Origin of the sequence: Streptomyces sp. ADI96-02 (assembly GCF_003846185.1) — a bacterium.
Lineage (GTDB): Bacteria > Actinomycetota > Actinomycetes > Streptomycetales > Streptomycetaceae > Streptomyces.
Genome location: NZ_ML123034.1, coordinates 1,926,938 through 1,983,815, shown reverse-complemented (window position 1 = coordinate 1,983,815; position 56,878 = coordinate 1,926,938). Strand labels below are relative to the sequence as shown.

The following is a 56,878-nucleotide window of genomic DNA, read 5'->3' as shown; positions in this document are numbered from 1 at the left end:
TGGGTCGGGGAGGGGCATGGGGCGCGCGCCGCGGCACCGGGTCGGGCGACGGGACCGGCGGGCCGCGGGGCCGCGGGGCCGCAGGGCCGCAGGGCCGCGGGACGGCCCGGGAACGGCAGTGAAGCGCCGTCGGCGGTCCGTGAGACCCTAGAGGCCGCATCCGACCGCCGACGAAAGCCTGCATGTGACCGCCACGGACCGCTCCATCGAGCTCATCAACGCCGCCGCCCAGGCAGCAGCCGACCGGCTCGCGCACGACATCATCGCGTACGACGTCAGCGATGTGCTGTCGATCACCGACGCCTTCCTGCTCGCCTCGGCCCCCAACGACCGCCAGGTCAAGTCGATCGTCGACGAGATCGAGGAGCGGCTCCAGAAGGAGCTCGGCGCCAAGCCGGTGCGCCGTGAGGGCGACCGCGACGCCCGCTGGATCCTCCTCGACTACGTCGACATCGTCATCCACGTCCAGCACAGCGAGGAGCGCGTCTTCTACGCGCTGGAGCGCCTGTGGAAGGACTGCCCCGAGATCGCCCTCCCCGAGGACGCGGTCAAGACCCGCGGCAAGGCCGATGAGCACGCGCAGCTCAACGGCGGCACGGAAGGTGACCAGAGCTGAACGGCAGCAGCAGCGGCAGGGGCCGCAAGATCGTCCTGTGGCGGCACGGCCAGACCGCCTGGAACCTGGAGCGCCGCTTCCAGGGCACGACGGACATCGAGCTCACCGAGGAAGGCGTCGGGCAGGCCCGCCGGGCAGCCCGTCTGCTCGCCTCGCTGAAGCCGCACGCCATCGTCGCCTCCGACCTGCGGCGAGCGGCGGCCACGGCCGGCGAGCTCGCCGCCGTCACGGGCCTCGCCGTCTCCCACGACGCCGCGCTGCGCGAGACGTACGCGGGCGCCTGGCAGGGGCTGACGCACGAGGAGATCATCGAGCGGTTCGGTGAGCAGTACGCCGCGTGGAAGCGCGGCGAGCCGGTGCGCCGAGGCGGCGGTGAGCTGGAGACCGACGTCGCCGACCGGGCCGCTCCGGTCGTCCTGGGGCACGCCGAGAAGCTGCCCGCCGGTGGCACGCTCGTCGTGGTCAGCCACGGCGGCACGATCCGGACGACGATCGGCCGGCTGCTGGGCCTGGAGGCGCACCACTGGGAAGGGCTCGGCGGCCTGTCGAACTGCTGCTGGTCCGTCCTGGGGGAGGGCGCGCGCGGATGGCGTCTGCTGGAGCACAATGCCGGGACGCTTCCGGAGCCGGTGCTCGGCGACGACGCCTGAGGGCTGTCCCGACAGCCTTCCGATGCCTTCCGACCGGATTTCACTTTCCGGCAGGTCGCAGGCTAAAGTTCTTCTTGTTCGCAGCGCGGAAACGCGGGAAGAGCGCGAACAACGGGGCTATAGCTCAGTTGGTAGAGCGCCTGCATGGCATGCAGGAGGTCAGGAGTTCAATTCTCCTTAGCTCCACAATCAGGATCCCGTCCCCATCAGGGGGCGGGATCCTTTGCGTGCGGCGCCCGTTCTCCCGGTGGCGCCCGTTCTCCGGTACACAGCGGGTCCAGCAAGGCCGGACGGCGGCCGGGAGCGGATCTTCCCGGCCATCCGGCGGGCGGCGGACGGGAAGCGGGCTGTCGCTCTTGCGGGGCCATGGCAGAATCGGAGCGCCGGAGGGGCCGACGGACCGATCGGAAGGGAGCGCGATGCCTGCGAGTCGCGAACACGTTCCCGACCTGCCCCTCGCCGGCCCTCCGCTTCCCGAGTCCGTCACGTACGACGACCGATCCCGTCTCGACTGCCCGTCCTGCGGTTCGTCCTATGTGGCCCAGATGCTGGGCGACAACGGAGGGGTCTCCTACGTGTGCACGGCCTGCGGCCACAGCTGGAGCTGACTGATGGGTGCACACAGGCGTAAGTGCGACTGGTGCGGCAGTGGTACGCCCATCGTCAGGGACATGGATCCGGTCAACCCCGATTACCAGTACTGGTGCGAGGAATGCGCGCGGGCGCTGATCATAAAAGGCGACCCGATCGAGACGTACCGCGAGCTGGAGGGCGAGCCGATCTACGGGCGGCTCCTGGAGGAGCACTGCACCCTCAAGCGCTTCTACTCCTTCGCGACCGCCTGACCTCGACGAGCGGCCGGACGGGCGCACGGCGTCGCCCCGAAGGGGCGGTGGGCATTTCGGAAGTACCGGGCAAACCGGTGTGGAGCGGAAACGATTTGGTGAAGCACCCGGTGGACCGTGTAATGTTCTCGATGTCGCCAGGAGGACGCGGGCGGCAAACAGCAAGGGGCTATAGCTCAGTTGGTAGAGCGCCTGCATGGCATGCAGGAGGTCAGGAGTTCAATTCTCCTTAGCTCCACAGTCGAGAAGCGGACCATCCGATCGGATGGTCCGCTTCTCCGCGTGACGGCTCAGCCGCGGACCTCGGGGGCATCGGGGAGCATCCGGGCGGAGGAGATCCACGGAACCGGGACGCGGCATGCCGGGCGGTACGGGCGCGTGGTTGCCCCGATAGTCGATGTTACGCGGAGTAACATCCGGGGCGGAGCCCTCCGCGCGAGGCCCGCACCGGGTCCGGGGCCGCACGCGATGTCCACCCGCCGGTTACTCCCCGCTCCGGCCGGGAAGCGTGCGGTACCCTGACGCCATGCGTGCCGTAGGCCTTCTGCTTAGCGAGCCGCGCTGAACAGTCCCGACCGGTGAGGACGCCTGGTCGGAGTCAGCGCGGCGTCCCCTCCTGTGCGAGGGGATTTTTCGTTTCCGTAGACGTGTGTCCGTAGACGAGTGGACGTATGGGCGTGCGTTCGCAGACAGGGGTCCGTGGATTCGCGGACGTGGGTCCGTGGACGTGGGCGCCGGCAGATGACGATCGATGGAGCTTTGAGGATCATGAGCGAGACGAATTCCGCAGCCGAGACGGCCGCGCCGCACCGCTACACGGCGGCGATGGCAGCCGACATCGAGGCACGCTGGCAGGACTTCTGGGACGCGGAGGGGACGTACGAGGCGCCGAACCCGACCGGTGACCTGGCGGGCGACCCGGAGCTGGCAGCGAAGCCCAAAAAGTTCATCATGGACATGTTCCCGTACCCCTCGGGCGCGGGGCTGCACGTCGGGCACCCGCTCGGCTACATCGCGACCGACGTCTACGCCCGCCACCAGCGGATGACCGGCCACAACGTCCTGCACACCCTGGGCTTCGACGCCTTCGGGCTGCCCGCCGAGCAGTACGCGGTCCAGACGGGCACCCACCCGCGGACCTCCACCGAGTCCAACATGGAGAACATGAAGGTCCAGCTGCGCCGGCTGGGTCTGGGCCACGACAACCGCCGCTCGTTCGCGACGATCGAGGCCGAGTACTACAAGTGGACGCAGTGGATCTTCCTGCAGATCTTCAACTCCTGGTACGACACCGAGGCCGACCGGGCCCGGCCGGTCGCCGAGCTGGTCGAGCAGTTCGAGAGCGGTGAGCGCCCGACGCCCGACGGGCGCGAGTGGAACGCGCTGAGCGCCGCCGAACGCGCGGACGTGCTGGGCGAGTACCGCCTGGCGTACGCTTCCGACGCCCCGGTCAACTGGTCGCCCGGCCTGGGCACCGTCCTGGCCAACGAGGAGGTCACCGCGGACGGCCGCTCCGAGCGCGGCAACTTCCCGGTCTTCAAGGCCAAGCTGCGCCAGTGGAACATGCGCATCACGGCCTACGCCGACCGGCTGCTGAACGACCTGGACGGGCTGGACTGGCCCGAGGCCATCAAGCTCCAGCAGCGCAACTGGATCGGCCGCTCCGAGGGCGCCCGGGTCGAGTTCCCGGTCGACACCGCGGTTGGCATCACCGTCTTCACCACCCGCCAGGACACGCTGTTCGGCGCGACCTACATGGTGCTGGCCCCCGAGCACGAGATGGTCGAACGGATCATTCCGGCCGCCTGGCCCGAGGGCACGCACCCCGTGTGGACCGGCGGCCATCCGAGCCCGGCCGAGGCCGTCACCGCCTACCGCAAGCAGGCCGCCGCCAAGTCGGACGTCGAGCGGCAGGCCGAGGCCAAGGACAAGACGGGCGTCTTCACCGGCGCGTACGCGACGAACCCCGTCAGCGGCGAGAAGGTCCCCGTCTTCATCGCGGACTACGTCCTGATGGGCTACGGCACCGGCGCGATCATGGCCGTCCCGGCGCACGACGCCCGCGACTTCGCCTTCGCCCGCGCCTTCGAGCTGCCCATGCGCTGCGTCGTCCAGCCGTCGGACGACCGCGGAACCGATCCCTCCACGTGGGACGACGCCTTCAGCTCGTACGACGCGACGCTGGTCAACTCGTCGAACGACGAGATCTCACTGGACGGCCTGGGCGTCGTCGAGGCCAAGGCCAGGATCACCGAGTGGCTGACGCGGCACGGCGTCGGTGAGGGCACCGTCAACTTCCGCCTGCGCGACTGGCTGTTCAGCCGGCAGCGCTACTGGGGCGAGCCCTTCCCGATCGTGTACGACGAGGAGGGCATCGCCCACCCGCTGCCCGAGTCGATGCTGCCGCTGGAGCTGCCGGAGGTCGAGGACTACTCGCCGCGCACTTTCGACCCCGAGGACGCGAGCGCCCAGCCCGAGACCCCGCTGTCGCGCAACGCCGACTGGGTCAACGTCACACTCGACCTGGGCGACGGCCCGAAGAAGTACCGCCGCGAGACCAACACCATGCCCAACTGGGCCGGTTCCTGCTGGTACGAGCTGCGCTACCTGGACCCGAACAACGACCGGCAGCTGGTCGACCCGCAGATCGAGCAGTACTGGATGGGCCCGCGCGAGGGACAGCCCACCGGCGGTGTCGACCTGTACGTCGGCGGCGCGGAGCACGCCGTGCTGCACCTGCTGTACGCGCGCTTCTGGTCGAAGGTGCTGCACGACCTGGGCCACATCTCGTCGGCCGAACCGTTCCACAAGCTGTACAACCAGGGCATGATCCAGGCGTTCGTCTACCGCGACAGCCGCGGTATCGCCGTTCCGGCCGCCGAGGTTGAGGAGCGCGACGGCGCTTTCCACCACGACGGCGAGAAGGTCAGCCGCGTCCTGGGCAAGATGGGCAAGTCCCTGAAGAACGCGGTCACGCCGGACGAGATCTGCGCCGAGTACGGCGCGGACACCCTGCGCCTGTACGAGATGGCGATGGGCCCTCTGGACGTGTCCCGCCCGTGGGACACCCGGGCCGTCGTCGGCCAGTACCGGCTGCTGCAGCGCCTGTGGCGCAACGTGATCGACGAGGAGACCGGCGAGGTCACGGTCGTCGACGCCGAGCCCGGCGAGGACACGCTGCGCGCCCTGCACAAGGCCATCGACGGGGTCGGACAGGACCTGGCGGGGATGCGGTTCAACACCGCCATCGCCAAGATCACCGAGCTGAACAACCACCTGACGAAGGCGGGTGGCCCGCTGCCCCGTTCGGTGGCCGAGCCGCTGGTGCTGCTGATCGCCCCGCTGGCCCCGCACGTGGCGGAGGAGCTGTGGCGGCGGCTGGGCCACGGCGATTCGGTCGTCCACCAGGACTTCCCGGTGGCCGATCCGGCGTACGTCGTCGACGAGACCGTCACCTGCGTCGTCCAGATCAAGGGCAAGGTCCGCGCCCGACTGGAGATCTCCCCGTCCATCACGGACGAGGAGCTGGAGGCGCTGGCGCTGGCCGACGAGGCGGTCGTCGCGGCTCTGGGCGGGGCCGGCATCCGCAAGGTGATCGTGCGCGCGCCGAAGCTGGTCAACATCGTCCCCGCGTGACGGCCGGCAGACGCTCCTCACGGTGATGGCCCGCTGTCAGGGCCATCACCTACGGGCGGATCGAGGGTTCGGATACGGGCAGGTCTTGAGGTTCCGCAGGAACCCTCGACCTGCCCGTTCCGTTTACGGTGGAGGGGGCGACCGCCACCGGCAGCCGCAGACAGAGACCGAGGGGCCCTTGATGGAAGCCGTGATCACGATCCTGGCGCTGATCTTCCTCGCGTTCGTCGCGCTGGGTGTGTACGCCACGGTGAAGGCCGTCGGCGCGGCCAAGCGCGGTGTGGACCGTACGATCACGCAGGCCCGGCGCACCGTGGAGGACACCACGCTCCGGGCCAAGAGCTACGGTCAGCCCGGGGTGGCGGGGGAGTTGGCACAGCTCCGCCTGTCCCTGCGGACGTCGATGCGGGCCACCCAGGAAGCGCTGCACGCCGGTGTGGCGGAGGACGCGTCGCTCTCGGAGTCCCTGGCGCTGTTCCGGCGGCTGAGCGCCCACGGGCTGCAACTCGACGACGAGCTGAAGCAACTGGAGCGCGAGCCGGACCGGGCGACGATCGCCTCGCTGCTGCCGCAGCTGAAGGAGCGCACGCAGCAGATCACTCACTCGGCGGAATCACTGCGCTGGGCGGCGCGCGACCGGGCACGGCAGTTCGCCGACGACGATCTGGACGCGCTGAACGCACAGATCGACATCGAGGCGGGCGCGCTGCGGCACTGGACCCAGGAGGATCAGCCGCAGGTCCCCGGTGCCCCGGCCAACCCTCCGGGCCCCGGTGCAGGGACGCCGCCGGGCCACGACAGCGGGGTGGACTGGCCCGAACCGGCACCCGGCGAGGGAAAGAGCGACACGGCGGAGGGACCCTGGACGGAACAGGCCGACGGGCCCCGGCCAGGGCAAGCCGACGGGCCACGGCCAGGGCAGGCGGACGACAAGGGGCCGCAGGCGATCTCCGCGCCGGACCCGCGCCTGCACACCGGCTATCCGTGGCAGAAGTCCACTCGGCCGGAGACCACCAACTGACTGCGGGTCGGTGCTGAACCGGCGCTTGCGGGCGGAACGCGCGGTGCTCGCGGGGTGACCGGACGCCTTCCTAAGCGGCTGTGGATGATCAGAGGCACCGGCCCGGGCTGCCGCCTCATCGCCTCGACGGGTAACCTCCGGCTCATGCCCAGCCATGTCGCTATCGTCACCGATTCAACGGCCTACCTGCCGCGCCAGACGATGGAACGGCACGGCATCACCGCGGTGCCGCTGACCGTCGTCCTGGGCGATCGGGCCCTGGAGGAGGGGACGGAGATCTCCGCCCGCTCGCTGGCACTGGCTCTGCGGAAACGCCACTCCGTGACCACCTCCCGCCCCAGCCCGGCCGTCTTCGCCGAGACCTACCGGATCGCTGCCGAGGCCGGGGCCGACGCGGTGGTGTCGCTGCATCTCTCGTCGGAGTTCTCGGGTACGTATGACGCCGCACTCCTCGCGGCGAAGGACGCCCCTGTTCCGGTACGGGTGGTCGACACCGGCATGGTCGCCATGGCCCTGGGATTCTGCGCACTGGCCGCCGCCGAGACGGCCGAAGCGGGCGGCACCGTGGACGACGCGGTGGCGGCGGCGGAGAAGCGGGCCGCCGGAACCTCCGCGTACTTCTACGTCGACACGCTGGACTACCTCCGTCGCGGCGGCCGTATCGGTACGGCGCAGGCGCTGCTGGGCTCCGCGCTCGCGGTGAAGCCGATCCTGCAACTGGACGGCGGCCGGATCGAGATGCTGGAGAAGGTGCGCACCGCCTCGAAGGCCATCGCCCGCCTGGAGGAGATCGTCGCCGAGAAGGCGGGCGGGACGTCCGTGGACATCGCCGTCCACCACCTGGCCGCGCCCGACCGCGCGGAGAGGCTGGCCGAGCGGCTGCGCGAACGGGTGCCGGGGCTGGTCGACCTCCATGTCAGCGAGGTCGGCGCGGTGATCGGGGCGCACACCGGGCCGGGGCTGCTCGGCGCGGTGGTCTCGCCGCGCTGACGGTCCCGGGACCGGCGGCCCCGCATCTGGCACATCCGCTCGCGCCGCCGGGCTGGACTGCCTTCCCGGGAAGCCGGGCCCGGCGCGGATTCTCTCCGCGGCCCTGTCCGGCGGCCTTCCTTCGCGGCCGTGTCCGGCGGCCGAGATCCCACTCCTGCGGGTGGTCGAGTTGTCCACAACCGGCAGCCTGTCCACAGAAATCCGAGCTGCTCAGCGAGGTTCGGCCGGTGTGCCTAACGTCGTGAGGCATGGCCCTTCGACCTCTCCGGGTTCCGATGCCCGATCCGTACGCCGTCCCGCCGACCGCCCGGCCGTTCGCCGAGCCTTCCGCCGTTCCGCATCGCACGTCCGACGCGTCGCCCGCCTCCACGGAAGGCGTGTCGACCGTCGGTGCGAGGCACGGCCCCGGCGTCCGCCCGAGCGGTGCCGCAGGTGTCCGTCCCGGCAGCCGGTCCAGCATCGCCCGCCACGGCCGCCGGTGCTCTCCGCGCCGGTGCTCTCCGCGCCGCCGGGGCGCGGTCGCGGAGGCCGCCGCCCGGCAGCGGGCGGACGCGCTCATGGCGGTCGGATCCGAGGCCGGCACGGCGGCGGACGCGCGGCCCGGGGGCGATCCGGCTCCGGCGTCAGGGCCTTGTCCGGACTCAGCCGCGGGACCGGATCCGCGCGGGAGCACGGCCCCTGCGCCGGGGAGCGGCGGGCCGGCTGGGCAGCGCGCCGTCCTGCGTGCGCGGCTCGCGGCGGACGCCGTCTGCGAGCGGCTGCCGTTGTGGGTCCGGCTCCGGTGCGGGCTCGCGCCGCGAACGCTCGCGGCCCTGTCCCTCGTGCTGCTCGTCGGCGTGGGGCTCGCCGCGTTCCACTTCTGGTCCGGGAGCCCGCAGGCGGTCCGGGCGCCCGAGCCGGTGCGGGACGCCGCTGCGGCGTCGGCGTCGGAGCCGCTGCGGCTCGGCGGCCAGGAACCGGCGCCTCGGTCTGCGGCGGGGCCGACTGCGGATGGGCAGGTCGTCGTCGTGGACGTGAGCGGGAAGGTACGGAGGCCGGGCGTCCACCGGCTTCCCCACGGGGCGCGGGTGGCGGACGCGCTGCGGGCGTCCGGCGGCGTCCGGGCCGGGACGGATCTGAGCGGGCTCAACCGGGCGCGGGTCCTGGTGGACGGTGAACAGATCGTGGTGGGGCTTCCTCTCGCCCCGACACTGGCGGGGGCCGGTACGGGCGGAGTGCCGACGGGCGGGACGGCGGGGCGGCTCGGCCCGGCCACCCCACTGAGCCTGAGCGGGTCGACCAAGGAGCAACTGGAGACGCTGCCGGGGGTCGGGCCGGTGCTCGCGCAGCACATCATCGACCACCGGACCGAGCGCGGGGGCTTCCGGTCCGTCGACGAGCTTCGACAGGTCGACGGGATCGGCGACCGACGGTTCGCCGACCTTCAGCCGCTGGTCCGGCCGTGAACGGCCCGCAAATGTTACGGGTGGCGGGTGCGGAGGCCCTGCGCGGCGACGGCAGGGAGGCCGGTGGCGCGTCGCGAGCCGGCGGAACGGCGGGCGCGGGCTGCACGGCGGGCGCGGGCGGCCCGCCCACGGAGGCGGCCATGGACCTGCGCCTGGTCCCGCCTGCCGTGGCCGTCTGGGCCGCGGCGGCCATCGCCCCCGGACTGCCGGGGCGGTGGGTGGCGGGCGTGGCCGTGGGATGTGCCGTGCTGGCCCTCGTGCTCCTGGCCGCCGGATACGGGGCGGGAAGCGCCGGGACCCGGCGCACCGCCGCCGGGATGGCGGGGGCTCTGCTGCTCTGCGCTGCGGCGGGAGCCGCGACGGCCGGACTGCACAGCGCCGACGTACGCCGGGGCCCGGTCCCGGAGCTGGCCGGGGACTACGCACGGGTGGAGGCGGAGGTGCGGGTCACGTCGGACCCTCGGCCGGTCCGCCCGGGGGTCCGTGGGAGCCGCAGCACGCCGGCCGGCCTGCTGCTCGACGCCGACGTCACGGAAGTCACCGGTCCCGGCGGCCTCGGCACCCGGGTGCGCACACCGGTCCTGCTCATGGTGTCGCCCGGCGACGAACACGCCCGCTGGCAGCGGCTCCTGCCGTCCACCCGGCTGAGGGTCGGCGGTCGCCTCTCGCCTCCCGCGCACGAGGGAGACCCGCTCGCCGCCGTGCTGCGGGTCGACGGCGAAGGTCCGCCGGACGTCATCGGGGCTCCGACCTCGGTGCAGCGTGCGGCCGGTGAGCTGCGCGCCGGGCTGCGGGAGGCCACGGACGGCCTGGACGCCGACACGCAGGCCCTGTTGCCGGGACTGGTGGTCGGCGACACCTCCAGGGTTCCGCCCGAACTGCACGACGCCTTCAGGGCCACCGACCTGACCCATCTGCTGGCGGTGTCCGGTGCCAACCTCTCGATCCTTCTCTTCCTTCTCGTCGGCCCGCCGGGATCGGCGCTGAGCAGCGAACGGCGAGGACTGGCACCCCGCTTCGGCATCTCGCTGCGGACGACGGCGCTGATCGGCGGCGGCCTGACGCTCGCGTTCGTCGTCGTCTGCCGCCCGGAGCCGAGCGTCCTGCGCGCGGCGGCCTGCGGACTGATCACCCTCCTCGCCATCGGAACGGGACGACGCCGATCACTGATCCCCGCGCTCGCCGGGGCCGTGGTGCTGCTGGTGCTGTACGACCCCTGGCTCGCCCGGAGTTACGGGTTCCTGCTGTCGGTGCTCGCCACCGGAGCCCTGCTGACCCTCGCGCCCCGGTGGAGCGCCGCGTTGCGGAGGCGGCGGGTCCCGGCCCGGCTCGCCGAGGTGCTGGCAGCGGCAGCGGCGGCGCAGGCGGTCTGCGCCCCGATCGTCGTGGTGCTGGCCTCACGCGTCAGCCTCGTGGCGATCCCCTGCAACCTGCTGGCGGAGTTCGCCGTGGCGCCCGCGACAGTACTCGGCTTCGCGGCGCTCGCCACCGCGCCGATCGCCCTTCCGGTGGCCGAAGTCCTCGCCCGGGTGGCGGGCTGGCCGGTGGGGTGGATCGCCACCGTCGCCCGAACCGGAGCCGGTCTTCCCGGCGCGGAGGCGCAATGGCCGAGTGGCGCGCCCGGCGCTGCTCTCCTCGCGGGCCTCACCCTCCTCGCCGTCCTCCTCGCCCCGCGCCTGACCCGTCACCCCTGGGTGTGCTCGGCCGCCGCGCTGCTGCTGGTGCTGGCGGTGCTGCGGCCGGTGCCGCTGACCCGGATCATGACCGGATGGCCGCCGCCGGGCTGGGCGTTCGCGCTCTGTGACGTCGGGCAGGGAGACGCGATGGTGCTCGCGGCCGGAGAGGACACCGGTGTGGTCGTCGACGCCGGGCCCGATCCGCGTGCCGTCGACCGGTGCCTGCGCGATCTGGGCGTCACACGGGTCCCGCTCGTGGTCCTCACCCACTTCCACGCCGACCATGTGCGCGGACTGCCCGGAGTGCTGCGGGGCAGGGCGGTCGGGGCGATCCAGACGACGAGCCTGGACGCCCCGCCCGAACAGGCCGCGTTCGTACGGCGGACGGCGTCGGAGGCGGGGGTCGCGACCGTGCGGGCCGTGTCCGGGGAGCTGCGGCGGGCGGGCCCGCTCGCGTGGCGGATCCTCTGGCCGGGTCAAGGACCTGGAGCACTTGGAGGACCTGGGCGCCCTGGAGGCCCGGGAAGTCTTGGAGGCTCTGGCGGGCGTGGGGGACTCGGTGGGCCTGGGGGACTCGCCGGGCCGGGTGGTGTCGGACCTCCCGGAAGCCGCCTCGCGGGAGCGGGAGCGGGGGCCGTGGGGGCGGTGGGGGAGCCGAACGACTCCAGCGTGACGCTGCACGTGCGGGCGGCCGGAGGGCTGACGCTTCTGCTCCTGGGCGACCTCGAACCGCCGGCGCAGCGGGAGTTGCTGCGGAGCCACCCGGTCCTGCCCCGGGTGGACGTCCTCAAGGTGGCCCACCACGGCTCGGCCTTCCAGCACCCGGGCCTGCTGCACAGCGCACGGCCGAGGCTGGCTCTCATCTCCTGCGGCGCGGACAATCCCTACGGCCATCCGTCGGCCCGTACGGTCGACGCGCTCAGGGCCTCCGGCGCGCGGGTGCTGCGGACGGACACCGATGGCGCCGTCGCGGTGTCCGGGGCCGGAGAGGGGGTGCGAACGGTAACCCGCCGCTCCTGACCGGAGCACCCCTCCCGACCGGAGCACCCCTCCTGACCGGGCACCGCTCCCGGCCGGCGGTCCGCTCCGGGTCAGGGACCGGCCTAAGGGGTCTCCAGCCAGCCCTCGTACTCGGCGGCGAACTCGTCGAGTGCCGCCGGGTCGAGGCGTCCGGTCGCGTCCTCCACGACCACCAGCCACTGGGCGTCCTCGGCGTCGTCCTCGCCGGCCAGGGCGTCCCGTACGAGTTGGGGCTCCTCGGCCACCCCGAAACGGTCCGCCAGCTCCTCGGCCACCTCCTGCGCGGCGTCGCGGTCGGGCAGCACCAGCACATGTCTCACATCGCTCACGCGGACATTCTCCGATACGGCGGAAGGGCCGGGAGGGCCGGGGAGGCTGATGGCCGCGGGGGTTGTCAGTGGGACATGGGATGCTGGATCGCGATGGCCACCAGGAAGAATTCCGCCGACGACCCGCTCGCCCCCGTCACGCTCGCCGTGGGCCAGGAGGACCTTCTCCTGGACCGTGCCGTGCAGCTGGTGGTGGCCGCGGCCCGCGCCGCCGACGCCGACACGGACGTGCGCGATCTCGCCCCCGACCAGGTGCAGCCCGGCACGCTCGCCGAGCTCACCAGCCCCTCGCTGTTCGCCGAGCGCAAGGTCGTGATCGTCCGCAACGCGCAGGACCTGTCGGCCGACACGGTCAAGGACGTCAAGGCCTATCTCGGCGCACCCGTCGAGGAGATCACGCTCGTCCTGCTCCACGCGGGCGGCGCCAAGGGCAAGGGCCTCCTGGACGCGGCCCGCAAGGCCGGCGCACGGGAGGTGGCCTGCCCGAAGACCACCAAGCCCGCGGAGCGGCTGTCCTTCGTGCGGTCGGAGTTCCGGACGCACGGCCGATCCGCGACGCCGGAGGCGTGCCAGGCGCTCGTCGACTCCATCGGCAGCGATCTGCGGGAGCTGGCGAGCGCGGTGTCCCAGCTGATCGCGGACGTCGAGGGCACGATCGACGAGGCCGTCGTAGGGCGCTACTACACGGGCCGGGCCGAGGCGTCGTCGTTCACCGTCGCCGACCGGGCGGTGGAGGGGCGGGCGGCCGAGGCTCTGGAGGCGCTTCGCTGGTCGCTGTCGACCGGCGTCGCGCCCGTCCTGATCACCAGCGCGCTGGCGCAGGGCGTCCGGGCGATCGGGAAGCTGTCCTCGGCGCGCGGCGGCCGGCCCGCCGACCTGGCGCGCGAGCTGGGCATGCCGCCCTGGAAGATCGACCGGGTGCGGCAGCAGATGCGCGGCTGGACGCCGGACGGGGTGGCGGTGGCCCTGCGGGCCGTGGCCGCTGCCGACGCCGGGGTCAAGGGCGGCGGGGACGACCCCGAGTACGCGCTGGAGAAGGCCGTCGTGATCGTGGCGCGGGCCGCGAGGGCGGGCCGGTAGCCCCGCGATCCGTCCGGGCCGGTAGCCCTCCGATCCGTCCGGGCCGGTAGCTCCTCGATCCCTCGATCCGTTCCTTCGGCCAGGGCTCTCCGGTGCCACTCCCGGACCCGTACGCCCCGCAGCCGTACCCGTACACCCGTCCCCGCCACCCAGGCCCCGCACGCGTACACCAGCCCCGGCCACCCGGCCCCCACGCCCCAGCCGCACGCACGGAAGCCCCGGTCGCCGACCTGGGGAGGTCGGCGACCGGGGCTTCCGGGTCACACTCCGGGTGCGCCGCACCCGCGTGGCGAACGCAGGTTCGGTGTGCGGCGCGGGGTGCCGGTCAGGGGCGGGAGAGAGGGCCCGTCGAGTCCGTTCCGGCGGTCACATCAGTGAGCTTCGGGAAGAAGCTCAGGCCTGCAGGGCGGCAACCTTGGACGCCAGCGCCGACTTCTTGTTGGCGGCGGCGTTCTTGTGGATGACACCCTTCGAGACAGCCTTGTCGAGCTGACGGGAGGCGGCGCGGACGGCCGTGGTGGCCTTCTCGACGTCACCGGCAGCGGCGGCCTCGCGGGCCTTGCGGATCGCGGTCTTGAGCGACGACTTGACGGCCTTGTTACGCAGGCGCGCCTTCTCGTTGGTCTTGTTCCGCTTGATCTGGGACTTGATGTTCGCCACGAAAGAGCCTTTTCAGGTTCGTTGGATCTTCTAGGTGCGCCACGCCGCCCGTGAGAGCCACGAGGCACAGCTGTCCACGGTAGCAGTCACCCTCCGACCGGCCCAAACCGGTCGCTGCCCCGCAGGCGTGGGACGATGGAGCCTACGTATCGATCCGACCGACCCGACATCGACCCGAGACACGGCGTTCGGCGTCTCAAGAATCAGGACCCTGCGTGCCCGCGACTCCTTCCAACGTGCCCGAGCCGAGCCGTACCGACCCGGCGCTGATCCGCAACTTCTGCATCATCGCGCACATCGACCACGGCAAGTCGACCCTTGCCGACCGGATGCTCCAGCTGACGGGCGTGGTCGACCAGCGGCAGATGCGTGCTCAGTACCTCGACCGGATGGACATCGAGCGCGAGCGCGGCATCACCATCAAGTCCCAGGCGGTCCGGCTGCCCTGGGCGCCCACCACGGGCGAGGACACGGGCAGGACCCACATCCTCAACATGATCGACACGCCGGGCCACGTGGACTTCACCTACGAGGTGTCCCGGTCGCTCGCCGCGTGCGAGGGCACGGTCCTGCTGGTCGACGCCGCGCAGGGCATCGAGGCCCAGACGCTGGCCAACCTCTATCTCGCGATGGAGAACGACCTCACCATCGTGCCGGTGCTGAACAAGATCGACCTGCCGGCCGCGCAGCCGGAGAAGTTCTCCGAGGAGCTGGCCAACCTCATCGGCTGCCGGCCGGAGGACGTCCTCAAGGTGTCGGCCAAGACCGGTGTCGGCGTGGACGCGCTGCTCGACCGGGTGGTCCGCGACGTGCCCGCGCCCGTCGGCGTCGCCGACGCCGCCGCCCGCGCGATGATCTTCGACTCGGTCTACGACCCCTACCGGGGCGTCGTCACCTACGTCCGTGTCGTCGACGGCCAGCTCAACAAGCGCGAGCGCATCCGCATGATGTCCACCGGCGCCACCCACGAGCTGCTGGAGATCGGGGTGTCCTCCCCGGAGATGACCCCGGCCGACGGCATCGGCGTCGGCGAGGTCGGCTACATCATCACCGGGGTGAAGGACGTCCGGCAGTCCAAGGTCGGTGACACGATCACCTCCCTGAGCAACGGGGCGACCGAGGCGCTCGGCGGCTACAAGGACCCGAAGCCGATGGTGTTCTCCGGGCTCTACCCGCTGGACGGCTCGGACTACCCGGACCTGCGCGAGGCGCTGGACAAGCTCCAGCTCAACGACGCCGCCCTGGTCTACGAGCCGGAGACCTCCGCCGCGCTCGGCTTCGGCTTCCGCGTCGGCTTCCTCGGCCTGCTCCACCTGGACGTGGTCCGCGAGCGGCTGGAGCGCGAGTTCGGACTCGACCTGATCGCGACCGCGCCGAACGTGGTCTACCGGGTCGAGATGGAGGACGGCAGCGAGCACGTCGTCACCAACCCGAGCGAGTTCCCCGAAGGCAAGATCGACAAGGTGCACGAGCCCGTCGTCCGGGCCACGGTGCTGGCCCCGAGCGAGTTCATCGGCGCGATCATGGAGCTCTGCCAGAACCGCCGCGGAACGCTGCTCGGCATGGACTACCTCTCCGAGGACCGGGTCGAGATCCGCTACACCCTGCCGCTCGCCGAGATCGTCTTCGACTTCTTCGACCAGCTGAAGTCGAAGACCCGCGGTTACGCCTCCCTCGACTACGAGCCCACCGGCGAGCAGTCGGCCCAGCTCGTCAAGGTCGACATCCTGCTGCACGGCGACAAGGTCGACGCGTTCTCCGCCGTCACGCACAAGGACAAGGCGTACGCGTACGGCGTCCGGCTGGTCGCCAAGCTCCAGAAGCTCATCCCCCGGCAGAACTTCGAGGTGCCGATCCAGGCCGCCATCGGTTCCCGGGTCATCGCCCGTGAGACCGTCCGCGCGATCCGCAAGGACGTCCTCGCCAAGTGCTACGGCGGTGACATCTCCCGTAAGCGGAAGCTGCTGGAGAAGCAGAAGGAGGGCAAGAAGCGGATGAAGATGGTCGGCAACGTGGAGGTCCCGCAGGACGCCTTCATCTCCGTCCTGTCGACCGACGAGTCGGCCGGGGAGAGCAAGGGCAAGAAGTAGCCGCCGGGCCTTGAGGACGTCCCGGCCGACGTCCGGCCGGGCTCTTCGCCGACGACCGGTCCGCAGGGCCCCCTCACCGCAGTAGCGTGCGGTGAGGGGGCCCTTTCGTTATGAAAGCGGCGGCCCGTTGCCTCTTACGTGGTGGACGCGTGCGCTCTAGTCTGATCACGACTCGTTGGTTACCGGCCAGTTAAACAAGCAGCAGGCACACGGGCGGAACAGCAGGACAGGCGGGCGGAACAAGCAGGCGGAACTCGCAGGCGGAACAAGCGGGACGAGCAGGTCGCGCAGCAGGACAGCAACAGCAGCAGTAGTAGTAGTCGCAGTATCAAAGAAGCCGGTCGTAGCAATGCCGCAGGCCCGGAGGACGTCGTGAGCGACACACAGACCTTGATCGATAACCGGCCGCCCTCCGTGGCGGCCCTCTTCATCGACCGCGTGACGGCGACCCCGGACCGGGAGGCCTACCGCTACCCGGTGCCCGCCGCCTCCGGCGAGGGTCCCGACGACTGGAAGTCGCTGAGCTGGGGCCAGGCCGCCGAACGGGTCTACGCGATCGCCGCCGGTCTGATCGCCCTCGGCGTGCGGCCCGAGGAGCGGGTCGCTCTCTCCTCGGCCACCCGGGTGGAGTGGATCCTGGTCGACCTCGGCGTGATGTGCGCGGGCGCGGCGACCACCACGGTCTACCCCTCCACGAACGCGGAGGAGTCCGCGTTCATCGTGGCCGACTCCGAGAGCCGGGTGCTCGTCGCGGAGGACGCCGAGCAGGTGGCGAAGGCCCGCGAGACCCGCGCCGAGCTGCCGGACCTGGCGCACGTCATCGTCATCGACCCGACCGGCGTCGAGCCCGCCGCCGACGACCCCGAGGGCTGGATCCTGACCCTCGCGGACCTGGAGGCCCGGGGCGCCGAGTACCTGGCGAAGAACCCGGACGCGGTCACCGAGCGGGTCGCCGCCATCACGGCCGACCAGCTGGCCACCCTCATCTACACCTCCGGTACGACCGGCCGCCCCAAGGGCGTGCGCCTGCCGCACGACAACTGGTCGTACATGGCCAAGGCCACCGTGTCGACCGGGCTGATCACCGCGGACGACGTGCAGTACCTCTGGCTGCCGCTGGCCCACGTCTTCGGCAAGGTCCTCACCTCGGGCCAGATCGAGGTCGGGCACGTCACCGCGGTCGACGGCCGCATCGACAAGATCATCGAGAACCTGCCGGTCGTCCAGCCGACCTACATGGCCGCCGTTCCCCGGATCTTCGAGAAGGTCTACAACGGTGTCGCCGCCAAGGCCCGGGCCGGCGGAGGCGCCAAGTACAAGATCTTCCTGTGGGCGGCCGGTGTCGCCCGCGAGTACGCCAAGGTCTCCCAGGACAACTTCCGCCGCACCGGCAACGCGTCCGTGCCCTTCGCCCTCGGCGCCAAGCACAAGGTCGCCGACGCCCTCGTCTTCGCCAAGATCCGCGAGGCGTTCGGCGGCCGGCTGCGCGCCTGCGTCTCCGGCTCCGCCGCCCTGGCCCCGGACATCGGCTACTTCTTCGCCGGCGCCGGGATCCACATCCTGGAGGGCTACGGCCTCACCGAGACCAGCGCCGCGTCCTTCGTCAACCCGGGCGAGGCCTACCGCACCGGGACCGTCGGCAAGCCGCTCCCCGGCACCGAGGTGCGCATCGCGGAGGACGGCGAGATCCTGCTGCGCGGTCCCGGCGTCATGCAGGGCTACCACCATCTGCCCGAGAAGACGGACGAGGTCCTGGAGTCGGACGGCTGGTTCCACACCGGGGACATCGGCGAACTGTCCGCCGACGGCTACCTGCGCATCACCGACCGCAAGAAGGACCTGATCAAGACGTCCGGTGGCAAGTACGTGGCCCCGGCGGAGGTCGAGGGCCGCTTCAAGGCGATCTGCCCGTTCGTCTCCAACATCCTCGTGCACGGGGCGGACCGGAACTTCTGCACCGCGCTGATCGCGCTCGACGGGCCGACCATCCTCGGCTGGGCCGCCGAGAACGGCCTGGAGGGCAAATCGTACGAGGACGTGGTCGCCGCTCCGCAGACGGTGGCGATGGTCGAGGACTACGTCACGCGCCTCAACGAGGGACTCCAGCGCTGGCAGACCATCAAGAAGTTCCGCCTCCTGCCGCGCGACCTGGACGTGGAGCACGGCGAGCTGACGCCCAGCCTCAAGCTGAAGCGGCCGGTCGTCGAGCGGGAGTACGGCGGGTTGATCGACGAGATGTACGCGGGCACGCGCGAGGCGTGACGTACGCGGGTACGCGCGAGGCGTGACGTACGCGGGTACGCACGAGGCGTGACGTACCCGACGTGCGCGGGCACGCGCGCGGCGCGAAGGGCTTCCCCGGGCCCCGGCCCGCCCCGCGCCGTCCCCCGGCGTACGCCGGCGGAGCCGTTCGGACGCGTTTCGTTCGACGGCTCCGTCCGCGTTGTCCTTCCTGATGCGTCTTTCTCGGTACTTTGCGTTCGAATCTGCTCGAATTTCTACCCAATTCGGTAACTCGGTGCTTATGGGTGCGGCCGGTCTGTCACGCTGTCATCGTCGTCGGCGGCGTTTCGTCAGACCAGTAGGAGCCGCACCGTGGGGCCCATTCCCTTGCAGCGGGACATCGTTCACCGTCCGGGCACCGCCGGAGGCGGGTACCCGGGCGATCCCCGCCTGATCAGCCGTACCTCCCTGCCCGGCATACCGCTCGCCCCGTCCGCCGCGCGCCGCTTCGTACGGGCCGCGTTCGCGGAGTGGACCGCGCTCGGGACGCCCGCCGCGGGCTTCGGCGACCGCATCGCGGACGACGCCGTGACCGTCGCCAACGAACTGGTCACCAACGCCGTGGTGCACGCCGGGACGACCGTGGACCTGCTCGTACGCCTGGAGGAGGCCGTCGGCGAGGAGACCGACGCCGTCGTCCTGGAGGTCACCGACCACCACCCCGCCCGCCCGGTCAGCGGCGAGGGACGCCCCGGCCGGGACGAGCCCGAAGCCGGGGCGGAGTCCCAGCCCGAAGCCGGAGCGGAGGACGAAGCCCAGGCCGAGGCCCAGGCCGAGGCCGAGCCGGTGTCCGAGCCGTCCGGCGGGCAGACCGTCCACGCCGGCGCCGGGGCCCGGCTGCCCGACCCCGCCGAGTACGGCCGCGGCCTCCAGCTCGTCGCCACCCTCGCCGAGTCCTGGGGCATCACCTACCGCACCGGCCTCAAGACCGTCTGGGCCCGGCTCCCCGTCGACGACTGGAGCGCCCCCGACGCCGCGTCCGACCCGACGGGCCTCGGCCGCGGACTGCGGGCCGCCGCCCTCCTCGCGCCCGTCGTCCGGCGCGTCGAGCGCGACGACGACGCCTGGGACAGCCGCGGCACGCCCGCCTTCCTCGCCGAGGCGTCCGACCTGCTGGCCGGTCAGCTCGACGAGGACCTGGTGGCCGCCATAGCGGGCCAGCTTCTGGTGCCCCGGCTCGCCGACTGGTGCGCGATCTGGCTGGAGAGCGAGGGCGGCGGCCCGGCCGCCGAACCCCGGCTCGCCCGCGTCTGGCACAGCGACGAGCGGGGCACCGAGCCGCTGCGCACCGCGCTGGAGAAGGAGCCCCTGCGGCTCCCGCCCGGCGTCGGCTCCGGACCCGTGCCCGTCCCCTGGCCCGACCACGACGACGAGCCCGCCGCCCGCACCGACGGCTCATTCGGCTCGTACGGCCCCTACGGCACTGCCGGCAGCGGCGACGGCCCTGACGGTCCCGGCGACGCCGGGCCCCCGCCGCAGCCCGGCGGACGCGACGGGGCCGCCCTCGCCTTCCGGATCACCACGGGCGGGCGCACCCTGGGCACCCTGCTCGTCGGCCGCGAGGGCGCGGCCCGGATGCCCGAGGCGGTCGCCTCCCTGATCGAGGACTTCGTGCGCCGGCTCGGCCTCGCCGTCGGGGCCGCCCGCGCCTACACCCGCCAGGCCACCATCAGCCGCATCCTCCAGCGCGGACTGCTGCCCAGCAGGGTCGCCGAGATCCCCGGCGTCACCAGCGCACTCGTCTACGAGCCGAGCGACGACGGCGTGGTCGGCGGAGACTTCTACGACATCTTCGCCTGCCCCGGCGACCGCTGGTGCTTCGTCCTCGGCGACGTGCAGGGCAGCGGCCCGGAGGCGGCCGTCGTCACCGGCCTCGCCCGCCCCTGGCTGCGCCTGCTGGCCCGGGAGGGCTTCGGCGTCGGCGAGGTCCTGGACCGGCTGAACCGGTTGCTGCTCGACGACGCGATGGAGGCGGCCGAGGCCGCCGCCCTCATGGTCGCCGCCGCCGGAGGCCGGCAGCTCCACGACGCCTCGCAGCCCCGGTTCCTGTCCCTGCTGTGCGGCGAGGTCGTCCCGCTCGCCGACGGCGGCGTCCACTGCACCGTCGCCAGCGCCGGCCACCCCCTGCCGCTCCTGCTGCGCCCCGACGGCTCCGTACGCCCGGCTGCCGAGCCCCAGGTGCTGCTCGGCGTCGTCGAGGACGTGGCGTACGAGACGCAGAGCTTCGACCTGGCCCCCGGGGACAGCCTGCTGTGCGTCACCGACGGGGTCACCGAGCGGCGGTCCGGGCCGGTGATGTTCGACGACGGGGACGGGCTGGCACAGGTGCTGGCCGGGTGCGCGGGGCTGCCCGCCGACGCGGTCGCCGAGCGGATCCGGCGGGCCGTCCACGGCTTCGACGAGCTGCCGCCGGACGACGACGTGGCCCTGCTGGTGCTCCGCGCCGAACCGGGCGGCTCCGGCGGCGGTCCGGGCGGCTCCGGCGGCGAGTGACAATGGACGGTATGCCTTCCGTACTGCCCGATGGTGAGCCCGTGCCCGACGACGGAGCGCTGCCCCGGCACGCCCTGGAAGGCGCCGCCGACCGCCCGCTCGGCTTCTACCTGCACGTCCCGTACTGCGCCACCCGCTGCGGCTACTGCGACTTCAACACCTACACCGCCACCGAGCTGCGCGGCTCCGGCGGGGCCCTGGCCTCCCGCGACAACTACGCCGCGCATCTGATCGAGGAGGTCCGGCAGGCCCGCAAGGTCCTCGGCGACGACCCGCGCCCGGTCCGCACGGTCTTCGTCGGCGGCGGCACGCCCACCCTGCTGCCCGCCGCCGACCTGGTCCGGATGCTGGCCGCGATCCGCGAGGAGTTCTCACTCGCCGACGACGCGGAGATCACCACCGAGGCCAACCCGGAGTCCGTGGACCCCGCCTACCTCGCCGCGCTGCGCGAGGGCGGTTTCAACCGGGTCTCCTTCGGCATGCAGAGCGCCAGGCAGCACGTCCTGAAGATCCTGGACCGCACCCACACCCCCGGCCGCCCCGAGGCGTGCGTCGCCGAGGCGAGGGCGGCCGGCTTCGACCACGTCAACCTCGACCTCATCTACGGCACCCCCGGCGAGTCCGACGACGACTGGCGCGCCTCCCTGGACGCGGCCATCGGCGCGGGCCCCGACCACGTCTCCGCGTACGCCTTGATCGTCGAGGAGGGCACCCAGCTCGCCCGGCGCATCCGGCGCGGCGAGATCCCGATGACGGACGACGACGCGCACGCCGACCGCTACCTCATCGCGGACGAGCGGTTCGCCGCGGCGGGCTTCTCCTGGTACGAGGTGTCCAACTGGGCCACCTCCGAGGCCGGCCGCTGCCTCCACAACGAGCTGTACTGGCGCGGCGCCGACTGGTGGGGCGCCGGTCCCGGCGCGCACAGCCACGTCGGCGGGGTGCGCTGGTGGAACGTGAAGCACCCCGGCGCATACGCCCAGGCGCTCGCCGAGGGCCGCTCGCCCGGCGCGGGCCGCGAGATCCTGGCCGACGAGGACCGCCGGGTCGAGCGCGTCCTGCTGGAGCTGCGGCTGCGCGAGGGCTGCCCGCTCTCCCTGCTGAAACCGGACGGCCTCGCGGCCTCCCGCCGGGCGCTGTCCGACGGGCTGCTGGAGCCGGGGCCGTACGCGCGGGGCCGGGCGGTGCTCACCCTGCGCGGACGCCTGCTGGCCGACGCGGTGGTCCGCGACCTGGTCGACTGAGACCCGCCGCGCCGCCGGACGGGGACCAGCCGCGCCGCCGGAGGGGGACCAGCCGCGCCGCCGGAGGGGGACCAGCCGCGCCGCCGGACGGGCACCCGCCGCATCCCCAGGACGGACACCCGGCGTGAACCGGCCGGCCCGCCCGCCTCAGGGCGCGCAGTCCTCCGCCGTCAGCCGGGGCGCGTTCCCGGCCGGCTTGCCGCACACCAGCGAGCGGGTGGCCGTCGGGCCGGGGCGGACCACCTTGACGATGTTGATGCCGTGCACGTTCTCGGCGACCGAGGACTTCTCCCGGCTGAACGAGATCGTCCCGGTCGGCATGTTGTTCAGGTCCACCGTGTGCAGCGTCGCCCACGTCTCGGCGGCGCTCCGGCGGACGTCGCCGCGCGCCGCGGCGTCGTACAGGGCGGCCGTCGCGCTGTAGGAGATGACCGTCTGCCCGCTGGCGAACAGATCGTCCTCGTACGCCGGACGGCCCGGGGCCAGCGCGGCGGCCGGCTTCCCGTCGTCCGGCAGCAGCGCGCGCAGGGTGCGGTGCGCGTCCCCGTAGAAACCGAGGTTCCGGCCGCGGTCCAGCGGCGCCAGCGAGCTGTGGTAGAGCGTCACGTTCGTCGCGATGGAGGTGCTGTCCTGGAACGTGCCCTTCGTCAGGTCGTCCCCGGTGAACACCGTGATCGGCCGGTCCGAGCACCCCGTGGTCTCGGACAGGCCGCGCATCAGGGTCCGTACGTCCTCGACGCGCCCCGCGAAGTAGAGCGCGTCCGGCACCCGTTCGGCCTGGCAGATGGTGGTCAGCGGGGCGTTGAGGCTGGCCCCTCCCGCGAGGTCGAACTCGACGTCGCGGCCGACCGCGAACCCCGAGGTCCGCAGCATCTCCCGGCCCGCCGCGCGCTGCTCGGCCGTGTAGCGGTCCTTGTCCCCGTTGAGCGTCCTGCGCGACAGCACGATCGCGTGCGGGCTCTCCAGCTTCTTCGCGATCTGCCGGGCGACCAGCCCGAGTGCGTACGTCTGCTCCTCGTCGGTCGCCGCGAGGCCGAAGTAGTTCGGGAAGAGGCGGGGCAGGTCGCTGCTGGAGTTCGTCGTGTCCACCAGCGGCAGACCGGCCGAGCGCAGCAGCGCCGTCGCGTCGTCGCTCTCGTCGGTGTTGCGGCCGAGCCCGACCACGCCGACCACCGTCGGGTCCCGCCGGGCCACCTCGATGATCTTGCGGACGGCGGTCAGCTGCCGCAGCATGTCCTCGCCGCCGTTGGCCGTCAGCACCCGCAGCTTCACCGACCGCCGCACGGTCTTGTTGACCGCCCGCTGCTGGAGGTAGACGCCGGTCAGCTCCTCCAGGCCCTTGCGGGTGGCCTCGCGGTCCTTGCCGGTGGCGGTGAGCGGTCCGGCGTAGACGACGGTGACGTACGAGTCGCCCGGCTCGATGTCCGCGTTCTCCTCCCGGATCGCCTGCTCGATCCGGTCGAACGTGACGCCCTTGCCGGCCCCGTTCAGCTCCAGGCCGTTGCCGCGCGCGAACCGCACCTCGGGCGCGGTCGCCACCCCGACGCACTCCCGGTCGCCCGCCGCCCCGGCCCAGACGGCGTCGGTGTTGCGGCCGGTCAGCGGCCCGTGGCAGTACGTGTCGCGCCAGTGCGCGGCCCACAGGAACGCGCCCAGCAGACTGCCCACCACGATCAGCGCGATGCTCGCCCGCGACATCACCCACCACGCCCAGGTGCGCCGGACGCGGTAGGTGATCAACTGCGCGTGCGCGTGCTCGTGCGTCAGCTTCCCGGTGGACAGCGGCAGCCGCAGCACCCACGCCAGCGTCGCGGCGGCCACCGGCGACTGGCCCAGGCTCAGATCGTCGACCCAGCGCTCGTACCGGGCCCGCGCGCCCGACGAACCGGCGGACGCCCCCGCTCCGGGGTCCCGGGGCAGCGGAGGCGTGTGCCGCATGATCTCGGCGGCCGGCAGCGAGGCCAGCAGGAGCAGCGGGTCCACCTCGCTGCGCCGCGACCGTACGTTGTTGATCGCGTTGATGAGCAGGATGCCGCCGTTGTCCTGAGTGGCCCGGGGCAGGAAGACCACCGGCGGCACCGTCCGCTTGCCGCGCCGCCAGTCCAGCGCGTGCGGACGGTAGTTGTGCCGCAGATCCTCCAGCAGCGCCTGGACCCGCAGCTCCAGGTGGAACTGGCGCGCCTGCTCGTCGCCCGCGCCCGCGTCCGCCACCCGCTCGGCGACCGCCGCCGCCCTCGCCCGGATCACCCGCCACGAACCGCTCGGCGAGAGCCGCGACCAGCCGTCCGACGGGTAGCCGGTGCTGGAGGCGGCCAGCGAGGACGTCGTCGCGAACCACCGGCTGGCGCGCCGCAGCCACAGCAGCGGCGGCGCGGCCCGGCCCACCAGCCTCATGACGGCCAGCCCGATCAGCGCCACGGCCGCCACCAGGGCCGTCAGCAGCCAGTCGATCTCACCGAGCAGCACGCTGAGCAGCGCGATGAAGAGCGCGCCGACGAACGTCTCGGGGCGCACCGAGGAGCGCAGCGAGTCCCACCAGGTGCCCCGGCGCGGACGGTCGGCCCGCCAGCGCAGCCGACCCAGCTGCTCCAGAATCCTTTCCTCGCGTATCCGTGCGGTGCTCCCGCCGGACGCGACCACCGCGGCGGTCGCCTGCTCGATCGCGCCGAGCAGCCGCGAGCGCGGAAAGGCGAACGGCTTGTACTGGGAGCTGTCCCGGGTCTCCCACGGCTTCTCGGACAGCGTGCGCACCATGTCGAGCGCCGCCTCGTACGCCGAGGAGCCGTCCCCGTCGAGGAGCCGCACCGGCACCCGCCGCAACTGGTTGGCCCGGTGCACCTGGTGGACGATCTGCTCGACCCGGCCGTCGATCTCGGGCCCGGCGCCGGCGTCCGCGGCCTGGGCCACCACCAGCGGCATCACCGGCCGGTTCACCCGGTAGCGGTCGATCAGCTGCTGCATCAGATGGAAGACCGCGGACGCCGCCTCGTTCTCCGCACTGTCCCGCCAGACCTCGCGCGCCATCTCCCCGTGTCCTTCCCCCGTGAACCCCGTGAACCCCGTGAACCCCGTGAACCCGCGAACCCTTGAACCCGGGAACCCGTAAGTCGCTGAACCCGTGAATCCTGCACCCGTGAGCCAGCGGTCCCCACCTCAATAACCGATGGTGCGTGTGTGGCGCAGGCATTCATAGGGATAGGCGTGTGATCCTCTTCAACGCCCCTGGGTACATCAGGCCGGAAGGGTGACGAAATCGATCAATTCCTCTACCCGACCCAGAAGTTGCGGTTCGAGGTCCTTGTAGCTGTGGACCGAGGCGAGGATGTGCTGCCAGGCCGCGCCGGTGTTCTCCGGCCAGCCCAGCGCCCGGCACACGCCCGTCTTCCAGTCCTGGCCGCGCGGCACCGCCGGCCATCCGGCGATCCCCACCGAGGACGGCTTCACCGCCTCCCAGACGTCGATGTACGGGTGGCCGACGACCAGCACGTTCGCGTCCGAGACCTGGGCGGCGATCCGGGACTCCTTGGAGCCGGGCACCAGATGGTCCACCAGGACGCCCAGCCGGGCGTCCGGGCCCGGCGCGAACTCCCGCACGATGGCGGGCAGGTCGTCGACGCCCTCCAGGTACTCCACGACCACGCCCTCGATCCGCAGGTCGTCGCCCCACACCCGCTCGACCAGCTCCGCGTCGTGCCGCCCCTCCACGTAGATCCGCCCGGCGCGCGCCACCCGGGCCCGCGCCCCGGGCACCGCCACCGAACCGGAGGCGGTACGGGCGGGCCGGACGGGACCGCCGGCCGACGGGCGGACGAGCGTGACCACCTCGCCCTCCAGCAGGAAGCCGCGCGGCTCCATCGGGAACACCCGGTGCTTGCCGAAACGGTCCTCCAGGGTGACGGTGGGGCCCTGCGCGGTCTTCTCGCAGCGGATCACCGCGCCGCAGAAACCGGTGGCGGCCTCCTCCACGACCAGATCAGGCTCGGCGACGACCTCGGGCACGGGGGCGGACCGCTTCCACGGCGGGGTCAGGTCCGGCTGGTAGCTGCGCATGGCACGACGATAATTCGCGCCGCGGCCGGGGCGGTTCGCACCCTGCCCACGACACGCGGAGCGCGCCCGCCGCCGACCACGCCCCCGCCGCCGACCACGCCCCCGCCGCCCACCACGTCCCCCGCCGCCGACCAGGCACACGCGACGCACAGGCCCCCGCCTCAGGCGACGCCGAACCGCTCCGCCAGCGCCGCGCGCTGCGCCCGGACGAACGCCGCGTCCACCACCGCCCCGTGCCCCGGCACGTACAGCGCGTCCTCGCCGCCCAGCGCCAGCAGCCGCTCCAGCGCGGCCGGCCACCGCGAGGCGACCGCGTCCGGGCCCGCCTGCGGCTCGCCCGACTCCTCGACCAGGTCCCCGCACAGCACCACCGCCGGCTCCGCACCGCCCCCGGGCACCAGCACCGCGAGGTCCTGCCCGGTGTGCCCCGGCCCCACGTCCGCCAGCACCACCCGCCGGCCGCCCAGGTCCAGCGTCCACTCCCCGCAGACCTCGTGCTGCGGGACCACCAGCGCGTCCACCGCCCCGGCCGCCGCCTCCTCCGGGACCCCGTGCTCCACCGCCGAGGCGCGCAGCTCCTCCGCCCCGCCGCGCAGCAGGTCGCCCACGCCCATCGCCCCGTAGACCTGGGTCCCGGCGAACGCGGCGGCGCCCAGTACATGATCGAAATGCGGATGGCTCAATGCGATATGCGTCACCCTGCGGCCGAGCAGCCCTTCGGCCTGCCGCCGCAGCTCGACGCCCTCGCGCAGGGTCGAACCCGTGTCGAACAGCAGCACGCCCTCCGCCCCGGCCACCAGGGCGACCGTGGCGTCCCAGCCGGGCAGCCGCCGCCGTCCGACGCCGTCGCCCAACCGTTCCCAGCCGAAGTCTTCCCAAGAGACGTCCATACCACGACGCTATCCGCAACGACCTGCGAGGTCGCGCGGTGGCCCGGCCGGTCGCCCTTGCCCCCGCCCCACCCCACCCCCGTACACTGATCGGGGGAATTGCTGGCACTCGTACGCACCGAGTGCCAGACGGACAACCGGAGAACAACAGCTGGAGGTGTGCGCGATGCTCAGCGAACGCAGACTCGAAGTGCTGCGCGCCATCGTCCAGGACTACGTCGGCACGGAGGAGCCCGTCGGCTCCAAGGCCCTCACCGAGCGGCACAGCCTCGGGGTCTCACCGGCCACCGTCCGCAACGACATGGCCGTGCTGGAGGACGAGGGCTTCATCGCCCAGCCGCACACGAGCGCCGGGCGCATCCCCACCGACAAGGGCTACCGGCTCTTCGTCGACCGGCTCGCCGGCGTCAAGCCGCTGTCCTCGCCCGAGCGCCGCGCCATCCAGAACTTCCTCGACGGCGCGGTCGACCTCGACGACGTGGTCGGCCGGACGGTGCGGCTGCTGGCGCAGCTGACCCGCCAGGTGGCGGTCGTGCAGTACCCCTCGCTGACCCGTTCCACGGTGCGGCACGTGGAGCTGCTGGCGCTCGCCCCGGCGCGGCTGATGCTGGTCCTGATCACGGACACCGGCCGGGTCGAACAGCGTATGATCGACTGCCCTGCGCCGTTCGGTGAGGCATCGCTCGCGGATCTGCGGGCCCGGCTCAACAGCCGGGTCGTCGGACGCCGCTTCGCCGATGTCCCGCGCCTGGTGCAGGAGCTGCCGGAATCCTTCGACAGCGAGGACCGGGGAACGGTTTCCACGGTCCTGGCCACCCTCCTCGAAACGCTGGTCGAGGAGACGGAGGAGCGGCTGATGATCGGCGGCACCTCCAACCTCACCCGCTTCGGACACGACTTCCCGGTGATGATCCGGCCGGTGCTGGAGGCACTGGAGGAACAAGTCGTCCTGCTGAAGCTGCTCGGTGAGGCCACGGACTCCGGCATGACCGTACGTATCGGGCACGAGAACGCCCACGAGGGGCTCAACTCCACGTCCGTCGTCGCGGTCGGCTACGGTTCGGGCGACGAGGCAGTCGCCAAACTCGGCGTGGTCGGACCGACCCGCATGGACTACCCCGGAACGATGGGAGCGGTACGCGCAGTGGCACGTTACGTCGGACAGATCCTGGCGGAGTCGTAAGTGGCCACGGACTACTACGCCGTACTCGGCGTACGCCGCGACGCATCCCAGGACGAGATCAAGAAGGCATTCCGGCGGCTCGCCCGCGAGCTGCACCCGGATGTCAACCCCGATCCGAAGACCCAGGAGCGGTTCAAGGAGATCAACGCCGCCTACGAGGTGCTCTCGGACCCGCAGAAGAAGCAGGTCTACGACCTCGGCGGCGACCCGCTGTCCGCCTCCGGCGGTGGCGGCGGCGCGGGCGGATTCGGGGCCGGAGGCTTCGGCAACTTCTCCGACATCATGGACGCGTTCTTCGGAACGGCCTCGCAGCGCGGGCCCCGCTCGCGCACCCGGCGCGGCCAGGACGCGATGATCCGGCTGGAGATCGACCTCTCCGAGGCGGCCTTCGGCACCACCAAGGACATCCAGGTCGACACGGCCGTCGTCTGCACCACGTGCAGCGGCGAGGGCGCGGCCCCCGGCACCTCCGCGCAGACCTGCGACATGTGCCGCGGTCGCGGTGAGGTCTCGCAGGTCACCCGGTCCTTCCTGGGCCAGGTCATGACCTCGCGGCCCTGCCCGCAGTGCCAGGGCTTCGGCACCGTCGTGCCGACCCCGTGCCCGGAGTGCGCCGGCGACGGCCGCATCCGCTCGCGGCGCACCCTCACGGTCAAGATCCCCGCGGGCGTCGACAACGGCACCCGCATCCAGCTCGCCGGCGAGGGCGAGGTGGGCCCCGGCGGAGGACCGGCCGGCGACCTCTACGTCGAGATCCACGAGCTGCCGCACGCCGTCTTCCAGCGGCGCGGCGACGACCTGCACTGCACGGTCACCATCCCGATGACGGCGGCGGCGCTGGGCACCAAGTGCCCGCTGGAGACGCTGGACGGCCTGGAGGAGATCGACATCCGGCCGGGCACCCAGTCCGGCCAGTCCGTCCCGCTCCACGGGCGCGGCATCACGCATCTGCGCGGCGGCGGGCGGGGCGACCTCATCGTGCACGTCGAGGTGATGACCCCCTCCAAGCTCGACGCCGAGCAGGAGCGGCTGCTGCGCGAGCTGTCCAAGCTCCGCGGCGAGGAACGGCCCACCGGCCAGTTCCAGCCGGGTCAGCAGGGGCTCTTCTCGCGGCTGAAGGACGCCTTCAACGGCCGCTGAACCCCTTTGCCGCCTCTCACCGCACCGCCCGCCGGGCTCGTACCGGCGGGCGGTGCGGCGTACCCGCGGAGAACCGGTCATGCCGATCATTGGCTGATTCGGCCCCGTGCGGCAGACATGGCACGATGCGGTCATGTCCTCCGAGTTGACCGATCTCTGCCGGTATCCGATCGTGCAGGCCCCGATGGCCGGCGGCGCCTCGGGACCCGAGCTGGCCGGGGCCGTCGCCGAAGCCGGCGGGCTCGGCTTCCTGGCCGCCGGGTACAAGACGGCGGACGGCATGTACAACGAGGTCAAACAGCTGCGCAGGCTGACCGGCGGGCCGTTCGGGGTCAACCTCTTCATGCCGCAGCCCGTCCTGGCCGACCCCAGCGCCGTCGAGGTCTACCGCCACCAGCTCGCCGGTGAGGCCGCCTGGTACGAGACGCCGCTCGGCGACCCGGACGGCAGCGGCAACGACGACGGCTACGAGGCGAAGGTCGCCGTCCTGCTCGACGACCCGGTGCCGGTCGTCTCCTTCACCTTCGGCTGCCCCACTCGCGACACCCTCGACGCCTTCGCCAAGGCCGGTACGCACACCATCGTGACGGTGACCTCGGCCGAGGAGGCCCAGAGCGCCCAGTGGGCGGGCGCCGACGCCCTCTGCGTCCAGGGCGTCGAGGCGGGCGGACACCAGGCCACCCACCGCGACGACCCGCAGGCCGACCACACCGGCACCGGCCTGCTCTCCCTCGTCGCCCAGGTCCGCGAGACCGTGCAGATCCCGATCGTCGCCGCCGGGGGACTGATGCGCGGCGCGCAGATCGCCGCCGTCCTCGCGGCGGGCGCCGACGCCGCCCAGCTCGGCACCGCCTTCCTGGCCTGCCCCGAATCCGGGGCGAACCCGCTGCACAAGCAGGCGCTCACCAACCCGCTGTTCGTCCGCACCGAGCTGACCCGCGCCTTCTCCGGGCGCCCGGCGCGCGGCCTGGTCAACCGCTTCGTCCGCGAACACGGCCCGTACGCCCCCGCCGCCTACCCCCAGGTCCACTACCTGACCACCAGGCTGCGCCAGGCCGCGGCCAAGGCCGGTGACGCCCAGGGCATGGCGCTGTGGGCGGGGCAGGGCCACCGGATGGCCCGTGAACTGCCCGCGGGCGAACTCGTCGAACTGCTCGCCGGGGAACTGGAGGCCGCGCGTACGGCCCTGAGTCAGAGGAGCCCCCGATGACCGCACCGGTCTTCGTCGTCGAACGGATGCCCACCGGGGCGGAGTTCGTCCTGGACGGCCCCGAGGGACGGCACGCCGTCTCCGTGAGGCGGCTCCAGCCCGGTGAGGAACTGGTCCTCACCGACGGCCTCGGCCACTGGGCCCGGGGCGTCGTGGGCGCGGCCGAGGGCAAGGACCGGCTCACCGTCACCGGCCTCAGCGGGGTCGAGGAGGAGGAGCCGCCCTCGCCCCGCATCACCGTCGTCCAGGCCCTGCCCAAGGGCGACCGGGGCGAACTCGCCGTCGAGACGATGACCGAGACCGGCGTGGACGCGATCGTGCCGTGGCAGGCGGCCCGCTGCATCACCCAGTGGAAGGGCGACCGGGGCGCGAAGTCCCTGGCGAAGTGGCGCGGCACCGCCCGGGAGGCGGGCAAGCAGTCCCGCCGGGTGCGCTTCCCCGAGATCGCCGAGGCCATGACGACCAAGCAGGTCGCCGCCCTGCTGGCCGGAGCGGACTTCGCCGCCGTCCTGCACGAGGACCGCGAGTGCGACAGCGTCCCGCTCGCCACCGCCGAACTCCCCGCCCGCGGAACGATCGTGCTCGTCGTCGGCCCCGAGGGCGGCGTCGCCCCGCAGGAGCTGGCCGCCTTCGCGGAGGCGGGCGCGCGCCCCCACCGGCTCGGCCGCAGCGTGCTGCGCACCTCCACCGCCGGCACCGCCGCGACCGCGCTGCTGCTGGGCCGCACCGGCCGCTGGGGCTGACCCTCCCGCTCCGCCGACGGCACGGAGCGCCCGGCGATAGCATGCCCGTGTACTGATCACCAGCGAGCGAGGAGGCCCGGCCATGGCGGGAGAGCCGCAGAGCGACTGCCTGTTCTGCAAGATCGTCTCGGGAGACATCCCGGCGACCATCGTCCGCGAGAGCGCCACCACCGTCGCCTTCCGCGACATCAACCCGCAGGCCCCGACGCACGTCCTGGTCATCCCGCGGGTGCACTACCCCGACGCCGCCGCGCTCGCCGCCGCCGAACCGCAGATCGCCGCCGACGTGCTGCGCGAGGCCGGAGAGGTGGCCGCCGACGAGAAGATCGTCGCCACCGGCTACCGCGTCATCCTCAACACCGGCTCCGGCGCGGGCCAGACCGTCTTCCACGCGCACGCCCACGTCCTGGGCGGTCGCGGCCTCCAGTGGCCGCCCGGATAGCGGGAGCGTTCCGCCATGTCCGTACGCGAGCTGGTGGTGCTCGGCACCGCCAGCCAGGTCCCCACCCGGCACCGCAACCACAACGGCTACCTGCTGCGCTGGGACGGCGAGGGCATCCTCTTCGATCCCGGCGAGGGGACCCAGCGCCAGATGCTCCGGGCCGGAGTCGCCGCGCACGACATCCACCGCATCTGCGTCACGCACTTCCACGGCGACCACTCCCTCGGACTGGCCGGGGTGATCCAGCGGATCAACCTCGACCAGGTGCCGCACCCGGTCACCGCCCACTACCCGGCGAGCGGGCAGCACTTCTTCGACCGGCTGCGGTACGCCACCGCCTACCGGGAGACGGTCGAGCTGACCGAGGCCCCGGCCACCGCCGACGGAGTCCTCGCCACCACCGCCGCGTACACCCTGGACACCCGCCGGCTCTCGCACCCCGTCGAGTCCTACGGCTACCGCCTCACCGAACCCGACACCCGCCGCATGCTGCCCGCCCGCCTCGCCGAGCACGGCATCGCCGGTCCGGACGTCGGGCGCGTGCAGCGCGACGGCGTCCTCGGCGGCGTCACGCTGGAACAGGTCTCCGAGCACCGGCGCGGCCAGCGGTTCGCGTTCGTCATGGACACCCGGCTCTGCGACGGCGTGTACGCCCTCGCCGAGGGCTGCGACATGCTCGTCATCGAGTCGACCTTCCTCGACGAGGACGCGAAGCCGGCCGCCGACCACGGCCACCTGACCGCCGGCCAGGCGGCCCGCGTGGCGAAGGAGGCCGGGGTGCGCCACCTCGTCCTCACCCACTTCTCCCAGCGCTACGGCGACCCGGAACTCTTCGAGGTCCAGGCCCGCGGAGCCGGGTTCGACGGCGAACTCACCGTCGCCCAGGACCTGATCCGGGTCCCGCTCCCCACCCGCCACCACTGACCCCGACACCGACCCCGACCGGCACAGCCGACCACCACCGACACCCCGCCACCCCCACCAGCACCACCGTCTGCGAGAGATCCGTGCACCTCCCCAAGGCCGAACTCCACCTCCACATCGAAGGCACCCTCGAACCCGAGCTGGCCTTCGCGCTCGCGAGGCGCAACGGGGTGACGCTGCCGTACGCCACCACCGAGGACCTGCGCACCGCCTACCGCTTCGAGGACCTCCAGTCCTTCCTCGACCTCTACTACGCGCTCATGGCCGTCCTGCGCACCGAGGACGACTTCGCCGAACTCGCCGACGCCTACCTCGCCCGCGCCGCCGCCCAAGGCGTGCGGCACGCCGAGATCTTCTTCGACCCGCAGGCGCACACCGCCCGCGGCGTCCCGATCGGCACCGTCATCGAGGGGCTGGGCCGGGCGCTGGAGCGCAGCGAGCGGACGCACGGCGTCTCCACCCAGCTGATCATGTGCTTCCTGCGCGACCTCTCCGCCGAATCGGCCCTCGGGACGCTGGACGCGGCCCGGCCCTACCTGCACCGGATCAGCGCGGTCGGCCTGGACTCCGCGGAGGCGGGCCACCCGCCCGCCAAGTTCCGCGAGGTGTACGAGGCCGCCGCCGCACTCGGCCTGCGCAAGGTGGCCCACGCGGGCGAGGAGGGCCCGCCGGAGTACATCCGCGAGGCCCTGGACGTCCTCGGCGTCGAGCGCGTCGACCACGGGCTGCGCTGCATGGAGGACCCGGAGCTGGTGAAGCGCCTGGTCGCGGAGCGGGTGCCGCTCACGCTCTGCCCGCTGTCCAACGTACGGCTGCGCGCCGTCGACACCCTGGAGCAGCACCCGCTGCGCGAGATGATGGCGGCCGGGCTGCTCTGCACGGTGAACTCCGACGACCCGGCCTACTTCGGGGGATACGTCGGGGACACCTTCCACGCCGTGCGCGACGCGCTGTCCCTGGACCGCGAGCACCTGCGCGAACTGGCCCGCAACTCCTTCGAGGCGGCCTTCCTCGACCACGACGAGGAGCGGCGGGCGCGCTACCTGTCCGAGGTCGAGAACTACGTGTTCGACTGAGCGGACCCGCCGTCCGGCCCGGCGGTGCGGATCGCGCTGCGGACCAGGCGTCTGCGCAGGGCCGGCGAGGCCAGCTCCGTGACGGCCTGCTCCGGCGAACCGAGCTTCGGCACCGCGCCGGGCAGGCTGCCGGTGGTGGCGGCGAGCAGGGCCGCCGGGGCGCCGCCGCGACGGTGGACCGAACCGGGCACCAGCGGACGGCCGCCGGTGTGCAGGGCGACGGCGGTCATCGGGGCGGCGACCAGCAGGGTGGCCGCCCCGAGGACCAGCCCCATCGCCGGATAGCCCGCCTGTTCGGACAGCACGCTGCCGAGGACCGGCCCGCACGCCACGCCGACGGAGGAGGCGGAGCCCGCCAGGACGGCCCATCGGCCGCGTATGTCCAGGGAGGCGGCGAGGCCGATCAGATACGACAGGACCACCGGGTAGACGGTGTTCCACAGCACCTCGCCGGTCGCGAACGAACCGAGGTCGCGCGCCGAGGAGCTGAGCACGATGCTCGCCGCGATCACGACGGTCCCCAGCCCGATCGGCACGGCCCGGCCGGCCCGCGCGCCGAGCACGCCCGCGCCCATGACGCCGAGCAGGCCCGCGCCGAGCGCGGCGGCGAACACCGCGCCGACCGTCACCTCGGAGAGCCCGGCCTGGATCTCGCCGATCCGGCTGCTGACGCCCCACAGCGCGTTCTGCGCCATGGACCAGACGAGCATGCCGCCCGCGAGTATCAGCCCGGAGCGGCGGTGCGGCAGCCGCCCGGCGGCCTGCGCGGCCCACTCGCCGGACGGGGTGGCGGAGCCGAGCCGCGCGGTCGCGGGCCAGACGAGCAGGGCCACCGCGGCGATCGCGGCGAACGGGAGGCGGTGGCCGCCGCCGAGGTGGGGAATCGTCAGGTACAGCGCGCCGGCGGTCGCCGAGACGGTGAGCAGCCCGAGCGAGGAGGTCCGGTGCGGGTCGCGCTGCGCGGCGATCCCGGCGGCGGCGACGGCCGTCGCCGTACCGGAGCCGAAGCCGCCGACCATCACGCCCAGCACCACCAGCGGCACGGACCCGGCCACCGCCGCGGAGCCGTAGCCCACGGCGGCCAGTACGAGGCCGGCCCGGGCCGGACGGCGGGCCCCGAGCCGTTCGACCCGGCCCGCCAGGGTGAAGCCGGCGCTGGCGGAGCTGACCAGCAGGGCGCTGCCGACCAGACCCGCTTCGGCGGGGCTCAGCCCGAGCTCGGCGCCGAGCCGGCCGACGAGGGTGGGAAGCAGATAGGAGGCGAGGTAACCGGCGGTGAACACGGCGACCAGGGGCCACGCGGCGCGCGGGCGCGAGGACATGGGCGTTCCTGAAGACATGCCTGAGCAGGCAGGGGAGGGGAGGGCAAGGCAGGAGAGGGCAAGGCAGGAGAGGGGGAGGGCAAGGCAGAGGAGGGTGGCGCGAGGTGAGCGGGAGGATGCGGAGAAGAGGCGAGACGCCGGGAAGTGCGGCTCTCGTCGGACAACGTCCCCGTAGGTGCTCGCGGGGCAATTTGTATCAAGCGTTCCCGGCCTGCCGAAAGTTGCTCCGATGTGATCTGAGTCACATATGAGTTTATGCAGCGAAACCCCGGGTATCAGCGCTCGTTTACGCTGGTCGGGACGGAGGCTCCGGCGCGGCGCGGACACGCCGCCGCCCAGGACACATCGGGCAGACTGGCCGGATCTCACACTGTCCAGATCTGCCGCAGTCCGGGGAGCGCACGGTGAGCACAGACATTCCGGGGATCGATCCGCTGCTGGCGCTGCGCGCCCCCGAGGACCCCGCCTGCGACGTCTTCCTGACGGGCACGGTCTTCCTCGACATCATCTTCACCGGCCTCGACAGCGCCCCCGTACGGGGCACCGAGTCCTGGGCCCGGGGGATGGGCTCCAGCCCCGGCGGCGTCGCCAACATGGCCACCGCGCTCGCCCGCCTCGGCCTGCACACCTCGCTGGCCGCCGCCTTCGGCGACGACCACTACGGCGAGTACTGCTGGGACGCGCTCGAACAGGGCGAGGGCATCGACCTGTCGATGTCCCACACCGTCCCGGGCTGGCACTCCCCGGTCACCGTCTCCATGGCGTACGAGGGCGAGCGGACGATGGTCTCGCACGGCCACGAGGCCCCCGCCCCCGCCGCCGCGCCCGTCCCGGACCGGGCCTTCCCGCACTGCCCGCCCCGCGCCCGCGCCGCCGTCGCCTCCCTCGCCCCGGGCCGCCCCGAACCCTGGGTGGCCTCCGCCGCCCGGCACGGGGCACGGATCTTCGCCGACGTCGGCTGGGACGAGACCGGCCGCTGGGACCTCGACGCGCTGCCGGACCTCGCCCACTGCGAGGCGTTCCTGCCGAACGCGCAGGAGGCGATGCGCTACACCCGCACCGACTGCCCCCGCGCCGCCGCCCACGCCCTGGCCGAACGCGTGCCGCTCGCCGTGGTGACGCTGGGGGCAGAGGGCGCGTACGCCGTCGACGGGCGCACCGGCGTCAGCGCCGAGGTGCCCGCCATCGCGGTGGAGGCGCTCGACCCGACCGGCGCGGGCGACGTCTTCGTGGCCGGCTTCGTCACCGGCACCCTCGCCGACTGGCCGCTCGCCGACCGGCTCGCCTTCGCCGGACTGACCGCCGCCCTCTCGGTACAGGAGTTCGGCGGCTCCCTCTCCGCGCCCGGCTGGGCCGAGATCGCCGCCTGGTGGCAGCGCATCCGCACCTGCGACGGCCAGGACCCGGCCGCCCTGGAGCGGTACGCCTTCCTGGACGACCTGCTGCCCGCCGCCGCCCGCTCCTGGCCGCTGCGGCGCGCGGTCCCCACGATCGGCTTCCGGCAGTGAGCCGGCGGCGCGACGCCGTACGGCACGGCCGGTAAAACCTCTCGGCGTTGTCAGCGCCAGGTCGTAGGCTTGGTGACCCGGAGGTTGTCGAACAGCGAGAACCCTGCAACAGGAGGTATGCGCAGGCCCGAGGGCCGGCCCATGACTCGAACACCCACACAGCCGCAGGCGCGTGCCCAGATCAGGATCCCGGCCGCACACCCCATGGTGATGCTCCTGGGGTCGGGTGACTCGCTGTTGCGCGTGATCGAAGAGGCTTTCCCGGCAGCCGACATCCACGTCCGGGGCAACGAGATCAGTGCCACGGGCGAGGCGGCCGACGTCGCGCTCATCCAGCGCCTGTTCGACGAGATGATGCTGGTGCTCCGCACCGGACAGCCCATGACGGAGGACGCAGTGGAACGGTCGATCGCCATGCTCCGGACGGCGAACGGCGACGGGGAGGGCGGCCCGGGAAGCGAGACGCCCGCCGAGGTGCTCACGCAGAACATCCTCTCCAACCGCGGCCGGACCATCCGCCCCAAGACGCTCAACCAGAAGCGGTACGTCGACGCGATCGACCGGCACACGATCGTCTTCGGCATCGGCCCCGCCGGCACGGGCAAGACCTACCTCGCCATGGCGAAGGCCGTCCAGGCCCTCCAGTCCAAGCAGGTCAGCCGCATCATCCTGACCCGCCCCGCGGTCGAGGCCGGGGAGCGCCTGGGCTTCCTGCCGGGCACCCTCTTCGACAAGATCGACCCGTACCTGCGCCCGCTGTACGACGCCCTGCACGACATGCTCGACCCGGACTCGATCCCGCGGCTGATGGCGGCGGGCACGATCGAGGTCGCGCCGCTGGCCTATATGCGGGGAAGGACCTTGAACGACGCCTTCATCATCCTCGACGAGGCGCAGAACACCAGCGCCGAGCAGATGAAGATGTTCCTCACCCGCCTCGGCTTCGACTCCAAGATCGTCATCACCGGCGACGTCACCCAGGTCGACCTGCCGAGCGGCACCAAGAGCGGTCTGCGGCAGGTCCAGGAGATCCTGGAGGGCCTGGACGACGTGCACTTCTCCCGTCTCACCTCCCAGGACGTCGTCCGGCACAAGCTCGTCGGCCGTATCGTCGACGCGTACGAGAAGTACGACAGCCGAGACGGTCGGCTGGACGGCCCCGAAGACGGCCGACGCGACCGTCGCAAAGGGAAGTAGTCGCAGCGCACCATGTCGATCGACGTCAACAACGAGTCCGGAACCGAGGTCGACGAGCAGGCGATCCTCGACATCGCCCGCTACGCACTGGCCCGGATGCGGATCCACCCGCTGTCCGAGCTCTCGGTGATCGTGGTGGACACCGACGCCATGGAGCAGCTGCACATCCAGTGGATGGACCTCCCCGGCCCCACCGACGTCATGTCCTTCCCGATGGACGAGCTGCGTCCGCCGGCCAAGGACGACGAGGAGCCCCCGCAGGGGCTCCTCGGTGACATCGTGCTCTGCCCGGAGGTCGCCGAGAGGCAGGGCGAGGAAGCGCCGACGCAGCACTCCATGGACGAGGAGCTCCAGCTCCTGACCGTCCACGGCGTGCTGCACCTGCTGGGGTACGACCACGAGGAGCCGGACGAGAAGGCCGAGATGTTCGGTCTCCAGGCCGCCATCGTCGACGGCTGGCGCGGCGAGCGCGGTCTGACCGGCCCGTCCCCCGCCCCCACCGTCTCGTGAGCGCGCCCCTGGTCATCGGAGCCGTCCTGCTGGTCGTCGTCGGCTGGCTGGCCGCCTGCGCCGAGGCCGGCATCGCCCGCACGTCGAGTTTCCGGGCGGCGGAGGCCGTCCGGGCCGGGCGGCGCGGCAGCGCGAAGCTGGCCCAGGTGGCCGCCGACCCGACCCGCTATCTCAACGTCGCCCTGCTCGTGCGGGTCGCCTGCGAGATGGCGGCCGGCGTGCTCGTCACGTACGCCTGCCTCCAGGAGTTCCCCGAGACCTGGGAGGCGCTGGCCGTGGCGATGGGCGTCATGGTCCTCGTCAGCTACGTCGCCATCGGCGTCTCCCCGCGCACCATCGGCCGCCAGCACCCGCTGAACACGGCGACGGCCGCCGCGTACGTGCTGCTGCCGCTGGCCCGGATCATGGGACCGGTCCCGCAGCTGCTGATCCTGGTGGGCAACGCCCTCACCCCCGGCAAGGGCTTCCGCAAGGGGCCGTTCGCCAGCGAGGCCGAGCTGCGCGCCATGGTCGACCTCGCCGAGGCGGAGTCCCTGATCGAGGACGAGGAGCGCCGCATGGTGCACTCGGTCTTCGAACTGGGCGACACCCTGGTGCGCGAGGTCATGGTGCCGCGTACCGACCTGGTCTGCATCGAGCGCTACAAGACGATCCGTCAGGCGCTGACCCTGGCGCTGCGCTCGGGCTTCTCCCGCATCCCGGTCACCGGGGAGAACGAGGACGACGTCGTCGGCATCGTCTACCTCAAGGACCTGGTCCGCAAGACGCATGTCAACCGGGAGTCCGAGGCCGACCCGGTCTCCACCGCGATGCGCCCCGCCGCGTTCGTCCCCGACACCAAGAACGCCGGGGACCTGCTGCGCGAGATGCAGCAGGAGCGCAGCCACGTGGCCGTCGTCATCGACGAGTACGGCGGCACGGCGGGCATCGTCACCATCGAGGACATCCTGGAGGAGATCGTCGGCGAGATCACCGACGAGTACGACCGCGAGCTGCCGCCCGTCGAGGAGCTGGAGCACGGCTGCTACCGGGTCACCGCCCGGCTCGACATCGGCGACCTCGGCGAGCTGTTCGGGTTCGACGAGTACGACGACGAGGACGTGGAGACGGTCGGCGGGCTGCTGGCCAAGGCGCTCGGCCGGGTCCCGATCGCCGGGGCCTCGGCCCTGGTCGACCTGCCCGACGGGCGCAAGCTGCGGCTGACCGCCGAATCCCCGGCGGGCCGCCGCAACAAGATCGTCACGGTGCTGGTGGAGCCGGAGGGCCCGCAGCGGTCGGAAGGGAACGAAGAGGAATGACGCCGGAGCGGCTGCGGGCCTTCTGCCTGGAGTTCAACGGGAGCGCGGAGGAGTTCCCGTTCGGGCCGGAGACCTCGGTGTTCAAGGTGCTCGGCAAGGTGTTCGCCCTCACCGCGCTCGACGCGAGGCCGCTGACGGTCAACCTGAAGTGCGACCCGGACGAGGCGGTCCGGCTGCGTGAGGAGCACGCCGCGATCGTCCCGGGCTGGCACATGAACAAGCGCCACTGGAACACGGTCACCGTCTCCGGCGTGCCGGACCGGCTGCTGCGCGAGCTCGTCGAGGACTCCTACGACCTGGTGGTCGCCGGTCTCCCGAAGGCGCAGCGGCTCCGGCTGGACCGCCCGTAGGGACCCTGCGCGCGGGCTCGCGCCGCGTCGAGAAGAAGCCCTGGGCGCGTCGGCGTCCGGGGCATCTTCGTATGCTCGTGCCATGACCGACAGCACCGACCTCGACGCCGAGGACCGCAAGATCGTCACCCTGGCGCGCAGCGCCCGCGCCCGCAACCAGGTGGCCGAGGGCGCCGCCGTGCGCGACGAGACGGGCCGCACGTACGTGGCGGGCACCGTGGCGCTTCCGTCGCTGGAGCTGAGCGCGCTCCGCACGGCCGTCGCCATGGCCGTCGCCAGCGGGGCCACCTCCCTGGAGGCGGCGGCGGTCGTCTCCGCCGCCGAGGCCCCGTCCGACGAGGACCGCGCGGCGGTCCGGGACCTGGGCGGGCCGCAGACGCCCGTGCTGCTCGCGGGGCCGGACGGCGCGCTGCGGCTCCGCGTCACGGCCGGCTGATCCGGGGCCGGGCCGGACGGCCCGCTCCCGCCCCGGGGCCGGGCGGCCGGTCCCGGGGCGACGGATCATGCCATCATCTGATGGGCCATCAGTCGCTGCGTTTCGTCTGCATTGACTTCTTTTTCGCCCGGGCCGTCAATGGCCCCCTGCCGGTACGGAAGAGCACCCGTACCGCCTTCCGCAGGAGGGGCACAGAATCCATGCGACCGACCACACGAAGATCCACCGAGCCGCGGCGCCGCTGGGCAGCCGCGCTGGGCATCACCGCTCTCGTCGTCACCGGAGGAGGGCTGCTCGGCAGCCCGGCTCAGGCCGCCGCGACGACCTCCGTCGCGGTGAACTTCCCCACCCGCTGCATCCCGCCGCCCATCGCGGGCCTGCCTCCCATCAACGGCACCACCACCGCGAAGATCACCGTCGACAAGCCCGCCCCGAAGGTGGGCGACACCGTCAAGGTGACGTACACGGTGGTCACGCCGGCCGCCAGCAACCCCGTCGACCTGGCGCTGCCGGCCGACATCATGACTCCGACCGGGAAGGTCGCCCTCGGCGGCGCGCAGACCGGCACCGTCACCGTCGCCGGCCCGAAGAAGAACACCCCGGTCCCCGGCAAGGGCGCCTTCCCCTCGTTCTCCATGACGGGCACCTTCACCGTCACCGCACCCGGTTCGATCACCCTGTCGCCCGGCGACTACAACATCCACACCAGCTACATCCTGGAGCTGGACACCCCGTGCTCGGTGACGAATCCGCCGGCCCCCGTCTCGGAGACCGTCGTCGCCACCGCCGCCGGCCAGGTCAACGAGCGTGGGCTGCGGCTCTCGCAGGCATCCGGGCAGCGGGGCGACGAGATCACCGTCACCGGCACGAAGTTCAGCCCGGGCGCCCAGGTCACCGTGACGGGCCGCAACGGCGGCGCGCAGACGGGCGACACCGTCTCGGCCACGACTGACGGGTCCGGCGGCTTCACCGCCCGGCTCACCGTCAGCGACCCGGACACCACCGGCGTCGTCGCCTTCGAGGGCGGCGCCTGGGACGCCGCGAAGGGCGCGGGACCCCAGGCGTACGCCGTCACCGGCGGCGGCGAGATCCCGGAGGGCGGCCAGCAGCTCACCACGACCGTCCGGGCCGGCACCCTGGCCATGACGCAGGACGGCGACAGCGTGGCGCTGTCCGGCGTCGACTTCGGCCGGGGCGGCGCGTCGACCGGCGCGCTGCGGACGGTGACCGTCGAGGACTTCCGCGGCGGCCCCGCCGGCTGGTCCCTCACCGGCAAGGTCACCGACTTCCGGGGACCGGGCGGAGCGAAGATCAGCGCGGACGCACTCAGCTGGACCCCGGCCTGCGCGACCGGGTCCGGCAGCCCCAGCACCTGCGCCGCGGGGAGCGCCGGAACGGTCGGCGCCGCCGGGGCGACCCTCGCGGGCACCCCGGACGGGGAGTCCACCGGAGGGGAGTTCACCGTCGACGCGGGGCTCTCCCTGGACGTGCCGGAGTTCACCGCCGCCGGCGCCTACTCGGGAGTCCTGACCCTCACGCTCACGTGAGGCGGCGGCCCTGAACCACCGTGGGCCGGGCGCGCACCCGGCCGGCCCACTCCGCCCGGACACGTCCTGGGGGTTCCGCACCGTGCGCAAGCTCACCGCACTCCTGCCGCGCAGGCTCTCCGTTCTCCTGCCGCACAAGCCCTCCGCACCCCTGACGCGCAAGCCTTCCGCACCCCTGACGCACAAGCTCACCGCACTCCTGCCGCGCAGGCTCTCCCTGCTCCTGACGGCACTGCCGACCACGGCCGCCCTGCTGGTGTCCGGCGCACCCGCCGCCCACGCGGCCGACAACGGGAGCTGGTCCGTCCAGCCGGCCTCCGGCGACGCCGGCGAGCGGCCCTACTTCTACCTCTCCGCCAAGCCCGGCAGCACGCTCACCGACCGGGTCACCGTCACCAACAAGACCGCCGAGCCGCTGACCCTGCGGCTGTACGCGGCCGACGCGTACAACACCGCGCGCGACGGGGGCTTCGCGGTCCGCGCCTTCGGCGAGAAGCAGCGCTCCGTCGGCGCCTGGGCCCGCACCGACCGTACGAAGGTCACCGTGGGGCCCCGCCGCTCGGTCACCGTGCCGCTGACCATCACCGTTCCGGAGGACGCCGAACCCGGCGACCATCCCGGCGCGCTCGTGGCCCTGGACGAACGGATGGAGTCCGCCCGGCGCGGTTCGCTCGCCGTCGGCGTCCGGCGGGCCGTCGGCGCCCGGATCCACCTGCGGGTCGACGGCCCCGCCGTGCCGGCCCTCTCCGTCGAGGACGTCCGCGTCGAGCAGCGCCGCCCGCTCGTGCCGGGGACCGGGAAGAGCCGCGCCGTCATCACGTACACCCTGCACAACCGGGGCAACGTCACCCTCGATCCCAAGGTCGCCCTGCGCGCCGAGGGGCTGTTCGGCCGGACCCTGCTCGACCGGAAGCTGACGAAGGTCCCGGCCGAGATGCTGCCCCGCCAGCAGGTCCGGCTGACCGAGACCTGGGAGGGCGCGCCGCAGCTGGACTGGGGCGAGGTCGCCCTCACCGCCAGCGCCGAGGGCACCCGGGAGTCCGCCGCCGTCTCCTTCCTGGCCGTGCCGTGGCTCCTGGCCGGTCTGCTCGCGGTGACCGCCGCCGCGGCCGGCACGTTCCTGGGGCTGCGGATCCGCTGCCGGCGTTCCGCCGCGGTCTGAGACGCCTCCTGGAGGCCCGGCCGCGGGCCGCTGTGCGGGACCGCGGCCGGGATCGGGGAGAATGGTCGCCATGAGCGCTCGACCGAACCAAGAAGCCGCTGCCCAGCAGGCGGAGAACACCTCCCCCCACCGGGCCGGCTTCGCCTGCTTCGTGGGCCGCCCCAACGCGGGCAAGTCCACCCTCACGAACGCTCTCGTCGGCCAGAAGGTGGCGATCACCTCCAACCGCCCCCAGACCACCCGGCACACGGTGCGCGGCATCGTCCACCGGGACGACGCGCAGCTGATCCTGGTCGACACCCCCGGCCTCCACAAGCCGCGCACGCTCCTCGGCGAGCGGCTGAACGACGTGGTGCGCACGACCTGGGCCGAGGTCGACGTCATCGGCTTCTGCCTGCCCGCCGACCAGAAGCTCGGACCCGGCGACAAGTACATCGTCAAGGAGCTGGCGGGGATCAGGAAGACCCCGAAGATCGCCATCATCACCAAGACGGACCTGGTCGAGTCGAAGGCGCTGGCCGAGCAGCTGCTCGCGGTCTCCGCGCTGGCCGAGGAGCTGGGCTTCGAGTGGGCCGAGATCGTGCCGGTCTCGGCGGTCGAGGCGGAGCAGAAGGCGGCACGCGGCTCCGCGAACCCGGAAGGCGGCCCCTCGGACCAGGACCAGGACCGTGACGGGCGAGGGGCGGGCCAGGTGGGCCTGCTCGCCGACCTCATCGCCCCGCTGCTCCCCGTGAGCCCGCCGCTCTACCCGGAGGGCGACCTCACCGACGAGCCGGAGATGGTCATGGTCGCGGAGCTGATCCGCGAGGCCGCGCTGGAGGGCGTCCGCGACGAACTGCCGCACTCCATCGCCGTCGTGGTGGAGGAGATGCTGCCGCGCGAGGACCGTCCGGCGGACCGGCCGCTGCTGGACATCCACGCCAACGTCTACATCGAGCGGCCGAGCCAGAAGGGCATCATCATCGGCCCGAAGGGCAAGCGGCTCAAGGAGGTCGGCACGAAGTCGCGCAAGCACATCGAGGCGCTGCTCGGCACGCCGGTCTTCCTGGACCTGCACGTGAAGGTCGCCAAGGACTGGCAGCGCGACCCGAAGCAGCTGCGCAAGCTGGGCTTCTGAACCGGCGGCCCCGGCCCTCAGACGGCCGGGGCCGGTCTCACGCGCCCTCCTTGAGGACGCGTGAGACCAGCGTGCGCTGGGCCCCGGTCAGATCGGGGTCGGCGCAGTACACGGTGCGGTCGTCGACCGTGATCGCGTACCGGAACCCGTCCGGTACGCCGCTCGGCGGGGCCTCGGCGGCGGAGCCCAGCACCTCCTCGGCCAGCGAGGCCCACTCGGCGGCGTCCGCCCGGCCCTCGGTGTCGACCTCCTGGCGGCGCGTGATGCCGGCGAACCCACCGCTACGACTGACCTGAATACGCATGGGGTCCTGTCTATCGGGGGCCGGCGGGAGGCTCAAGCCCGCCTGGGCGGACGGCTTCAGGCCCGCGTCGACACTCCCACCTCCGACCACGCCTTCAGGACGGCCTCCCGCTCGTCGCCCTCGCCGAAGCGGTCGCCCGCGGCGGCCACCGTCAGCCGGGCGAACTCCGCGAAGTCCGCGTTCGCCGTCAGCTCGCCGCCGGTCAGCACGTCGAACCAGATCTGTCCGGCCCGCTCCCAGGAGTTGCCGCCGAGCGCGGTGGCCAGCAGGTAGAAGGCCCGGTTGGGGATGCCGGAGTTGAGGTGCACCCCGCCGTTGTCGTCCTCGGTGTCGACGTACTGCTCCATCGAGCCCGGCTGCGGGTCCTTGCCGAGGACGTCGTCGTCGTACGCGGTGCCCGGGGCCTTCATCGAGCGCAGGGCGACCCCGCTCACCCGGGGCGCGAGCAGCCCGGCCCCGATCAGCCAGTCCGCCTGCTCCGCGCTCTGGCCCAGCGAGTACTGCTTGACGAGCGAGCCGAAGACGTCCGAGACGGACTCGTTGAGCGCGCCCGACTGGCCCTCGTAGCGCAGGTTGGCGGTGTACTGCGTCAGACCGTGCGCCAGCTCGTGGGCGATCACGTCGACGGCGACGGTGAAGTCGAGGAAGATCTCCCCGTCGCCGTCCCCGAAGACCATCTGCTCGCCGTCGAAGAACGCGTTGTTGTACTCCTTGCCGTAGTGCACGGAGCCGATGAGCGGCAGGCCCTTGCCGTCGATGGAGCTGCGCCCGTACGCGGAGAGCAGCAGCTCGAAGGTGGCGCCGAGCCCGGCGTAGGCGCGGTTCACGCTGGCGTCGGCGGTGGCCTTCTCGCCCTCGCCGCGCACCTTGCGGCCGGGCAGTTCCGTACGGCCCCGGCAGTCGTACAGGGTGCGGTGGGGCTTGCTGGGGACGGCGCCCGAGCTGGGGGCCGAGGGGGCGGCGGCCAGGGCCGTCATCCGGCGGCGGGTGCGGCGCAGGTCGTCGGCGGCCAGCGTGCGGCGGGCCGGATCGGCCAGCCGCGCGTCGTCGGACTGCGCCAGTCTGTCGAGGAGGTGGGGCGGGACGATGGTGCAGAAGACGGGATGGTGGCCGTCGTCGGTTCGAGGCTGCATGGAGAAACTGTGGCACTCCGTCATGGAGTTGTCACCGGTTGCGACGATGATTGACGAAATGGAGTGATGAGTCACCGTTTACCCGTCACTGATCTCCGATCCCGCATACTGATACGGGCCGACATCCCGGGCGGGCCTCCGTTACGCTCGCTCCATCATGCGTTTCGGGCTGCTTCTCCTTAGCTGCCGCGGTGAGGGCCTGTAGTCGTAGGCCGACCCCCTCCCCGCGGAGTCTGGTGCTGCAGCGACATCGTCGGCCGTCCCCCGTGCTGGACCCGAGGAGCCCTACGTCATGACCACCGTGAATCCCGCCGGTAACGCTGTCGGCCGCCCCACGCCCGTCACCAACGCCACGCGGCTCCAGAAGCCCTCCGGGATGCCGGTCCACAAGTACGGCCGCTACGAGGCGGTGGACATCCCCGACCGCACCTGGCCCGACAACCGCGTGACCGCCGCGCCGCGGTGGCTCTCCACGGACCTGCGCGACGGCAACCAGGCGCTGATCGACCCGATGTCGCCGGCCCGCAAGCGCGAGATGTTCGACCTGCTGGTGAAGATGGGCTACAAGGAGATCGAGGTCGGCTTCCCCTCCTCCGGCGAGACGGACTTCGCGTTCGTCCGCTCCATCATCGAGGAGGGCGCGATCCCCGAGGACGTGACCATCTCCGTCCTGACGCAGGCCCGCGAGGAGCTGATCGAGCGGACCGTGGAGTCGCTGGTCGGCGCGCACCGCGCGACCGTCCACCTCTACAACGCCACCGCCCCCACCTTCCGCCGCGTGGTCTTCCGCGGCTCCCGGGAGCAGGTCAAGCAGATCGCGGTGGACGGCACCCGGCTGGTCATGGAGTACGCCGAGAAGATCCTGGGCCCCGAGACGGTCTTCGGCTACCAGTACAGCCCGGAGATCTTCACCGACACCGAGCTGGACTTCGCCCTGGAGGTCTGCGAGGCGGTCTGCGACGTCTGGCAGCCCGAGGAGGGCCGCGAGATCATCCTGAACCTGCCCGCCACGGTCGAGCGCTCCACGCCCTCCACCCACGCGGACCGCTTCGAGTGGATGTCGCGCAACCTGACCCGCCGCGAGTTCGTCTGCCTCTCGGTCCACCCGCACAACGACCGCGGCACCGCCGTCGCCGCCGCCGAGCTGGCCCTCATGGCCGGAGCCGACCGCATCGAGGGCTGTCTGTTCGGCCAGGGCGAGCGCACCGGCAACGTCGACCTGGTCACGCTGGGGATGAACCTCTTCTCCCAGGGCGTGGACCCGCAGATCGACTTCTCGCAGATCGACGAGATCCGCCGCACCAGCGAGTACTGCAACCAGATGGAGATCCACCCGCGCCACCCCTACGCGGGCGACCTGGTCTACACCTCCTTCTCCGGCTCCCACCAGGACGCCATCAAGAAGGGCTTCGACGCCCTGGAGGCGGACGCCCGCGCCCAGGGCCGGAGCGTCGACGACATCGAGTGGGCCGTGCCCTACCTGCCGATCGACCCGAAGGACGTCGGCCGCTCCTACGAGGCCGTCATCCGGGTCAACTCGCAGTCCGGCAAGGGCGGTGTCGCCTACGTCCTGAAGAACGACCACAAGCTGGACCTGCCGCGCCGGATGCAGATCGAGTTCTCCCGGATCATTCAGGCCAAGACCGACACCGAGGGCGGCGAGGTCACCCCGGCGCAGATCTGGACGGCCTTCCAGGACGAGTACCTGCCCAACCCCGAGAACGCCTGGGGACGCGTGCAGATCCGCTCCGGCCAGACCACCACCGACACCGAGGGCCGGGACACGCTGACCGTCGAGGCCACCGTGGACGGCGCGGACACCGTGCTGACCGGTACGGGCAACGGCCCGATCTCCGCGTTCTTCGAAGCGCTCCAGGCCATCGGCATCGACGCCCGGCTGCTGGACTACACCGAGCACACGATGAGCGAGGGCGCCAGCGCCCAGGCCGCCTCCTACATCGAGTGCGCGATCGACGGCAAGGTCCTGTGGGGCATCGGCATCGACGGCAACACGACGCGCGCCTCGCTCAAGGCGGTCGTCTCCGCGGTCAATCGCGCGGCCCGCTGACCCGCTCGGCCCGGCTCTCCGCACGGACGTCCGCTTTCGTCCCGTACGAGCGCAGTCGTGAACCCCGACCGCCCGCCAGGGTGGTCGGGGTTCGGCCATATCCCGGGGTTGTGACGTCCGGGATACTGACGGCCCCTCCCGCATGTGGCTAACATCACGTCCAACACACGGCAGTGTTGCCGGAGCGTTACGGAGGTGTGCGACGTGCGACCAGTCAGGGGACAACGCGCTCTGAGGCCGGTTCTCTGCGGCGTCCGCACCGTCTGGGAGGCCGTCGGCGACGGCGCGTTCTTCTGCCCCGGCTGCGGGGGCGACCGCAACTACCGCCGCCTCGCCGGCCGCCGCCGTCTCACCGTGCTCGGCGTGCCGCTGGCCCGCCGGGGCGACGCCGGGCCCGTCGTGGAGTGCGCGGCCTGCCGGGCCCACTACGCCACCGACACCCTGGACCACCCCACCACCACCCGCTTCTCGACGATGCTCCGCGAGGCCGTGCACACGGTCGCCCTGGCCGTCCTCGCCGCCGGCGGCACCGCCTCCCGCACGGTCCTGGACACCGCCGTGGCCACCGTGCGCGACGCCGGGCTCGACGACTGCACCCAGGAGCAGCTGCACACCGTCGCGGAGGTGCTGGCCGCCGACGCCGGGCACGGCTCCGGCCCCGCCGCCGAAGCGTGCGGTCCGGCCCTCGCCATGGAGCTGCACGAGGTGCTGACCCCGCTCGCCCCGCACCTGGCCGTCGCGGGCCGCGAGTCGGTCCTGCTCCAGGGCGCCAGGATCGCCCTCGCCGACGGCCCCTACTGCCCCGCCGAGCGCGAGGTCCTGGAGACGGTCGGCGGCGCCCTGCGGCTGCCCGCCGACGACACCGCCCGCCTGCTCGCCGCAGCCGCCCGCACGCCTTCCTGAGCCTCCCCCCGGCCCTCTGCGCGCCCGCGAGCCCCCGAGAGCCCGTACCGGCCCCCGCGAGCCCCGCCGCCCGTGGGCGACAATGGGCGCATGAGCTTGTTCCGGGACGACGGCGTCGTGCTGCGTACGCAGAAACTGGGCGAGGCCGACCGGATCATCACGATCCTGACCCGCGGCCACGGCCGGGTGCGCGCCGTCGCGCGCGGTGTGCGCCGCACCAAGTCGAAGTTCGGCGCCCGCCTGGAGCCCTTCTCCCACGTCGACGTCCAGTTCTTCGCGCGCGGCAGCGAGCTGATCGGCCGCGGGCTGCCGCTGTGCACGCAGAGCGAGACGATCGCTCCGTACGGCGGCGGGATCGTCTCCGACTACGCCCGCTACACGGCCGGCACCGCGATGCTGGAGACCGCCGAGCGCTTCACCGACCACGAGGGCGAGCCGGCCGTCCAGCAGTACCTGCTGCTCGTCGGCGGACTGCGCACCCTGGCCCGGGGCGAGCACGCGCCGCACCTGATCCTCGACGCGTTCCTGCTGCGCTCGCTCGCGGTGAACGGCTACGCGCCCAGCTTCGAGGACTGCGCGAAGTGCGGAATGCCCGGTCCGAACCGGTTCTTCTCCGTCGCGGCCGGGGGCTCCATATGCGGTGACTGCCGGGTCCCCGGCAGCGTCGTACCCTCGGCACAGGCCCTGGGACTGCTGAGCGCGCTGCTCAGCGGCGACTGGGCGACGGCGGACGCCTGCGAGGCGCGTCATGTCAGGGAGGGCAGCGGGCTGGTGTCCGCCTATCTGCACTGGCATCTGGAGCGCGGACTGCGCTCGCTGCGGTACGTAGAGAAGTGACACAGGGAGACTGAGAACCTCATGGCAGTACGCGGGATCCTCGGCGGCCACAACCGGCGCACGTACAAGACCCCCGAGCCGCACCCCTCGGGCGCGACGCCCCCGAAGATCCCCCGCGAGCTGGTGCCCGAGCACGTCGCCGTCGTGATGGACGGGAACGGCCGCTGGGCCAAGGAGCGGGGCCTGCCCCGGACCGAGGGCCACAAGGTCGGCGAGAGCGTCGTCATGGACGTCGTCAAGGGCTGTATCGAGATGGGCGTCAAGAACCTCTCGCTGTACGCCTTCTCCACGGAGAACTGGAAGCGCTCGCCGGACGAGGTGAAGTTCCTGATGAACTTCAACCGCGACGTGATCCGCCGCCGCCGCGACGAGATGGACGAGCTGGGCATCCGCATCCAGTGGGTGGGCCGGATGCCCAAGCTGTGGAAGTCCGTCGTCCAGGAGCTCCAGGTCGCCCAGGAGCAGACCAAGGGCAACGACGCGATGACGCTGTACTTCTGCGTCAACTACGGCGGCCGTGCCGAGATCGCGGACGCCGCGCGGCGCATGGCGGAGGACGTCGCCGCCGGGAGGCTCGACCCGTCCAGGATCAGCGAGAAGACGTTCCAGAAGTACACCTACTACCCGGACATGCCGGACGTGGACCTCTTCGTGCGGCCCAGCGGCGAGCAGCGCACGTCGAACTTCCTGATCTGGCAGAGCGCGTACGCGGAGATGGTCTTCCAGGACGTCCTGTGGCCGGATTTCGACCGCCGGGACCTGTGGCGGGCCTGTCTGGAGTTCGCCCGGCGCGACCGCCGCTTCGGCGGTGCGGAGGAGGCCGAAGCCGCGAAGTGACGCGGAAGGGGCGGTCCGGTACGCGTACCGGACCGCCCCTTCACGCCGTCCCGTCCAGCGCCTCGGCGTGGGCTTCACGCCTTGGCGTCGGCGCACTCCGCGCAGGTCCCGAAGATCTCCACCGTGTGCGCGACGTTCACGTAGCCGTGCTGGGAGGCGATCGTCTCGGCCCACTGCTCGACGGCCGGGCCCTCGACCTCCACCGCCTTGCCGCAGTGCCGGCAGACCAGGTGGTGGTGGTGCTCGCCGCTGGAGCAGCGGCGGTAGACGGCCTCGCCCTCGGTGGTGCGCAGCACGTCCACCTCGCCGGCGTCCGCGAGGGACTGGAGCGTCCGGTAGACGGTGGTCAGGCCCACGGAGTCGCCCCGGTGCTTGAGGACGTCGTGCAGCTCCTGCGCGCTGCGGAACTCGTCCACCTCGTCGAGCGCCGCCGCGACGGCCGCCCGCTGCCGGGTGGACCGGCCGCGTACCGGCGCTGCGTTCGTGCCACTGATCGGCGCCGTGGCCACAGCTGCCTCCTCGTGTCGCCCGTACATCTGTCGGGCCATTGTGCCAGCCCGGCCGGGCGGCGCACTCAGACGCGCACGTCGTCCGCGCCCCGGCGGGCGGCCGGCACCTCCAGGGTGCACGCATCGCCCGCGGCTTCGCCCGCCCGCGCCCGGCGCTTCGCGAGCGGGGCGGCGAGCAGGGTCAGCGCGACGAAGACCGCGATGGCCAGCAGCACGATCGTGGCGCCCGGCGGAACGTCCTGGTAGTACGAGGTCACGGTGCCGGTCAGGGTCACGGCCGTGCCGATCACCACGGACAGCACGAAGGTGACCTTGAAGGACTTGGTGATCTGCTGGGCCGCCGCGACCGGCACCACCATCAGCGCGCTGACCAGCAGCAGCCCGACGACCCGCATCGCGACGGTCACCGTGACGGCCGCCGTCACCGCGATCAGCAGGTTCAGCATCCGCACCGGCAGCCCGGTCACCCGGGCGAACTCCTCGTCCTGGCTGACCGCGAACAACTGCCGGCGCAGCCCCACGGCGACCAGCACCACGAACGCGGCCAGGACGCAGATCGCGGTGACGTCGGACTCGGAGACCGTGGACAGCGAGCCGAACAGGTACGAGGTCAGGTTCGCGTTGGAACCGGTGTCGGACAGGTTGATCAGCATGACGCCGCCCGCCATGCCGCCGTAGAAGAGCATGGCGAGCGCGAGGTCGCCGCGCGTGTGCCCGTACCAGCGGATCAGCTCCATCACGACCGCCCCGGCCACGGCGACGGCGGTGGCCATCCAGACCGGGCTGGTGGAGAGCAGAAAGCCGAGGCCGACGCCGGTCATCGCGATGTGGCCGATGCCGTCGCCCATCAGGGCCTGCCGGCGCTGCACCAGGTAGATGCCGATGGCGGGCGCGGTGATGCCGACCAGGACGGCCGCGACGAGCGCCCGCTGCATGAAGGGCGGGTTCAGGAATTCCAGCATCATCAGGTCAGCAGTCCCGTCCGGGCGGGCTCGGAGGCCGCGTGGGGGTGTACGTGGTCGTGGCCGGGCAGGGCGTGCTGGCCGAGCGCCTCGGGCGGCGGGCCGTCGTGCGTGACGCAGCCGTCGCGCAGCACCACGGCCCGGTCGATCAGGGGCTCCAGCGGGCCGAGCTCGTGCAGCACGAGCAGCACGGAGGTTCCGGCGGCGACCTGCTCGCGCAGGGTCGAGGCCAGGATCTCCTGGCTGGCCAGGTCGACCCCGGCCATCGGCTCGTCCATGATCAGCAGTTCCGGCTCGGCGGCCAGCGCGCGGGCGATCAGCACCCGCTGGTGCTGGCCTCCCGACAGCGCGCTCACGGAGTCCTTCGCCCGGTCGGCGAGCCCGACCAGCCCGATCGCCCGGTCCACGGCCGCCCGGTCCGCCCGGCCGGGCCACCGCAGCTTCGTGCGGGAGAGCCGGCCGGAGGCGACGACCTCGCGGACGGTCGCCGGTACGCCGCCCGCGGCGGTGGTGCGCTGCGGCACGTAGCCGACCCGGGCCCACCGGCGGAAGCTGCGCAGCTCGGTGCCGAACAGCTCGACCGTGCCGCCGGTCAGCGGGACCTGGCCGATGGCGGAGCGTACGGCGGTGGACTTGCCGGAGCCGTTGGCGCCGAGCAGGGCGACGACCTCGCCGCGGTGCACGGTGAGGTCCACCCCGCGCAGCACGGGGCGTGCGCCGAGGGCGGCCGTGGCGCCGCGCACGGCGACCACGGGTTCGCTGGTGCTGCTGCTCTCACGCCGTGGCATGAGCGCCTCCGATCCGGGTGGTGGTGGGGGTCACTTCGCGCCGAGCGCCTTCTTGAGCGCGGCGAGGTTGGACTCCATGACCTCGATGTAGTCGGCGCCGCGGGACCTGTCGGTGATGCCCTCCAGCGGGTCCAGGACGTCGGTTTCCAGCCCGGTGTCCTGCGCGAGGGTCTTCGCCGTCCGGTCGCTGGCGAGCGTCTCGAAGAAGACGGTGGTGGCCTTCTCCTTGGCGGCGACGGTGTGGATCTCCTGGATGCGGGCCGGGCTCGGCTCGGCCTCGGGGTCGATGCCCGCGATGCCCTGCTGGGTGAGCCCGTAGCGCTCGGCGAGGTAGCCGAAGGCGGAGTGGGTGGTGACGAAGGTCCGGGTGGCGGTGGACTTCAGCCCGCTCTCGTACGCCGTGTCCAGCCCGTCCAGCTCCGCGACCAGGGCCTTGGTGTTGGCGGCGTAGTCGGCTGCGTGGTCCGGGTCGGCCTTCTGGAGGGACGCGCCGACGCCCTCGGCGACCTCGGCGTACTTCACCGGGTCCAGCCAGATGTGCGGGTCGCCGCCGCCCTCCTCGCCGTGGTCGTGCCCGTCGCCCTCCTCATGGGCCTGCCCGTCCCCGCTTCCGCCCTCGTGGCCTTCGGGCCCGTGCCCGTCCCCGTCGCCGGAGACCTCGGCGCCGTGCTTCTCCAGAGTGGTGAGCGTCGCCGCGTCGAGGGTGTTCCGTACGCCGGACTGCCCGATGGCGTCGTCCACGGCGGGCTGGACGCCCTTGAGGTACAGCACGTAGTCCGAGTCGCTGATGGAACCGATCTGGCGGGGGGAGAGCTCCAGGTCGTGCGGTTCGACGCCGGGCTTGGTGAGGCCGGTGACCGCGACGTGCTCGCCGCCGATCCGCTCGGCGAGGAACTGCATCGGGTAGAACGACGCCGTCACCTTCAACCTGCCGCCGTCGCTCCCGTCCGCGGCGTCGGAGGCGGAGCAGCCCGAGAGCGCGGTGAGGCCGAGGACGGCTGCTCCGGCGACGGCGGTGGCGGGTATGAGGCGGCGTACGTTCATGACAGTCATTTTCAACAAACCTGGAAACGATTGTCAACAAGGCTGATGAGATGCCCGGAAGGTCACGGAGAGGACACGGTGCGACGGCCCGCGGGCCGTCCGGCCACTCGCCGATTTGATCCGAGGGGTGCGCGCGCCGGTAATCTGAAGCATTCGCCCGCCCGTCTCCCGAACACCACCCCCCGCAGAGGCGCTCCGGGCCAGCCGTTGTCCTATTTCGCCGTCGTAATGAAGAGAGCACCGTGGCCGCCGACAAGATCGACACCATCGTCAGCCTGAGCAAGCGCCGTGGCTTCGTCTACCCCTGCAGTGAGATCTACGGCGGCCAGAAGTCCGCCTGGGACTACGGGCCGCTGGGCGTGGAGATGAAGGAGAACCTGAAGCGCCAGTGGTGGCGCTACATGGTCACCTCGCGCGAGGACGTGGTCGGTCTCGACTCGTCGGTCATCCTGGCCCCCGACGTCTGGGTCGCCTCCGGCCACGTGGCCACCTTCTCGGACCCGCTCACCGAGTGCACCTCCTGCCACAAGCGCTACCGCGCCGACCACCTGGAGGAGGCGTACGAGGAGAAGCACGGCAAGCCCCCGGTGGGCGGCCTCGCCGACCTCAACTGCCCCAACTGCGGCAACAAGGGCACCTTCACCGAGCCCAAGCAGTTCTCGGGTCTGCTCTCGACCCACCTCGGCCCGACCCAGGACTCCGGCTCGGTCGCGTACCTGCGCCCGGAGACGGCCCAGGGCATCTTCACCAACTTCGGCCAGGTGCAGCAGACTTCCCGCAAGAAGCCGCCGTTCGGCATCGCGCAGATGGGCAAGTCCTTCCGGAACGAGATCACTCCGGGCAACTTCATCTTCCGCACCCGCGAGTTCGAGCAGATGGAGATGGAGTTCTTCGTCAAGCCGGGCGAGGACGAGGAGTGGCAGCAGTACTGGATGGACCAGCGCTGGAACTGGTACACGGACCTCGGCATGCGCGAGGAGAACATGCGCTGGTTCGAGCACCCGCAGGAGAAGCTGTCCCACTACTCCAAGCGCACCGCCGACATCGAGTACCGCTTCCGCTTCGGCGGCAGCGAGTGGGGTGAGCTGGAGGGCGTCGCCAACCGCACCGACTACGACCTCAAGGCGCACTCCAAGGCGTCGGGCACCGACCTGTCGTACTTCGACCAGGAGGCCGGCGAGCGCTGGACGCCGTACGTCATCGAGCCCGCGGCCGGTGTCGGCCGCGCGATGCTGGCGTTCCTGCTGGACGCCTACATCGAGGACGAGGCGCCCAACGCCAAGGGCGTCATGGAGAAGCGCACCGTGATGCGCCTCGACCCGCGCCTGGCCCCGGTCAAGGTCGCCGTCCTGCCGCTGTCGCGCAACCCGCAGCTCTCGCCGAAGGCCAAGGGCCTGGCGAGCGACCTGCGCAAGAACTGGAACATCGAGTTCGACGACGCGGGCGCGATCGGCCGCCGCTACCGCCGCCAGGACGAGATCGGCACCCCGTTCTGCGTCACCGTCGACTTCGACACCCTCGACGACAACGCGGTGACCGTGCGCGAGCGCGACACCATGAAGCAGGAGCGCGTCTCGCTGGACCAGATCCAGGCGTACCTCGGCGCCCGCCTGCTCGGCTGCTGACGGACTCGGCTGCCCACGACCGGGCCGCTGACGCCTGACAGCGCGCGTGAGGCCCCCGGTCCCGGGTGCAGGACGCCGCTGACTCGTTCGGCGGCCACGTGACGTCGGCCTTCACGACCAGGTTGTGGTCGTGAAGGCCGACATCGTCGTGCGGTACGGGCAGTTGGTGCGTGTGTGTGGGTAACGGCGACCGGACGCGAGCCGGCGGGGAGGCTAACAGCGGCCTTGCGGCCCGCTCCGGGGGCCGGGAATCAGCGCGCTCCGTCATCTGCACGCCATGCCCTCGGCCTGAGATCTATCCGACCACGGCGACATTGTCCACCCAATGGACGTCCAATATGCTTTTCACAGCCCTTCCTGACGTCGCTTTGGTGCGTGCGACATTCGGCGCCTGGAACTGCTCCACTACTGCCGACGAAATTGCGTCGAACTTGATTTCCTTGGCCATGTTGTCGATCGACTTGAGTTGATCCCGCAATTTACCGGATGCGCTTTTGAGTAGATGCTTGGCGTTATTCCGGATCATTTCGGCCTCTTGCGTCCTCCGCAGTTGGACAGGGTCGCTGATCGACTGGTGGCGCGGCTGGCCCAACTTGGGGGGTGTGGCGTCCGAGAAAGGGTCGCGGAACTTGAGGAATTGCTCGTTCGTGATGCCTGAATCATGCATGGCTTTCTGGGCCCGGGGGTAATTCTTCTTGCTGAAGACCGGCGTCAGCAAATCCGCCTCCGTCAGATACGACCTCGCCCTGTGCAATTGCCTTGCTTTGTAGGCGATTCCGATGCCGACGTCGGTGATTCCTCCGACGAGACCGGCGACGTCGAAGGCCGTGCGGGTCGTGCTGTTCATGAAGCCCTTGCCGTCCGAGGACGCGTTCATGGCGATCTGGTCGGCGGCGCTGGGGAGGGTGGCAAGGGTGCCGACGGTGAGGGCGATTCGGGTGGCGATCGCCCGTTTGGCGAGGGCTATGCCCAGGGGGGCCGCTGTTCCGCCGGACCAGGCGGTGAGGGCGATGCCTCCGACGGCGAGGGCGATGTCGAGGTAGGGCATGCCCTCCCAGCTGAGGACGGTCTCGTCGAACCACTTCCACGCTTCTACGGGGCGTTGTCCGGTGGGGTCGGTGTGGTTGACGGGGTCGCCGGTGGCGTAGGTGTAAGGGTTGAGCATGCCGGCGGTGGGAGTGTCGGGGGTGGTGAAGGCGGCGGCCTTGGCGTCGTACCAGCGGGTGCCGAGGGATTGGTGGCCGGTGGGGGTGGTGTACTCGCCGGCGTAGCCGTAGGGGTTCTCGGCGATGGTCCCGGTGCGTTGGGCTGGGGTGAGGGGGCGGCCGTAGTCGGTGTGGGCGGTGCGGCTGGTCTCGGTGCCGTTCGTGTCGAGGGTGTGGGTTTTGTCGCCTCGGCGGTTGGTGAGGTAGTAGGCGGTCTGGGGATTCTGGCCGTTGATGGGGGTGAGGGTGCGGGTTTCGCGGCTGAGGCCGGTGAGGTAGGTGGCTGTGGTGCCGTCGGGGGCGGTTTCGGTGCCGGGGTGGTAGGTGAGGGTGTTCTTCGTACCGTCGGGGGTGCGGGTGGTCTGTCCGGTGCGTTCCCCGGCGGGGTTGTAGGTGTGGGTGACGGTGGTGCCGTCGAGGGTGCGGGTCTCGGTGAGCTGGCCGGTTGTGTTGTAGGTGTGGGTGGTGCCGTCGGCGGCC

Annotated in this window: 48 protein-coding genes and 2 tRNA genes; 37 read left to right on the top strand and 13 right to left on the bottom strand. The window is 72.2% G+C overall.

Annotated features, from left to right (window positions below; translation table 11 throughout):
- The first annotated feature begins 184 nt into the window (after positions 1-184).
- The 11 genes from rsfS (at position 185) to EES43_RS08675 (ending at position 11,899) form a co-directional block, all read left to right on the top strand.
- On the top strand, positions 185-616 hold the full coding sequence (rsfS, locus tag EES43_RS08730; RefSeq protein ID WP_124268201.1) for a ribosome silencing factor: 432 nt from the start codon (positions 185-187) through the stop codon (positions 614-616).
- Positions 613-1,266, top strand: coding sequence for a histidine phosphatase family protein (locus tag EES43_RS08725; protein ID WP_124268200.1), 654 nt, complete (start codon positions 613-615; stop codon positions 1,264-1,266). The genes rsfS and EES43_RS08725 overlap by 4 nt, the downstream gene beginning before the upstream one ends.
- 113 nt (positions 1,267-1,379) lie before the next feature.
- Positions 1,380-1,452 (top strand) — tRNA-Ala (locus tag EES43_RS08720).
- Between the two features lie 233 nt (positions 1,453-1,685).
- On the top strand, positions 1,686-1,874 hold the full coding sequence (locus EES43_RS08715; RefSeq protein ID WP_124268199.1) for a hypothetical protein: 189 nt from the start codon (positions 1,686-1,688) through the stop codon (positions 1,872-1,874).
- 3 nt (positions 1,875-1,877) lie between these two features.
- Entirely contained in the window at positions 1,878-2,111 is a 234-nt protein-coding gene (locus EES43_RS08710) for a hypothetical protein (protein ID WP_124268198.1), read from the top strand.
- Positions 2,112-2,276: 165 nt separating this feature from the next.
- A tRNA-Ala gene (locus tag EES43_RS08705) sits at positions 2,277-2,349 on the top strand.
- A 530-nt stretch (positions 2,350-2,879) separates the two neighbouring features.
- Positions 2,880-5,747 (top strand): leucine--tRNA ligase, encoded by a 2,868-nt coding sequence (leuS, locus tag EES43_RS08695; RefSeq protein WP_124268196.1) that lies wholly within the window; start codon positions 2,880-2,882, stop codon positions 5,745-5,747.
- A 181-nt stretch (positions 5,748-5,928) separates the two neighbouring features.
- The gene (locus tag EES43_RS08690; protein ID WP_124268195.1) at positions 5,929-6,768 is read left to right on the top strand and encodes a hypothetical protein; all 840 of its coding nucleotides are present in this window, start codon (positions 5,929-5,931) and stop codon (positions 6,766-6,768) included.
- Positions 6,769-6,912: 144 nt separating this feature from the next.
- Positions 6,913-7,758 (top strand): DegV family protein, encoded by an 846-nt coding sequence (locus EES43_RS08685; RefSeq protein ID WP_124268194.1) that lies wholly within the window; start codon positions 6,913-6,915, stop codon positions 7,756-7,758.
- Positions 7,759-8,315: 557 nt separating this feature from the next.
- Positions 8,316-9,203 carry a ComEA family DNA-binding protein gene (locus EES43_RS08680; protein ID WP_241192352.1) on the top strand — a complete coding sequence of 296 codons (888 nt, stop codon included), beginning with the start codon at positions 8,316-8,318 and terminating at the stop codon, positions 9,201-9,203.
- 140 nt (positions 9,204-9,343) lie between these two features.
- Positions 9,344-11,899 (top strand): ComEC/Rec2 family competence protein, encoded by a 2,556-nt coding sequence (locus EES43_RS08675; protein ID WP_124271855.1) that lies wholly within the window; start codon positions 9,344-9,346, stop codon positions 11,897-11,899.
- An 83-nt stretch (positions 11,900-11,982) separates the two neighbouring features.
- Here EES43_RS08675 and EES43_RS08670 read toward each other — a convergent pair whose 3' ends face one another.
- Positions 11,983-12,228, bottom strand: coding sequence for a hypothetical protein (locus EES43_RS08670; protein WP_124268193.1), 246 nt, complete (start codon positions 12,226-12,228; stop codon positions 11,983-11,985).
- A 93-nt stretch (positions 12,229-12,321) separates the two neighbouring features.
- Here EES43_RS08670 and holA point away from each other — a divergent pair, with 93 nt between their 5' ends.
- Positions 12,322-13,308 carry a DNA polymerase III subunit delta gene (gene holA, locus EES43_RS08665; protein WP_124268192.1) on the top strand — a complete coding sequence of 329 codons (987 nt, stop codon included), beginning with the start codon at positions 12,322-12,324 and terminating at the stop codon, positions 13,306-13,308.
- Between the two features lie 393 nt (positions 13,309-13,701).
- On the opposite strand, the gene rpsT is transcribed toward holA, so the two are convergent.
- Positions 13,702-13,968, bottom strand: coding sequence for a 30S ribosomal protein S20 (rpsT, locus tag EES43_RS08660; protein ID WP_124268191.1), 267 nt, complete (start codon positions 13,966-13,968; stop codon positions 13,702-13,704).
- A gap of 215 nt (positions 13,969-14,183) precedes the next feature.
- On the opposite strand from rpsT, the gene lepA reads away from it, so the two are divergent.
- The 4 genes from lepA (at position 14,184) to hemW (ending at position 22,078) form a co-directional block, all read left to right on the top strand.
- A complete protein-coding gene (gene lepA, locus EES43_RS08655; protein ID WP_124268190.1) occupies positions 14,184-16,058 on the top strand; it encodes a translation elongation factor 4 in 1,875 nt (624 codons plus the stop codon).
- 372 nt (positions 16,059-16,430) lie between these two features.
- Positions 16,431-18,320 carry an AMP-dependent synthetase/ligase gene (locus EES43_RS08650; protein WP_124268189.1) on the top strand — a complete coding sequence of 630 codons (1,890 nt, stop codon included), beginning with the start codon at positions 16,431-16,433 and terminating at the stop codon, positions 18,318-18,320.
- Positions 18,321-18,653: 333 nt separating this feature from the next.
- Positions 18,654-20,834: an ATP-binding SpoIIE family protein phosphatase gene (locus EES43_RS08645; protein WP_124268188.1), complete on the top strand. Its 2,181-nt coding sequence runs from the start codon at positions 18,654-18,656 to the stop codon at positions 20,832-20,834.
- Positions 20,835-20,836: 2 nt separating this feature from the next.
- Positions 20,837-22,078, top strand: coding sequence for a radical SAM family heme chaperone HemW (gene hemW, locus EES43_RS08640; protein WP_124268187.1), 1,242 nt, complete (start codon positions 20,837-20,839; stop codon positions 22,076-22,078).
- 147 nt (positions 22,079-22,225) lie between these two features.
- On the opposite strand, the gene EES43_RS08635 is transcribed toward hemW, so the two are convergent.
- From EES43_RS08635 to EES43_RS08625, 3 genes are all read right to left on the bottom strand, one after another.
- A complete protein-coding gene (locus EES43_RS08635) occupies positions 22,226-25,102 on the bottom strand; it encodes a type 1 periplasmic-binding domain-containing protein (protein ID WP_124268186.1) in 2,877 nt (958 codons plus the stop codon).
- A 207-nt stretch (positions 25,103-25,309) separates the two neighbouring features.
- Positions 25,310-26,128 (bottom strand): DUF3097 domain-containing protein, encoded by an 819-nt coding sequence (locus tag EES43_RS08630; RefSeq protein WP_124268185.1) that lies wholly within the window; start codon positions 26,126-26,128, stop codon positions 25,310-25,312.
- 161 nt (positions 26,129-26,289) lie between these two features.
- Entirely contained in the window at positions 26,290-27,018 is a 729-nt protein-coding gene (locus EES43_RS08625; RefSeq protein WP_124268184.1) for an MBL fold metallo-hydrolase, read from the bottom strand.
- A gap of 166 nt (positions 27,019-27,184) precedes the next feature.
- Here EES43_RS08625 and hrcA point away from each other — a divergent pair, with 166 nt between their 5' ends.
- From hrcA to EES43_RS08590, 7 genes are all read left to right on the top strand, one after another.
- The gene (hrcA, locus tag EES43_RS08620; RefSeq protein ID WP_124268183.1) at positions 27,185-28,201 is read left to right on the top strand and encodes a heat-inducible transcriptional repressor HrcA; all 1,017 of its coding nucleotides are present in this window, start codon (positions 27,185-27,187) and stop codon (positions 28,199-28,201) included.
- Positions 28,202-29,341, top strand: a complete 1,140-nt coding sequence (gene dnaJ / locus EES43_RS08615) for a molecular chaperone DnaJ (RefSeq protein ID WP_124268182.1) — start codon at positions 28,202-28,204, stop codon at positions 29,339-29,341.
- 133 nt (positions 29,342-29,474) lie between these two features.
- Positions 29,475-30,551, top strand: coding sequence for a nitronate monooxygenase (locus tag EES43_RS08610; RefSeq protein WP_124268181.1), 1,077 nt, complete (start codon positions 29,475-29,477; stop codon positions 30,549-30,551).
- Complete coding sequence (locus EES43_RS08605; RefSeq protein WP_124268180.1) at positions 30,548-31,294, top strand: 16S rRNA (uracil(1498)-N(3))-methyltransferase; 747 nt, start codon at positions 30,548-30,550, stop codon at positions 31,292-31,294. Before EES43_RS08610 ends, EES43_RS08605 begins: the two co-directional genes overlap by 4 nt.
- Before the next feature lie 82 nt (positions 31,295-31,376).
- Positions 31,377-31,736 carry a histidine triad nucleotide-binding protein gene (locus EES43_RS08600; RefSeq protein ID WP_124268179.1) on the top strand — a complete coding sequence of 120 codons (360 nt, stop codon included), beginning with the start codon at positions 31,377-31,379 and terminating at the stop codon, positions 31,734-31,736.
- A 15-nt stretch (positions 31,737-31,751) separates the two neighbouring features.
- Positions 31,752-32,660, top strand: a complete 909-nt coding sequence (locus EES43_RS08595; protein ID WP_124268178.1) for a ribonuclease Z — start codon at positions 31,752-31,754, stop codon at positions 32,658-32,660.
- A gap of 83 nt (positions 32,661-32,743) precedes the next feature.
- Positions 32,744-33,736, top strand: coding sequence for an adenosine deaminase (locus EES43_RS08590; RefSeq protein WP_124268177.1), 993 nt, complete (start codon positions 32,744-32,746; stop codon positions 33,734-33,736).
- On the opposite strand, the gene EES43_RS08585 is transcribed toward EES43_RS08590, so the two are convergent.
- Positions 33,721-35,058: an MFS transporter gene (locus tag EES43_RS08585; RefSeq protein WP_124268176.1), complete on the bottom strand. Its 1,338-nt coding sequence runs from the start codon at positions 35,056-35,058 to the stop codon at positions 33,721-33,723. The genes EES43_RS08590 and EES43_RS08585 overlap by 16 nt on opposite strands.
- A gap of 404 nt (positions 35,059-35,462) precedes the next feature.
- Between EES43_RS08585 and EES43_RS08580 the strand changes: the two genes are divergently transcribed.
- The 9 genes from EES43_RS08580 to EES43_RS08540 all read left to right on the top strand — a co-directional run bounded on the left by EES43_RS08580 (position 35,463) and on the right by EES43_RS08540 (position 44,183).
- On the top strand, positions 35,463-36,566 hold the full coding sequence (locus EES43_RS08580) for a carbohydrate kinase family protein (protein ID WP_124268175.1): 1,104 nt from the start codon (positions 35,463-35,465) through the stop codon (positions 36,564-36,566).
- A gap of 141 nt (positions 36,567-36,707) precedes the next feature.
- On the top strand, positions 36,708-37,763 hold the full coding sequence (locus EES43_RS08575; protein ID WP_124268174.1) for a PhoH family protein: 1,056 nt from the start codon (positions 36,708-36,710) through the stop codon (positions 37,761-37,763).
- Positions 37,764-37,775: 12 nt separating this feature from the next.
- Entirely contained in the window at positions 37,776-38,273 is a 498-nt protein-coding gene (gene ybeY / locus EES43_RS08570; RefSeq protein ID WP_124268173.1) for an rRNA maturation RNase YbeY, read from the top strand.
- Positions 38,270-39,571, top strand: coding sequence for a hemolysin family protein (locus EES43_RS08565; protein WP_124268172.1), 1,302 nt, complete (start codon positions 38,270-38,272; stop codon positions 39,569-39,571). Before ybeY ends, EES43_RS08565 begins: the two co-directional genes overlap by 4 nt.
- A complete protein-coding gene (locus EES43_RS08560; RefSeq protein ID WP_124268171.1) occupies positions 39,568-39,921 on the top strand; it encodes an MmcQ/YjbR family DNA-binding protein in 354 nt (117 codons plus the stop codon). Before EES43_RS08565 ends, EES43_RS08560 begins: the two co-directional genes overlap by 4 nt.
- A gap of 82 nt (positions 39,922-40,003) precedes the next feature.
- Positions 40,004-40,357 (top strand): cytidine deaminase, encoded by a 354-nt coding sequence (locus EES43_RS08555; protein ID WP_124268170.1) that lies wholly within the window; start codon positions 40,004-40,006, stop codon positions 40,355-40,357.
- Between the two features lie 200 nt (positions 40,358-40,557).
- Complete coding sequence (locus EES43_RS08550; protein ID WP_124268169.1) at positions 40,558-41,904, top strand: WxL domain-containing protein; 1,347 nt, start codon at positions 40,558-40,560, stop codon at positions 41,902-41,904.
- A gap of 199 nt (positions 41,905-42,103) precedes the next feature.
- On the top strand, positions 42,104-43,066 hold the full coding sequence (locus tag EES43_RS08545) for a WxL protein peptidoglycan domain-containing protein (RefSeq protein WP_206430173.1): 963 nt from the start codon (positions 42,104-42,106) through the stop codon (positions 43,064-43,066).
- Positions 43,067-43,127: 61 nt separating this feature from the next.
- A complete protein-coding gene (locus tag EES43_RS08540) occupies positions 43,128-44,183 on the top strand; it encodes a GTPase Era (RefSeq protein WP_206430012.1) in 1,056 nt (351 codons plus the stop codon).
- Between the two features lie 37 nt (positions 44,184-44,220).
- Here the strand turns inward: EES43_RS08540 and EES43_RS08535 are convergent, their stop codons facing one another.
- Together EES43_RS08535 and EES43_RS08530 are read right to left on the bottom strand one after the other, a co-directional pair.
- A complete protein-coding gene (locus EES43_RS08535; RefSeq protein WP_124268167.1) occupies positions 44,221-44,487 on the bottom strand; it encodes a protealysin inhibitor emfourin in 267 nt (88 codons plus the stop codon).
- A gap of 56 nt (positions 44,488-44,543) precedes the next feature.
- On the bottom strand, positions 44,544-45,620 hold the full coding sequence (locus EES43_RS08530) for a M4 family metallopeptidase (RefSeq protein ID WP_124268166.1): 1,077 nt from the start codon (positions 45,618-45,620) through the stop codon (positions 44,544-44,546).
- A gap of 292 nt (positions 45,621-45,912) precedes the next feature.
- Between EES43_RS08530 and leuA the strand changes: the two genes are divergently transcribed.
- The 4 genes from leuA (at position 45,913) to EES43_RS08510 (ending at position 50,265) form a co-directional block, all read left to right on the top strand.
- Positions 45,913-47,688, top strand: a complete 1,776-nt coding sequence (leuA, locus tag EES43_RS08525; RefSeq protein ID WP_124268165.1) for a 2-isopropylmalate synthase — start codon at positions 45,913-45,915, stop codon at positions 47,686-47,688.
- Positions 47,689-47,892: 204 nt separating this feature from the next.
- Entirely contained in the window at positions 47,893-48,591 is a 699-nt protein-coding gene (locus tag EES43_RS08520; protein ID WP_124268164.1) for a tellurite resistance TerB family protein, read from the top strand.
- Between the two features lie 90 nt (positions 48,592-48,681).
- A complete protein-coding gene (gene recO, locus EES43_RS08515) occupies positions 48,682-49,428 on the top strand; it encodes a DNA repair protein RecO (RefSeq protein WP_124268163.1) in 747 nt (248 codons plus the stop codon).
- A gap of 21 nt (positions 49,429-49,449) precedes the next feature.
- Entirely contained in the window at positions 49,450-50,265 is an 816-nt protein-coding gene (locus tag EES43_RS08510) for an isoprenyl transferase (protein ID WP_124268162.1), read from the top strand.
- Positions 50,266-50,339: 74 nt separating this feature from the next.
- On the opposite strand, the gene EES43_RS08505 is transcribed toward EES43_RS08510, so the two are convergent.
- The 4 genes from EES43_RS08505 to EES43_RS08490 form a co-directional block, all read right to left on the bottom strand.
- Positions 50,340-50,774, bottom strand: coding sequence for a Fur family transcriptional regulator (locus tag EES43_RS08505; protein ID WP_124268161.1), 435 nt, complete (start codon positions 50,772-50,774; stop codon positions 50,340-50,342).
- 65 nt (positions 50,775-50,839) lie between these two features.
- Entirely contained in the window at positions 50,840-51,739 is a 900-nt protein-coding gene (locus tag EES43_RS08500; protein ID WP_124268160.1) for a metal ABC transporter permease, read from the bottom strand.
- A complete protein-coding gene (locus tag EES43_RS08495) occupies positions 51,739-52,524 on the bottom strand; it encodes a metal ABC transporter ATP-binding protein (RefSeq protein ID WP_124268159.1) in 786 nt (261 codons plus the stop codon). Before EES43_RS08495 ends, EES43_RS08500 begins: the two co-directional genes overlap by 1 nt.
- Positions 52,525-52,554: 30 nt before the next feature.
- Positions 52,555-53,568 carry a metal ABC transporter substrate-binding protein gene (locus EES43_RS08490; RefSeq protein ID WP_124268158.1) on the bottom strand — a complete coding sequence of 338 codons (1,014 nt, stop codon included), beginning with the start codon at positions 53,566-53,568 and terminating at the stop codon, positions 52,555-52,557.
- Positions 53,569-53,810: 242 nt separating this feature from the next.
- Here EES43_RS08490 and EES43_RS08485 point away from each other — a divergent pair, with 242 nt between their 5' ends.
- Entirely contained in the window at positions 53,811-55,193 is a 1,383-nt protein-coding gene (locus EES43_RS08485; protein WP_124268157.1) for a glycine--tRNA ligase, read from the top strand.
- 295 nt (positions 55,194-55,488) lie between these two features.
- On the opposite strand, the gene EES43_RS08480 is transcribed toward EES43_RS08485, so the two are convergent.
- A partial coding sequence (locus EES43_RS08480; protein ID WP_164493137.1) for an RHS repeat-associated core domain-containing protein occupies positions 55,489-56,878 on the bottom strand: 1,390 nt, incomplete at its 5' end.

What these genes read in the sequence shown, in the direction of transcription:
- EES43_RS08715 (WP_124268199.1), top strand. Translation starts at nt 1,686, where the DNA reads ATGCCTGCGAGTCGCGAACACGTTCCCGACCTGCCCCTCGCCGGCCCT.
- EES43_RS08710 (WP_124268198.1), top strand. Translation starts at nt 1,878, where the DNA reads ATGGGTGCACACAGGCGTAAGTGCGACTGGTGCGGCAGTGGTACGCCC.
- leuS (WP_124268196.1), top strand. Translation starts at nt 2,880, where the DNA reads ATGAGCGAGACGAATTCCGCAGCCGAGACGGCCGCGCCGCACCGCTAC.
- EES43_RS08690 (WP_124268195.1), top strand. Translation starts at nt 5,929, where the DNA reads ATGGAAGCCGTGATCACGATCCTGGCGCTGATCTTCCTCGCGTTCGTC.
- EES43_RS08685 (WP_124268194.1), top strand. Translation starts at nt 6,913, where the DNA reads ATGCCCAGCCATGTCGCTATCGTCACCGATTCAACGGCCTACCTGCCG.
- EES43_RS08680 (WP_241192352.1), top strand. Translation starts at nt 8,316, where the DNA reads ATGGCGGTCGGATCCGAGGCCGGCACGGCGGCGGACGCGCGGCCCGGG.
- EES43_RS08675 (WP_124271855.1), top strand. Translation starts at nt 9,344, where the DNA reads ATGGACCTGCGCCTGGTCCCGCCTGCCGTGGCCGTCTGGGCCGCGGCG.
- holA (WP_124268192.1), top strand. Translation starts at nt 12,322, where the DNA reads ATGGCCACCAGGAAGAATTCCGCCGACGACCCGCTCGCCCCCGTCACG.
- hemW (WP_124268187.1), top strand. Translation starts at nt 20,837, where the DNA reads ATGGACGGTATGCCTTCCGTACTGCCCGATGGTGAGCCCGTGCCCGAC.
- EES43_RS08635 (WP_124268186.1), bottom strand. Translation starts at nt 25,102, where the DNA reads ATGGCGCGCGAGGTCTGGCGGGACAGTGCGGAGAACGAGGCGGCGTCC.
- EES43_RS08630 (WP_124268185.1), bottom strand. Translation starts at nt 26,128, where the DNA reads ATGCGCAGCTACCAGCCGGACCTGACCCCGCCGTGGAAGCGGTCCGCC.
- EES43_RS08625 (WP_124268184.1), bottom strand. Translation starts at nt 27,018, where the DNA reads ATGGACGTCTCTTGGGAAGACTTCGGCTGGGAACGGTTGGGCGACGGC.
- hrcA (WP_124268183.1), top strand. Translation starts at nt 27,185, where the DNA reads ATGCTCAGCGAACGCAGACTCGAAGTGCTGCGCGCCATCGTCCAGGAC.
- EES43_RS08610 (WP_124268181.1), top strand. Translation starts at nt 29,475, where the DNA reads ATGTCCTCCGAGTTGACCGATCTCTGCCGGTATCCGATCGTGCAGGCC.
- EES43_RS08605 (WP_124268180.1), top strand. Translation starts at nt 30,548, where the DNA reads ATGACCGCACCGGTCTTCGTCGTCGAACGGATGCCCACCGGGGCGGAG.
- EES43_RS08600 (WP_124268179.1), top strand. Translation starts at nt 31,377, where the DNA reads ATGGCGGGAGAGCCGCAGAGCGACTGCCTGTTCTGCAAGATCGTCTCG.
- EES43_RS08595 (WP_124268178.1), top strand. Translation starts at nt 31,752, where the DNA reads ATGTCCGTACGCGAGCTGGTGGTGCTCGGCACCGCCAGCCAGGTCCCC.
- EES43_RS08585 (WP_124268176.1), bottom strand. Translation starts at nt 35,058, where the DNA reads ATGTCCTCGCGCCCGCGCGCCGCGTGGCCCCTGGTCGCCGTGTTCACC.
- EES43_RS08575 (WP_124268174.1), top strand. Translation starts at nt 36,708, where the DNA reads ATGACTCGAACACCCACACAGCCGCAGGCGCGTGCCCAGATCAGGATC.
- ybeY (WP_124268173.1), top strand. Translation starts at nt 37,776, where the DNA reads ATGTCGATCGACGTCAACAACGAGTCCGGAACCGAGGTCGACGAGCAG.
- EES43_RS08560 (WP_124268171.1), top strand. Translation starts at nt 39,568, where the DNA reads ATGACGCCGGAGCGGCTGCGGGCCTTCTGCCTGGAGTTCAACGGGAGC.
- EES43_RS08555 (WP_124268170.1), top strand. Translation starts at nt 40,004, where the DNA reads ATGACCGACAGCACCGACCTCGACGCCGAGGACCGCAAGATCGTCACC.
- EES43_RS08550 (WP_124268169.1), top strand. Translation starts at nt 40,558, where the DNA reads ATGCGACCGACCACACGAAGATCCACCGAGCCGCGGCGCCGCTGGGCA.
- EES43_RS08540 (WP_206430012.1), top strand. Translation starts at nt 43,128, where the DNA reads ATGGTCGCCATGAGCGCTCGACCGAACCAAGAAGCCGCTGCCCAGCAG.
- EES43_RS08535 (WP_124268167.1), bottom strand. Translation starts at nt 44,487, where the DNA reads ATGCGTATTCAGGTCAGTCGTAGCGGTGGGTTCGCCGGCATCACGCGC.
- EES43_RS08530 (WP_124268166.1), bottom strand. Translation starts at nt 45,620, where the DNA reads ATGCAGCCTCGAACCGACGACGGCCACCATCCCGTCTTCTGCACCATC.
- leuA (WP_124268165.1), top strand. Translation starts at nt 45,913, where the DNA reads ATGACCACCGTGAATCCCGCCGGTAACGCTGTCGGCCGCCCCACGCCC.
- recO (WP_124268163.1), top strand. Translation starts at nt 48,682, where the DNA reads ATGAGCTTGTTCCGGGACGACGGCGTCGTGCTGCGTACGCAGAAACTG.
- EES43_RS08510 (WP_124268162.1), top strand. Translation starts at nt 49,450, where the DNA reads ATGGCAGTACGCGGGATCCTCGGCGGCCACAACCGGCGCACGTACAAG.
- EES43_RS08500 (WP_124268160.1), bottom strand. Translation starts at nt 51,739, where the DNA reads ATGATGCTGGAATTCCTGAACCCGCCCTTCATGCAGCGGGCGCTCGTC.
- EES43_RS08495 (WP_124268159.1), bottom strand. Translation starts at nt 52,524, where the DNA reads ATGCCACGGCGTGAGAGCAGCAGCACCAGCGAACCCGTGGTCGCCGTG.
- EES43_RS08490 (WP_124268158.1), bottom strand. Translation starts at nt 53,568, where the DNA reads ATGAACGTACGCCGCCTCATACCCGCCACCGCCGTCGCCGGAGCAGCC.